Genomic DNA, 45,708 nt, shown 5'->3' on the forward strand with positions numbered 1-45,708 from the left:
TGGACACAGATGGACACAGATGGATTATTCGTTAGCTCTTGAGTGGTGATTTCTAGCCATGATTTTACATTAAATATTAAGTTAAAGTGGTGGTAAATGTGGTTAAGCAGGTTAAACAAGTCATTTTTGAAATAGGAGAGGGTTCTTTTGAGAGGGGATTTCCTGTCAAAGTGAGAATTGGTCAAGCTGGTAAGCCTCATACTGCTGAGATTATCGGGAGATTACCACCTGCACCAGAATTTCCAACAATATACACTACATGGCAATCTATTTATGAAAAATTGCCAGCAAATTGGTTGATTATTATTCCTAAAAATCAGATTACAAACTTTTCTAGTAAAGATGCTTGTAATCAAGCTGCTCAAGCATTTCAAGATAGTTTTAATGCTTGGTTAAATCAAGCGCCTGTTTTAGAAATAGAGCGACAATTATCAAGACAAATTGGAAATTCTGAAGATGTTCGGTTTATTTTACAGACTCAAGATTCATTACTGCGGAGATTACCTTGGCATTTGTGGGGTTTTTTCTCTACTAGCCATCCCCAAGCAGAAATAGTCATTAGTTCAGAATACGAACCATCAACAAAGCAACTGCAAATACCAGTCAAAGTTTTGGCAATTTTAGGTAGTAACCAGGAGATTAATCTCGAGCAAGATTTATATTTTCTCAAAAATTTACCAGGTGCAAAAGTTAAAGCATTAATAGAACCTACACGCCGTCAACTAATTGAAAATTTGAGAACTCAACCTTGGGATATTTTATTTTTTGCCGGACATAGTATCAGTAAAGAGGGTGACTGTTGGGGAGAAATTCAAATTAATGCCGACGAGAGTTATTTATCATTACGAAATTTACGTTACTCTCTTAGACATGCAGTCAGACAGGGATTAAAATTGGCAATTTTTAACTCTTGTGATGGATTGGGATTAGCACGCAATTTAGCTGATTTACGCATTCCTTACACAATAGTGATGCGAGAACCTGTACCTGATATTATTGCTCAGGAGTTTTTGAAATATTTTCTGACTGCATTTACTAGTGGTGAATCTTTATATGCGTCTGTAAATCAAGCACGGGAACGCCTATATGAGGAGTGGGAAAGGGACTACCCTTGTGCTTCTTGGCTACCTGTAATTTTTCAGAATCCAGCCGCAACGGAACTAAAATATCCCCGAATTATGAACTGGAAAGAAAAGGCTTACCGAGCAGTTATTGTCACAGTTTCGCTGGGGTGTATTGGTGCAGTTTTGTGGCGTGGAGTTGATGACATTAATTTCCGTAATCGGTTTAGTGATGGCAATAAAATTTTAGTGAAAACAGTTTCGACTGACTATAAAAAGCAAGGAGTGCAAGCATTATCATGGAAAAATTATAATCAAGCAGTTAGTAAATTCAAACTTTCTTTAAAACAAAAATCTAATGATCCGGAATCATTAATATATTTGAATAATGCCAAGATCGGCAATCAAGAAAAATTGACGATCGCAGTTGCAGTTCCCATTGGTACGAATCCTGATGTCGCCCAGGAAATTTTGCGGGGTGTAGCACAAGCTCAAGATGAAATTAACCGTAGAGGTGGTATTGATGGTAAGTTACTTAAAGTTGAAATAGCCAACGATGATAACAATCCTACTATTGCTCAAAGGGTTGCTCACAGATTTGTTCAGAGTCAAAATATCTTAGCAGTAATCGGACATAACAGTAGTGATGCTAGCGTCCCTGCTGCTAATATTTATCAAGCAGGAAAATTGGTGATGATTTCACCAACTAGTACTTCTCCATTGGTAACTAACCCCGAAAACCGATCTGCTGGGAGTTATATCTACAGAACTGTAATTAGAAATGATGTCATTGCTGAAACTTTAGCCGAGTATGCAAAAAAAGAAGGCAAAACTCGCGTTGCTATCTGTCGTGATTCTCAAGCAAAAGATCAGTCTTATGAACCAGCAATAGCTTCAGCACTGAGTAAAAATGATATTCAGTTAATTGATATTCACTGCGATTTAGCAGCAAAGAATTTTCAGCCAGAATTTGCCATTGAACGTGCGCTCAAAGTGCAAGCAAATAGTATATTTCTCAATCCCCATGTTGACAGAATTGACAAAGCTATAGAGATTGCTAAAGCTAATCAAGGCAAATTAATGCTTTTTGGCAGTCACAGTATGCAAACTCAAAAAACTCTTAAGGCTGGTAAAACTGTCAAAGGTTTAGTGATGGCTGTTTCTTGGCATACCGACGCTTCTGCTAATAAAAACTTTGTCAAAGATGCCTACAAACTTTGGAATGATCCAAATTCTATCACTTGGCGCACAGCAAATGCCTACGATGCTACAAATGCGATCGCTCAAGCCCTAATCCAAAAAGATAACACCAGAGAAGGTATCCAACAAGCTTTATCTGGTGATTTTGCTCTAGAAGGTGCTACGGGAACTATACAATTTTCACCTTGGGGCGATCGCATCGGTACGGCGATGTTAGTGGAAGTCAAACCTGATGTACAAAATCCTAATAACTATAGTTTTGTACTGAAAGACTCTGTTTTTAATCGTATTAGCTTGGGAGACAAAATTTTATTTCAAGATACAAACCCCAGTAGCGAGAAAAAAGCAGGTATACAAGCTTTTGCAACAGAGAAATATGAGATGGCGATCGCATATCTTCAAAAATCTCTGCAAAATATGCCCAATGATCCCGAAACACGCATATACTTACAAAATGCCCTTGCTGCTCGTCATGGCAAAGTTTTAAAAATTGCCGTCAGTGTCCCGATTGGTAGTAATCCCAATGTTGCCAGAGAAATACTTCAAGGTGTAGCTCAAGCTCAAGATGAAGTTAATAATAAAGGTGGTATTCAAGGATATTTGTTGCAGATAGAAATAGCAAATGACGATAACAATCCTGATATTGCCAGAAAAATTGCTAACTATTTTGTCAGCCACAAGCAAATTCTAGCAGTTATTGCTCATAATGCTTCCGATGCTTCTGTAGCAGCCTGTGAAATTTATCAAAAAGGGAAATTAGTCAATATTTCTCCTACTAGCTTTTCGCTAAAATTATCGGGGTGTGGTTCCTATGTATTTCGCACTGCTCCCAATCTGCGTTTTTTGGCTGATTCTGTTTCTCACTATGCGATCGATGTTGCTGGTACAAAAAACTTGGCTATTTGTGTAGATGAAAAAGCTATAGATAATCAATCTTTTCGCGATGAATTTGCTTCTGCTACCATTGCCGGTGGTGGAAATATTGTGAATATTAGCTGTGATTTTTCTGCACCAGATTTTGATCCTCATAAAATTATTGTCGATGCAATTAGCAATGGTGCTGATGGCTTATTTTTAGCTCCCCATATTGATAGAATTAGTAAAGCTTTAGATTTAGCTAAAGCCAATCAAGGCAGACTCAGATTATTTGCCAGTACTTCACTATATACCTTACAAACTCTCCAGCAAGGAAAAGCTGATATTAATGGCTTAGTGTTGGCTGTTCCTTGGGAAGCGAGAAGAAATTTTGCAAGTGAATTTGCTAAGAACTCCCAGAAACTTTGGAATAGTTTAGTAACTTGGCGTTCTGCTACAAGTTATGATGCAACTATAGCTATAGTTAATGGTTTACAGCAAAGTAAAACTCGTAGTGGACTGCAAAAAGTCTTGCGTAATCCTAAATTTTCTGCTAATGGTGTAACTGGAAAAATTCAGTTTTTACAATCAGGCGATCGCCCTATTAAAAATAAAAATGATATTGTCTTGGTGAAAATTCAACCAAGTCGTACATTTGCAAATCAATATGAATTTTTTCCTTTATATCCTTAATGCCAATATAAAACTTTTTCCTTAACTAAATTGCGTCCATCACGAGAAACTCTCAGCATTTTCCGGTTGAGAAGATAACGAGTTTTACCTTTAATAGCAATATATTCACTATCTTCTGCTTTCGTAGAGGAATTGTAGTTTGACAATAATGGTAGAGTAATTATACTAGTTCCATTCTTAGTTAAAGCTATATAAGTATCTGGCATTTCTCTACCACAAATATACACAATATAGTTTTTGGTTGCAGCTTCTACAAAGGAAGTATTACCTTCAGGACAACCCTTCGTTAAAGATTGACCATCAGCTGCGATCGCATTATTAACTTTTTCTCTCAAAACAAGACTATTACGTTTACTAAATTTAGTTACTACTAATTCATAGGGTGTAACAGTATATATTACCCCAGTATCTTTAGCAAAGTAAGCTTCACCTACTTTATTACTAATAGGAATAATAATTTTACTGCCACTATTTTTATAAATTTGTACGTAATATCCTAAAGAGCTTTTTTCGTCTCCTCTGCAAATATAAACATAATACTTATCTGTCTCAAAAATTCGCTTCGGTAGTAATTGTGCAGATGGACAAACTTGTTTTTGTGTTAGTTGTATCAGGGAATGATTCAAGTTACTTACTAATGTAGATTCCTTTTTAATTTCTGCTTGTGTCTTTGCCAAAGGAGAGAAAAATAATAAGCAGCTGAGACTGACAAAGGCTAACTTCAAACTTCCTTTGTGATACAATCTGAATTGTAAAAAACTCATATTTTTAAAATTTTAAACAGCAAAACTACTGCCATTAACAACTAGTTATTGGCGTTAAAATATCAGTAGATTTGGATATTGCACCAGCTTTTCATCCCGCCCAGAAATAAATTTCTCGGCTAATAACTAAAGTCTACTTAAGTAGACTAAAAGACTTTGGACTTGTCTTTAGACGGGTTGAACTATAAGCCAAAAATCTTAATTCTTGGCGGACTCAATGAAAATGAAATCACCTTGGAAACATTCAGTGTTTTAACGGTTGCAAAGCTGGAATTATTATCCTACGAAAAAAAAGTCCAGAACAACAAAAAGCCCTGGACTTATTTATTTTTTTAAAAATCTAATTCTTAAATAAAGTTATTGTTATGGTTAGTGGTTGATTGTTGTTTGTTGATTGGTAGTTGTTGTAGAGACGTGCCATGCTCTACAGTGGTTAGTAGTTAGTAGTTAGTGGTTAATAATTATTTCTCTACTCCCCACCTCCCCACCTCCCCACCTCATCTTCCCTCACACTCCCGTCTGGTGATGTGATGGCGATAGCGAAACATTGCTTCCAGTTGTACATTCACCAACCAGCCACCCAGAAATTCCACTGGATCTCCACCAGGTAAAGAAAAAGAAACTTCATCAGTCAACCTAGTTTTACCATTTTCCGGTTCAAATCGATGCCGATGCACCCAATAATCGAAGGGACCAGATATTTGTTCATCGGTAAATAAATGAAATTCTTCGTATTCGGTATGACGTGCTAACCAGCGCAAAGGTAATGGTCCGAGAAAAAGACGAAATTCCGTCACAGCACCCACACCCAACCCTCCCTCACGACGCATGACTTGTACAGGTTGCCAAGGTGGAGTTAGCATTTGTAAAACATCTGGTCTTTCATGAAATCGCCACACAACCTCTACCGGTGCATCAATTACTGAGGAGTATTTAAAGTCCAGCATTGGGAACAACCTCAAATTCACCCTTCATATTCAGTATCAATTTCAATATCCAGAGTCTCTTCATCAACACGGATATATAAAATATTGGGACGACAGCAAACCTGACAATCTTCCACATAAGATTGTTGTCCCCCTCCACTCAAGTCAACAAAAGTCAGATTTGTTTCCCCACAATAAGCACAATAAAACTCTGCTGTAGTTTGCATCTATCAATTTTAGATTTAGATTGCTAATTGCCAATGAATAACTTTCTTATCATTAACCGTTAGCAGTTAGCAATTGCTCAGATGGTTTAAACTGACTTGTAGCTTCTGCCAGATGCTTTTGCAGGGTAGACTGTGGTAAAGACCCATGTAAATGATGCCAAGGTAAGACTTGCTCAGTTGACCAATTAGCATGAACATAGAAATCTAAGTCAGGTAGTTTCCCTTTCAGTTCCTTAAAAGCACGTTTGTAGCTACCCAGAGAATCCCCAAAGTTGCGCGTAAGTTCCAGTAAGTGTGATAACCTGCGATCGCCCCTTGATATCAAAGCTTGAATTATGGACCAATTGTAACTTTCCGGGCGAAAATCTATCCCTTGGGGTTTGAGCTGTTTTTGTAATAACTGTAACCGCTTTTCTGCTTGACGATTCACCCCAAACCATTGAAACGGCGTATGCGACTTAGGTACAAAGGTACTGCATCCCAATGTTAACCGTAAACCGGGAGCAGCTTTTTTGATCTCGCGCATCATTGCGACAGTAGCATCCAAATCCTCAGCTTCCTCCCCAGGAACCCCTACCATTCCGTAGAGTTTCAAACCTGTTAATCCGCCAGCTTTAGCATTTACTGCTGCTTGGATGATCTCGTCGTTATGCAACTTTTTATTAATGATTTGCCGTAATCTTTCCGAACCACTTTCTACAGCAATAGTCAGAGATTTAGTATCACGTTTCGCCAAAGTTTGCGCTAACTCTACCGTCACAGTATTAGTTCGCACCGAAGCAATACTCAACCGCACATTATCGTATTTTGGTTGACTAATATAATCTAATAAATTCTCAAACTCAGGATGTTGAGTCACTGAAGCACCCAATAATCCCAGCCGATTTGTCACAGCTAAACCTCTTTCAATCGCTGGGATTAATGACTCTTCTATACTCGCGGTTCTAAAAGGTAAAGTGAGATAACTTGCCAAACAGAAACGACACATTTCTGGACAACTTCTCACCACTTCTACCATATAAATATTGTCCCAAGCTGCCTTCTGGGTGACTACCGTTGAAGCTGATAAAACGTTGCCACGATAAGTTTGCTTTTGGACTACAGTTGGAATTTCTGATGAAGTTGGACTAATAAACTTAATTGCACCATCGCCACTATTATATTCAACTTCATATAAACTTGGAACATAAATTCCTGACACTTGTGCCAGTGCTTTTAATTGAGTTTTTCGGTCAGCATTTCTCACAGCTTTATAAGCATCAATAAAATTACCAAGCAGATTTTCGCCATCTCCCAAAAGAATGACATCAAAAAAATCTGCAAAGGGTTCTGGGTTAGCAGTGAGGACAGGTCCACCACCAAAAACAATGGGATGATGATCATCACGAGCAGCCGTGCGGATCGGAACTTCTAAAAATTCCAGTAAATTCAAAATATTCACATAATCCAGTTCCCAAGAAACAGAAAAGCCGAATAACTCTGGTTCTTTGGGAAGTGATTCATGCATATCAGTAAACAGGCGACTCACCTGTACATCTGCACGCATAGCCAAAGTCGCCCATACTACCTGATAGCCAAGACTAGTTATACCTACCGTATACTCATTGGGAAAGGCAAAGATTGTGGAAACAGCGTTAGTTTCAGGAGTAGCAGGAGTAAATAAAAAGCGTTCGGCAGAAAAAACAGATGATGTCACAGGCAATAATTTCAGAAATAAAATGTTTATCCATATCTAATTTTAAGCCATAAAATTATCATGTTAAAAATTAAAGTTATAAAATTAGCTAAAATAATCGCCAAATCCTGACGAAAAATTCCATATAACAACCATAAAAAAATACCGATAATAAAAGTAATCAACATCGTATAAGAAACATCTTTTGCTGATTTTGATTGCCAAGTCTTCAGCATTTGTGGCAAGAAAGCGCTAGTGGTAAGCGTAGCGGCAGCTAATCCTAAAATAGTGAGAAAATCCATAGATTAGATGCATCATATTTAGTTAAATATATCCACTTATTATATCAATATTAACTATTATAAAATCTATCTCAACCAAATTATTTTTAACACTTTATCAGTGTTAATCATGTGTTCCATGAGTGTTCGCTTTTCTCTACCCATCCAAATACAAACCGCTATATCTTAAAATCCAATACAGTTAGTGTTAGTACTCTTGGTGTCTTAGTGTCTTAGTGGTTTCAAGATAATCTTTTTCACCACCAAGACACCAAGACACCAAGACAAACTTTCACTGTAAATCGTAGTAGACATGGAGTGTCTACAGTCCAGGGTACACCGTGCAAGGCGATGCACACAGACTCTGGGTTAAAAAACAATATATTTATTAGTAAATAGAAAAACCCGGCTGATAAAATCAACCGAGTTTTCATGATAGTTAATCAATTTAACTTTGTGTTTGGGGTGAACCAGGAATAGTCACATCTATTGGTGTCACTTGTTTAGCTAATTGTGTCAATGGTGGGTTGATCGCTGTTTGATTTCCCACAACCAAAGTTACTAAAGAATCTGGTTTTAAATATTTCTGTGCTACTCTCTGCACATCAGCTGCTGTGGTTGCTGCTACTGCTTTTTGGTAGCGGAAGAGAAAATCAGAGGGATAGCCATAATATTCATATCGCATCAAGCGCGATAAAGTTTGGGCGGGGTCTTCAAAATTGAAAACAAAGGAATTGAGAGTAGATTCTTTAGCAAAAGCTAATTCTTTGGGCGTGATTGGTTGAGTTTGGAGGCGTCGTATTTCTGTTTGCAAAGACTTGACAAATTGTACAGTTGCATCAGATCGCGTTTGTCCACCAGCAATGAACATACCAGGATAATCATAGCGTGGACTCCAGTAACCGTATACAGAGTAAGCTAAACCCTGACGCGATCGCACTTCATTAAATAAGCGTCCACCAAAACCATTTAAAACGCCATTCAACACATCCAACGCTGGATAGTCGGGACTGTTAAATTGTCCTCCCAAATGACCAATGAGAATGCTACTCTGAGTCAGCTGTGGTCGATTGACAAAAAATACCCCTCCTCCTTGGGCTGTGACCTGTGGTAACTCGGGTTTAGTAAAATTGGGATTGGGTTTCCAGTCACCAAACTTGTCTTGAATTAAGGATTTCATCTTTTTAGGATCAAAGTCACCCACAATCCCCAAAATCATATTGTTGGGATAGAAATACTGTTGGTAAAATTTCACTAAATCCGGACGAGAAATTTTAGCCAACGTCTCATACTCTGTGGTACGGGCATAGGGACTGTCTTTACCGTAGACTAATTTCTTAAATTCTCGTCGGACAATTTCATTGGGATCATCATTGCGCCGGGAAATCTTACCCCGCTCTTGTGTCTTGGCTAAGGCTAGTTTATCTTCAGCAAAAACAGGTTCACGCAGGATCTCAGCAAACAACCCTAACACAGTTTCGACATCTTCACTCAGCGCTTCAAAGCTAGCATTACCACTAGTTTCATTAATATCAGTCTCCACTGAAGCTGCCCGCTGTTCCAACATCTGGTTTAATTCATCTGGCGTATGGGAACGAGTTCCTCCAGTCCGCATTACCGTCCCTACCATCTGAGCTAAGCCGACTTTATCTGATGGTTCAAAGCGATCGCCAGTACCAATCAACGCCGCACCATTCACCAACGGTAATTCGTGATTTTCCATCAGATAAACCACCATACCGTTATCCAACTTATACCGCTCATACTTCGGCAACTTAATTTCCGGTAATGGTGCAAACTCTAGCTCTGTATAGTGCTTTGCTGCTGTCGCCGCCCAAGAAAAATTAACAGTTAAAAGTACTGAGACAAAAGCAGCAATTACTGCACAAACCAACCCCTTAAATTTAAAACTTTGGATTTTCATCTGCTTTTTGCCTGTTCTTTTATACCTCTTCATACCTCTTGTTTTTTCCTCATCCCTGTTGTGACAACAATTTACCAATGGTGCGATTCTCGGATGTAAAAGTTGCCTTTGCTACTCGCTGAACATCCGCAGCGCTCACAGCTTGCAATTGCTCCAACTGCTTAAATAAGTTTCGCCAAGAACCAGTTTTCACCTCATACTCCAACAACTGCTGCGCCATCCCCATGTTAGAATCAAGGGATCGCAACAATTCTGCCCTTGCTTTAGTTTTGACTCGATCTAATTCCATCGCTGACACGGGTTCCGTCTTGAGTCTGTCAATTTCCTGGCGTAAAGCGATCGCGACTTCATCAACCGTATGACCCGGAGCCGTGAGAGCATAAAATAACATCAAATTCGGATACTTGTTTCCGGGAAAACCACTAAAACCTTGGGCTGAAAGTGCTAATTGCTGTTTTTCCACCAAAGATTTATACAGACGTGATGTCCGTCCATCACTCAGCAAACTAGCAATAATTTCATAAACAGCATCATCTGGATGGGTAAGTGCCGGACGATGATAACCTTCTAAGTACCAAGGTTGAGAATTTAACTTGACTGTTACTTCCCGCGTTTGTTTCTGTGGTGGTTCCACTGGCAGTTTTGCCACAGCTTTGGGTTTTGCTTTGTAGCGCCCAAAGTAGATTTGCGCTAGTCTTTTAACTTCCTTGGGGTTAACATCTCCCACAACAGCCATAGTTAAATTACTCGGCACATAGTACGCATCGAAAAACTTTTGTACATCTTCCCGTGTCAAGTTGCGTATATCTTCGTCATAACCAATAATTGGACGCCTGTAGGGGTGGACTTGGAAAGCTGTATCGATAAACTTTTCTAACATCATTCCAATCGGAGAATTGTCTACCCGCAGGCGTCGTTCTTCCAAAATCACATTTTTTTCTTTATAAAACTCCCGGAATACAGGCTCAAGAAAACGTTCTGATTCCAGCGACATCCACAATTCCAACTTGTTAGCAGGAAAGCTGTAAAAATAACGGGTGGCTTCTGTGGAGGTATTAGCATTTAAATTTACACCTCCCGCCTGTTCCACAATTCGTCCCAGTTCATTTTGATTGACAAGTTTGGCTGCTTGTGCTTCTACTTGCTCAAATTGCGCTGTCAACTTAGCCACTTCCTCTTTCTTGCCAGCAGCTTGGGCAGCTTCAATTTGGGCAGCTAGTTGATCTAATTTGTCTAGCAGGGGCTTTTCTGCTTCGTAGTCTTTTGTACCAATCCTCGTCGTACCCTTAAAAGCTAAATGTTCTAAAAAGTGTGCTACACCAGTTTTTTTATCCGGCTCATCCACACCACCGACATCAGCATAGGTAAGAAAAGACACAACTGGTGCTTGGTGACGTTCCAAGACAATAAACTTCATCCCATTGTCAAGGCGAAACTCTGTCAAATGCTTAATCACTCGATCCAGATAGGGTTGAATTGAGCTTTGGGCTGGTGGAGCTTGAGTTCTAGCGAAAGCAACTTCTGGTGATAATCCCCACCACAAAGTCAATGCTAAAAGCAAAATGGCAATCAGACGACTTGCTTTGTGTTTCAACATTGGCAATCCAAAATTGGCATGATTCATAAGCAAAATTAGAAGTAAAGTTTTGTTACTGAAAACCCGGGGTACTTGCGAGTAGAGCGTTAATCTTGTATTAAGCTTTCTGTTTTTTTTGTACTTGTCGTAAGACAATAATGCTACGAGTCCTGTTCCGGATATTTCACTATAACTGTTATGCGCGTTTTTAATTCTCCTCCGCCATCAGAGGCACAAACCCGTGGCCGTATTTTACAGGCAGCACGGCGCTTGTTTGCCTCCCAGGGATTTGATGGCACCACCACCCGCGACCTAGCACAAGCTGCTGGAGTCGCGGAAGGGACGCTATTTCGTCATTTTCCAAATAAAAAGGCCATTTTGGTAGAGGTAGCGACTGCTGGCTGGGTGGAGATTCTCACCGATTTGCTGACAGAATTAAGTGAAATGGGCAGTTATAAAGCTGTAGCACAGGTAATGCGCCGCCGGATGTGGAACATGCAAAAAAGTGCCGACTTGATGCGGGTGTGTTTTATGGAGGCACAATTTCACCCAGATTTACGCGATCGCATCCAGTCAGAAGTGATTGACAAAATGACTGATGTTGCCGAAGCGTTTTTCCAAACGGCCATGGATAAAGGCATTTATCGCCAAATGGATGCCAAATTAGTAGCAAAAGTCTTCTTGGGAATGTTTGCGATCGCAGGTTTTTCTCACAATACCCTGATGGAACCTGATGCTTCCCCTCAACAAATGCAGCAAATGGCAGAAGGACTTGCTGATATTTTCCTCAATGGTGTGTTAGCTAAAGATTAGGTGATCGCTTGAGCTTGTTGAATCCACTGCTGTACTTGTTCAACAGCAGGACATAAATCTCGCCTTTGCATCGTCGCCACTTGCAAGCGCAAAATTTGTTTGTGTAATCTGTGAGTGGGAATTGTCGCCAGCAAGGCTACAGAACCGACACCAGCATGAAGTAACAGTCCACAATACTGAGTACCAACGCTAGGAATTCGGGCTAAATCGGCTAGTGCTACCCATTTATTGACATACTGAAGATGAATTTGCAGTTTATTGGCGAGTTTCACTTTAGCCTGAAGAGTTTGGCTTTGTGCAATTAGTGCTTTTGTAGTGGCAATACCACAATTTTGCAGTTGAGATACTTCTTGCTGAGATAATCCTGGTAGTTGTTCAATCGGCCAGTCACAGGATTGTACAAGATTAACTGGCGCTTTAGGTTTAGGAGACATTTCTATAATTTAACAATGAGCTCGTACTTACTAAATTAACGTTGATCACAAAAATCGGTTCATCCATAGAGAACATCGTAATGTTTGTGACCAACGTCTTAATTTTCTTTGTGAATCAAACCACACTTGCCACAAACATGAAAGCGATCGCAAATAACAATTCAATTTAAGTACGTACCGACGCAAAAATATTTATCCATTTTCCCAGAAAGCAAAGCCCGACACACATGAGTACAGTGTTTCGCCAGTAATGAAAACTGATAACTGCTCGTACTGATATCCGATACTTTAACTCCTTTCTAAACTGAAAACATCGTAGCCTTCAGGAAGTCTGTGTGTGAAATACAAGCACCTGCTTGTAAGTATTCCATAGCCTTGAGGGCAGAACAGTGAGCCTCCCAATCAGAGCCAGCACAACAATCTGCAATCACATGAAAATAATAGTCCCGCTGGTGGGCATCTACGGCTGTATAGTGAACGCAAACATTAGTCATTGTCCCCATAAAAACCAAAGTATCAACTTTTAACCCTCGCAAGAGAATCTCCAAATCCGTGCTAAAAAAGCAACTATAGCGGCGTTTAACAATTACAAATTCTCCTTCTATGGGAGCGAGTTCCTTATAAATTTCAGTACCAGGCCATGTTTCCAAACAATGAATTTGCTCTGCACCATCTAACTCTCGACCAAAATCTACCATTTGTTTACGATGAACTTCCTGAGTATGGATGATGGGCAGTTTGGCTTGTCGAGCAGCAACAAGAACTTGCTTCGCCTTAGGTAATACTTCTGCTGCTCCCACTATTGCTAAAGAACCACCTGTAAAGACATAGGTTTGAAAGTCAATACTGATTAAAGCAGTTCTTTTCAGATCCAAATTGAACTTCATAAATATCCGTAGTAAACTTCCACTTTCCTTTCCCCTAGCTTGAACAGCAAAAATTTAATTAGTCTACAGCCCATTTACAGCTTATACGCAGTAACAATTGAAACAATAAATCAAACACCAAACCAATCAAGCCAATAACAATCAAACTTGCAAAAATTTCATCAGTCTTGAGAAATCTTTGAGCAACGCTAATCCGGCGACCTAACCCTTCTGTCGCGGCCACTAATTCAGAAACAATCACCAAGTTCCAAGCCCCCGCCATATTTACCCGACAAGCATTAATCACGGTAGGGAGAATAAATGGAAAGATGACTTGCAGTAAAATCTGTCTTTTGTTTGCACCCAAAGTGTAAGTAGTATCCAATAACTCCTTGGGTACAAACTTCACCGCATCCATAACCATCAGGATATTGAAGAACACATTACCAATAAAAATCAGCATAATTTTTGACGTTTCTTCCACACCAAAATACAAGATTAGTAAGGGAATAAACGCTGGAGCTGGCATGTAGCGCACAATACCAATTATCGGTTCAAGAAGTGCTCGAATACTAGCAAAAGCCCCCATCAACAACCCTAATGGCACGGAAACAACGGCCACCAGTAAAAATCCAACCGATACTCGAAATAAACTAAAGGTGGTATCCGTTTGCAAATCCCCAGTTGCTAAAAGTCTTTGAAATGCACCCAAAACTTGACCTAAAGAAGGTAGAAAGAGCGGTGAAATCAAACCAGTGCTAGTTATTGCCCACCAAAGTAAAAAAGGAATAGCAATGGACAAAAACATTAAAGTCCATGCCAGATTTTGTGGTATATCCTCAGCCACCTGCCAAAAACTAAATTCTGGCAACATTTTTTGAAGATGTCCAAAATAGATTTCTTTTAAACCTTTGCTATTTTGGCTATGATTTTTTTTGTGCAGCATAGGCCTTGACAAAGCGATCGTCAAATAATTTGCTCAGATCAGGCGCCTGTTTAGCTAGACCTGTTTGAATAAGAAAATTGCTAATTTCTCCAGCAGCATACTGTAATGATGTCATGTCTTGACCTGGGCGAAATGCTTTCAAATTCTCGGACAGTCCTAACAGTGTCACACCTGATGAGAAATTTTTATATTCTGAGACTGAAACTCCGGCACGTTCCGCCATAATTTCATAAGACTTTTGGGGATTAGCTCTGATAAAATCTAGGGTTGCAAACCAACTATTTACCAAAGCTTGAACATCTTGAGGACGCTCGTTCAGTGTTTTGCGACTAACCACTAAATGATCGGAAATTGCACCAGGGAAGTCTTTAGAACTGAATAATTCTTTACTCCCAGGACGGGATAAAGCCTTTGTGGTAAAGGGTGCAAATACTCCGACAGCATCAACTTGTCCTGCTACAAAAGCTGCTGCTGCTGCACCCGTTTCTAGCGGTCGAAATTCAATATCTGCCTGAGTTAAACCTGCCTTTGCTAATCCTAAAAGTATGAGAAAGTGGTCAACGGTTCCTTCTTCAGCAGCAACTTTTTTACCTTTAAGATCAGCGATACTATTAATGCCTTCGCGGACAATTACTTTGTCGCTACCAGTTGAGTTATCAATGGTTAGAACAACAATTTGATCTGAGCCAGCTGCGACGGAACTGATCACATCGTTTAACGTTTGACCGTTTGCATCTAGTTGACCTGCTCTCAAAGCATTAATTGAGTCCAAATAAGCATCAAACCACTTCAAATCTACATTGACTTTATTCGCTTCAAACAGCTTTTCTTTTTTAGCTACTTCCCACGGAAAGAACCCAGCCCAAATATTTAAACCTAATTTTATGGGAGTAGTTACTACAGGCGTTGCAGTGTTCGTAGTCGGTGTGGTGGTTTGTCGAGTGCAACTAACTGTTACAATCAAACTGATTAAAAATATGACAAATAAAGCTAGTAAAGCACGTGGTTTCATATAATTTAGTGGAAACACCCACAATTATCACTTAATTAATAGCTTATGAGAATATTGGCGTGAAAAAGACAAAAAATCATTGATTATTTACTAGTGGTTCACCAAAACAAGTTTGAGGGGTAAAATAATGAACCGCGGAGGCACGTAAACACTTTCATCGGTTTCGGTGAGTAGTGTCTTAAGTAAAGGTAGATGCAAACCGTGCCCAAGAAAAGCACAATTATAAATTGTTTTACCTAGCTTGTGTTGATATAACGGTGTACTAATTACCAACACGAACTAAGCGAATTTCCGTACGTTGATTACGGCGATCTTCACCGGATAATCCTGGTAAGGCTTCTTTTGAACCTTTGCCTTCAGCAAAGATATTATGGTTCAAGCCACGCTGACGTAAATATTGGACTACTTCCTCTGCCCTTTGTTGACTTAGCTTTTGATTAGCTTCAGGATCGCCAGTCGCAGAAGTATGACCAATGACTCGTAGTGCAACTGTTTGTTCGTTGAAATCTCCAATTTCCTGAGCTAGTTTATCTAGGGTCAGACGAGCTTCATTGGTCAGTAGTGCGGAATCTGTCTTGAATTTGACCTCTCCTCGCAATCGCAAGTTACCAATATTAGGGGCAGTTCCAATTTGGTTCTGGTTTAAATTGGGAATCGAAGCCATCTCCTGACCTTCAAGCTTCTTCGCTAAGTCTGGATTGTCAGAACGGACTTCATCAATCAGATTTTTTGTATTTTGTGCAGCCTTGGCAATTAATTCAGACTTGTATAAACTCTCTGAACTCAAGGGAAGTTCTTTCCGTTTTCCTGCTAATGTTAGCACTGCCGCAGTTGAGCGGATTTTTTTATTAAGTGTGCCGTCTGTGAGCCATTTTTGGGCTTCTAAAGAGGTGAAAAAATCGATACCTCTAATGGCAATTACTGCTTCTCTAGGAGATAGATTGCTCACAGCAGCTATTTCTGTTTGCAAGCGTGAAGCATCACGTATATTGGCATCCATCTCCCGATAGTAAGCCGATAAAAATTGTTCGATAACCCCAGGCTGAGATTGCACAAGGCGATCGCTGGCAACGATCACATCAATAATTGTGCCTGGGGCATCCTTGCTAGATAAAACTACTGTATACCCTTGTTGCCGAGCCTGACTCACATAAGGTTCCCAAACAATGGCGATCGCAACATTTTCATTCGGGTCTTGCAACAATTTCCAAGCTTCACCAGCATCCGCTACTTTCTTAAGTTGGAAATCTGATAACTTGAATGCTTCAAATTTACTACTCAGAACCATTGCTAGATACTCACTCGGAGTATCACCTGCAAAAGCAATACTCAACTGCTGTCCTTTGGTATTTGCTTGTTGGATCAGTTGAGGTAGATCTATTAAAGATTTTAGATTGGGATATTTTTTCGTATTCAGGACTACCGCATCAGCCCCAACAGTTGTATCAATCAAGCCAACTATTTTCCCCTTAGTTGGATTGACAAGAAACTGGTCGAGTGTTGTCAGTATAATATCAACTTTTCCCTGATTCAGGCGCTCTGCCAATTTACTAAAACTTAATTCCTGTTGATAACGTACATCTTCTAATCCAACTTCTTTAAGAGTTTTCTGGAAAGCCTGACCACGGAAAGTACTGTAGCCACTGAAATCATTACCCGAAACTATTAATTTCTTAATCGTTTCTTTTGTCGAGTAGTTTTTCGTGGTTGTGATCGAAGGCAAATACTGATCAAACAACCAAGTGCTAATAAAAACAAGGGATGATAATCCCACTGCCATACTCAGCACGATTACAAATAAATTTTCTTTTTGTTTCATACAACCCTCGCATTATACAAGTGATTTTATGAGGATTTAACTCGGGTTATAAAATCCTTTGTTTTAGAGTGTATTTTCGCTAAAAATTGATTTTACAATCACCACTCATCACATAAATAATGAAACTGATAACTGAGAACTGTGCCATGCTCACCCATAATACCTGCATTTCCCTGATCGAGACCCTACGCCAGCGCAGACAAAAATTAGCTAGCCACATTGATTTTCCTGCAATTCTTTGGTCAGGAAACAGCAGTCCACGCAATTTTCCAGCCAATGTTTTTCCTTTCCGGGCTAGCAGCCATTTTCTCTACTTTACAGGATTACCTCTACCAAATGCCGCTATTCGCCTCGAAGCAGGCAAACTGGAACTATTCATGGATGATCCCACCCCTAGTAACGCCCTTTGGCATGGTGAAATGCCCAGTCGAGAAGAAATAGCCACTCAAATCGGGGCAGATGCAGCCTATCCCATGGCAGAATTACAGCTACACCTAGAAGGAGCAGCAACAATTCCTGTCCAAGATCCAGCCACTTGGACACAACAATCACAACTGTTGAATAGATGGGTACTGCCACAAAACCAACTGCAAGGCATTGATTTAGAATTAGCCCAAGCCATTATCGATTTACGTCTCATCCACGATCAAGGAGCCTTAGCCGAATTGCGAAAAGCTGCTGCTGTTACCATTGAGGCACATAAAGCAGGTATGGCTGCAACAACTAGCGCCAAAATAGAAGCAGAAGTACGCGCAGCTATGGAAAAAGTCATCATTGCCCACAACATGACTACTGCCTACCAAAGTATCGTCACTGTTCACGGCGAAATTCTTCATAACGAACAATATCACCACCCCCTACAACCAGGTGACTTATTACTTGCCGATGTCGGTGCTGAAACAGAAATGGGTTGGGCTAGTGATGTCACTCGTACCTGGCCTGTAAGTGGAAAATTTTCATCTACCCAACGAGATATTTATGATGTAGTCTTGGCAGCCCATGATACTTGTATTGCCCGGGTGCAGCCTGGTGTAGAATACCGAGATATTCATCTGTTGGCATGTACCATTATCACTCAAGGTTTAGTAGATTTAGGCATTTTGCGAGGAGATGCCGAAAATTTAGTATCAAGGGATGTCCATTCCTTATTTTTTCCCCATGGTATTGGTCATTTACTGGGTTTAGATGTCCATGATATGGAAGACTTGGGCGATTTAGCCGGATATGAACCAGGAAGAAAAAGGAGCGATCGCTTTGGTCTAAGCTATTTGCGTTTAAATCGTCCTTTGCAGACAGGTATGTTAGTAACAATTGAGCCTGGTTTTTATCAAATCCCAGCGATTATCAATGATCAAAAAGTACGTTCCACCTACCAATACACAGTTAACTGGGAACGCTTATCTCAGTTTGCTGATGTACGTGGTATCCGCATTGAAGATGATATTTTAGTTACAAACAATGGTAGAGAAATCCTAACAGATGCTTTGCCAACTGATGCTAGTGCAATAGAGGAATTAGTTAGTGGTTAGTGATCCTCATAATAGTGCCATCGCAGACAATAAGTTTTCTTCGTGTCTTCGTGTCTTTGTGGTGAAAAATAAATTTATTTATTGGCGCTGTGAAAATCTAGTGCAAGATATCAGTTATTATTTCGGCTGAGCGATAATATCTGCTCAAAACAATCTTATTGCTACTAAAAAAAGCCACAACGAAGATAACTAGCTAGTAGTAAGCGTTGGGCTGACTTTTATGAATTTTCTTATCCATTGGGCAGGTAATATCTTTGAATTCAAATTAGTATTATTTTCCCCAAGGGGTTGACCCTGGAATCATAACCAAGTTATGTAATTGCTATCACCGATTATCTAGCAGAGGGTGTGGCAGATGAGAAAACTGTTTAAGCGCATTCGGGAAACAGGACAAGATGAAAACTTTATGCACCTGATTGAAAATATAGAGGTGCTTGTATCAAAAATTCTCTCTGTGATGATGGTGGTAGTAATTTTTGTAGCTGTATTTGACTTAGGTATTTTTTTATTAAAAGAATTATTTGATACGCCATACGGTAAATTTAACAAAACTTTATTTACAATTTTCGGCTTATTTTTAAATATTTTGATTGCTTTAGAAATTCTTGAAAATATCACAGGTTATCTCAAAAAACATGTTTTACAAGTAGAATTAGTGATTGTAACTTCTTTAATTGCCGTCGCGCGTAAAATTATTATTTTAGATCTAGAAAAAGTTTCAGGAATTGATATCATCGGTTTAGGTATTGCTTTACTTGCCCTTTCAATTAGTTATTGGATAGTTCGTAAAACGACTAGCAAAAATTAAATATAGGGTAGGGCGCAAAGCTTTTTATCCCTACAGTAATGATCTTTTATTGTTCTTTGGTTTTGCTCAAAGTTAATTATGGCAGCAGAATTTTTTCAGTTTGAATCGGATTTTGTTGACTCTCTGCGTTGTATCCCAATGCAGGTACGTTGTAAGCTCGATACCTGTGGTATCAAACTGAAGTTATCAGATTGGAATCACATGACTCAAGTAGAGCGTCAACAACTTGTTGAACTACCTTGCACTACAGAATCTGACATTCAAGCCTATCGGAAATACATTCAAGATTTGATTTTACAACGCACTGGTATGCCTGTAGCTGAGTTACCTGTTGAATCTCATCCAGCTTGGATGGATACCACTACTGTACCAACTAGTGTGTATGAAAAAGCTCAAAAAATGGGTGTTACTATTACCACTGAACACTGGTCAACTCTAACTGATTTACAGCGTTTTGCCCTAATTAAATTGAGCCGTTCTCATCATGAGAATAAAAACTTTTTACCGGCTTTGAAGGAATTTAATTTGTTATAAAAAATCTTGGAAGTTTTACTGAAGCAAAGTTTTTGATATAAAGTATTTGATAATACAAAGACACCAGGACATGAAAATCATATAGGTGCTTGTGAAATTATTTTTTACCATACAAGGGAGGATATAAAATATGGCTGCCAAGAAAATTTTAATGCTCGTTGGGGATTATGTAGAAGACTACGAAGTTATGGTTCCCTTTCAAGCACTACAAATGGTAGGACATACTGTTCATGCAGTTTGTCCCAACAAACAAGCAGGCGAAAAGGTGCGAACTGCTGTTCATGACTTTGAGGGAGATCAAACTTATAGTGAAAAACCAGGTCACAACTTTACTTTAAATGCCACTTTTGATGAAGTAAATCCTGACACTTACGATGCTCTAGTCATCCCTGGAGGACGCGCACCAGAGTACATCCGTTTGCATCAAAAGGTGTTAGAAATTACTCGTCACTTTGCCCAAGCAAACAAACCAATAGCTGCTATATGTCACGGTTTACAATTACTAGCAGCAGCAGATGTGTTAGTAGGAAAGAGTTGTACTGCTTATCCTGCTTGTGGACCGGATGTACACCGTGCAGGTGGTCATTATGTCGAGATTCCAGCTGATGAGGCAATAGTTGATGGTAACTTGGTGACTGCACCCGCTTGGCCAGCCCATCCTCGTTGGTTAGCAGAGTTTCTGAAGGTACTTGGTACAAAGATTGAACATGTTGAGATAGCTAAAGTTGGCTAAATTTAGTCAAAAGTTATCAGTGAACAGTAAAAACTCCCTCAAAACTATACTTGAGGAAGTTACTCAATTAACAAAACTGATCACTGATAACCAAATAATGAACCAAGCTCATCTAATGTCTAAAGCTGATGTTGTCTAACTGTCAGCAACACAAGATATCATTTATTTTGATTTTTATAATTTATAATTCCTGAGCAAAGAGTGAAGCTATAGTGGATTTAGCAATTCTGCTAATTAGTGCAGCTAGGATTAATTCTTACTGCCAATTATATTTTTGCAATAGTTTATACCCTGCAACTCGATGACAGGCAAATACGCAAGACAAAATGCATTTCTGCGGCTAGTGTCTGGTAATGGGGCAGCTTATGGGTCTGATTTTCGCTATTCGCTGTTTCCCACTAAAGAAGTAGTAATTGGACGTGACCCTAGCTGTCAAGTTGTCTTAGATGCCATGATTTACCGCATGGTATCTCGTCGTCATGCGGTGGTTCGTCCTCTTCCTCCCTCCCCAGATAGCGAATTAGGTTGGGTAATTTGTGATTTGAACAGTGCTAATGGTACTTATCTCAATGGACAACGCTTGCAAGGTTGTCAGCAATTGGTAAATGGCGATCGCATTACTCTTGGCTATGATGGCCCGGAATTGTTGTTTGAGTACGAATTTAACCACCAATCTACTGTAATATCTTCCATTGCCGAAGCCACATCCCTACCACCGGCTGGCTACCAAAACACAAACATACCAGATTCTTCGGTTAGTTTTACACAACTGTTTCCCATTATTTCTACTGGTAAAGATTTAACTCGTAAAGCCTATCTTATCCCTGGCATTCTTACGGTCGTCTTTGTAGTACTGATGTTTGCCACTGTCGGCGATCCCCAAGCAAATCAAGTAGTTGTGGGGACTTACATAGCTTTTGCCGCCTATTACTTTATTTACCAGTTGTGTGGAAAACGCAAGCCTTGGTGGGTGTTGATGGGTTCAGGATTGACAACAATGTTGATCTTGCTGAGTCCTCTCACAGATTTTTTTATTTTCTTCTTTCGTGAAGTTCTACCTGGTAGTTTGCCTGCAAATCAGCAGGAATCCGTTACCTTTACAGAATTACTCATTCGGTACTTTTTCGGTGCTGGTTTGATGGAAGAATTACTCAAAGCCCTACCGATACTGGGAGCTTATGCGATCGCTAGAGGTTTATCATCACCTTGGCGGGAACGTGTCGGTGTCTGGGAACCTCTTGATGGTATTCTTCTAGGAACCGCTTCTGCTGTAGGATTTACTCTGTTAGAGACATTGGGGCAGTATGTACCGCAAATTATTCAAAGTGTGACTTTCCAGGCTGGGGATGGTGCTGGTCAACTAGCAGGATTGCAACTGCTGATTCCCCGCATCTTGGGTTCTGTGGCAGGACATATGGCTTACAGTGGCTATCTGGGCTATTTCATTGGTTTAGCTGTTCTCAAGCCCAGGAAAAGTTGGCAGATTTTGCTCGTTGGCTATTTAACTGCCGCAGGACTTCATGCTTTATGGAATGCTACGGGAACCATCAACGGCTTATTGTTAGTGGTTGTCGGTGTATTATCTTACGCTTTTTTGATGGCTGCTATTCTCAAAGCCAGGGCGCTATCACCAACAAGAGAGCAAAATTTTGCTACCCGCTTTCTTGGCCCGAAGTAATGCCGTTTCTCTAAAATTCTCTAAAAGCACTTGGCGTCACCGGGCGTGGAAGGTTTGTATCAAGAATTTTTTGAAATAGTATAAACTTTACTAGATTGTAAATAGGGGTACACAGCTGTGTACCCCTAAAATTTTATATATTCCAGACTCCACCTCATTGAAAACGAACATATTTTTTCCCTCTTTAGGTAGATGACGCAGGTCTTGCAATTTGATAAGTTTCGGATACGATAAATGCTCTATAAATTGAGAGAACAAATTAGAACATTCCACAAAGTTTGCAAGACGAGCGCCATGCAAATATAAGGTTGCTTGCAAATAGAAAGATTGAAGCAGGCTAAAAGAAAATAGATTTTTTTTAAGCTTCCCCCTGAAAGCTGTTGAGTTGTTGTAAAGCATAGTAAGCGATCGCCATACTAACTCTTGCTTGTTCAATTTCAGATAGATTTTTCCATTCGTGTTCATCAATTCGGTTAAGAACAGTTTCTGCGGTCTTTTGTGATTCGCTACTCCGCATCGCATAAGCATAAGGACGGGCCAAAACCAATAAATCTTCAGCTCCCCAGCCAGGTAATACAGACTGAACACATTCCACTAGTTTATCTGCCATTAATTGTTGGGTAGTACAAATATCAGCAGCTTTTTGAGCGATCGCCTTTAACCATTGTTTTGGTACGCCTGTAGCCAAGCGGCTTTGTAAAGTTTCTTGAAGTTGAATTACTATGTTACTATCTGTAGTATGATTGTAGGGTAAAGCATGAGAAGTCCATAACGCTTCTAGATGATTGTAAAAATCTTCAGAGCGTGTTGTGAGTTCTTCTTCTAGGACATCTTGCAGCAAAAACTGCTCTTCCAAGTGATGAAAATATTCTTCTGATTGCTCATCAGCTGGATTCCAAGGATAAGTGCCATCCTCTGGTTGCAGTAGTGCTTCTAAAAATTCCAGTTCGATTTGAGAGGGGATTGTTTGGAGTTTTTCTAAACCGTTGGTTTGTCTATTCATTTTGTCGTCTCCCGATTAATTATTTTGTGGTATTTACAGCTACACCAGCTTCCATCTAATTTCCGCACACAAAGTTTAATTCTGCTGGTTTTTCTGTAAGCTTTTTGCTGAGATTGAAAAATAGAAACAAACACTGGAGTCAAAAGGCTAGCAGCTAGGGAAAATAAGAAGTTGTAAGGATTTTCTTTACCTGATTGTGGACAATTACTTTTAGTATGTAAGTTGTCCAAAATGGTAGATTCGGCTACAAATGAACTGACTGATAATTACTTGATAGTACAAGCTCCCAGATTTCAGAAGTCCAACTAATCCAAAATCTAAAATCCTTTGTGACTCCTCAGTTTAGGAACTCTCAATCATAAACTCCCAAGGATGACTATTTCTACTACCAAACTTTAACTGCATTCCTGGTTCCAGCAGAACTTCCTGGTGGTGGATTTGTTGCCAATCACTATTACTAGAGCTGGAAATCCAAGTTGTACCGTAGGTAGAGTTTTCTCTTAGGTAATATGTTCGCACTGGATTAGCGCCTGTGAAAGTATTCCGACACAAGATTTCAGCTTGGCGTCGAGAAACAGAGGGCTGTGGAATTACAATGTCATTATCTGTAGTACGACCGATGCGAGTAACTCCGGTTTTCAGTTTATAAGTGATCCCAGCCGATCGCAAGCAAGCCATAGGCAGCAGAGAAGCCATACCAGGTATGGAAGTTTCTGGTAATTCCGTATTACCCTCTTCGTAACTCCGAATCAGTTCGCCATCAAATTGTGGATGTAGATAGAGAACAGGTAATGTCCAAGGTAGTTGGTTAAATCTATAAACTGCCAATAGATTTTGTCTTGCTTCTGCTACAGCATGGTCGATTGGCAGTCGCCTTCGCAAAGCTTGGACAAAGGTATGAATAAAAGTCAGACTTTCCTCGTCAGCAATTTGGTCACGCATTCCTAAAGCAGCAGGAACGCCATTGCGAATCAGCACCTCGATCAAACTGCTGCAAGGTATCGCCTGACCGTTAACAGCAGCAGGTTGCGCTCCCCAACAGGCATTTAAAACTGCTAATTTCACTCCCGTATGGCTGAGAACTTGTGCCAATTCCATACCATTGAGACGCATCCCAGGACGCAAATGCAAATACCCACCATCGGGGCCTCGGGAGCCATGACCTCCATAGAATAAAATATTGTAATTTCTGGTTTCTAGTTCTTGGATCAACTGCTGTGGGGTTGGTTGCACTAGTGTCTTGACTGTACAAGGTGCGTATCCTTGGCTATGACTTCCCACTATAGAGCCATTAGAAAGAGTTTGCTCTAAAATAGCAGCTTCTCTATCCAGTTGGAGATTATTTTCATCCTCTCCCAGGACTAGCAGAATATTTAATGATTGATCAGGTCGCAAACGCAGTGGTAGCGGTTCAACCTCATTAGTAGTACGACTAAATAAAATGTTTTGAGACAGTGACATTGCCGACTGACCAACTTCGCGCTGCATAATTTCCCACGGCAAAGCAGTTAAATTTGGGTCACGAATTTCTAGTCGAAAGCGCAAACGTGTATTTTGACCAGCGGCAATACCACTGCTGTATTCCAGACTGCCCAAGATTGGGCCATCGAACAACCAACGCCAGAGGCTAATTCCCAAATGTTGCATCAAATGGCTAGTGTAACTCATCTGACCAGAAGTTGGTGAAAGCAACTCATTTGGGAGTGGGTTTGATGTTGTGGGTATGGCTGTGGGGGAAATATCTATGCAACTGTCAGGAGCAAACATCTCCTGCCACTTTCGCCAAACTTGAGTTAACTCCGCTGACCAGACGCAATCATGGATATCACGAGCGCCAGGGTAGGGAGCTTCAAACACACAAATAGCGAAATGGTCGGGACCAGCATTGACGAGACGCTTAACCGCCAAGTTCAGGGATGGATTCATTACATACAAACATCAAAATCAAAATTTTTCAATAACGCAGCTACAAAAGACAACAAAAATAATTGCCTTTTGTTGAATTTTTTCTTTTAACTTTTACCTGTATTATTTCAGGTTTCTACTAGTTTATCGAGTTTTTGACTATTCAGTGTGACGACGGGGTTTAGTCTGTTTAGAACCTGATTCTCGTTGATTCGATGGTGCAAAGGTACGATAAGGCTGTGACTGACATTGAGCTATAACTTCCTGTGAGGGTGTAGAGATATCCTGTGCCTGTGATAATTTTTGGTATTCGGATAATTGTAGTTTGTACACTTCGCCTGCTTTCACCGCAGGATTTCTCTGTATAGGAGCTAACGGGTCAGATAGGTTTGTAGGTGAAGTGACACCATCTCCAACAGAGCATATCCGCACATAGAGTAATTGATCTGGATTTTGCTGTTGTGCTGTGATTACTTGACTATTGAGAATTCTCAAAACACTGCCAGCAGGTGCGATCGCTTGTTGTGGAGGTGATGTATTTGTCAATAGTTGTATCTTAGTTGCTGTCTCAATCAGATCAAGGCGATCGCTTGGTGCAGGTGATACAATAGTTGGTTTCAAGTCAACAGAGGGAGTATTATGAATTGTGGGAAGAACAGAATCGTTTTTTTTGTTATTGAGCATCCACAAAGTCCCAAATAAACCAGCACCTAACACTAATCCTACAAGGATAATCAACTGTAGTGGCACAAAATTCGGTCGCTTACTTGGCTGGGTATCTGGAATGACTTGGGTTTTTTGATGATAACCACCTTCTGTTTTAGGTTGTAGGGTTTTGGCTGGGTAAACACTACTAACAGTTGCCAGATCAGCTATGTCAGACAAAACAAATTGTGGTTTTGTCTGTGGTTCTGAGTACTTAAATTGGTAGTGTACTAGGGCAATGGTGACATTGTCATGTCCATTTTGGGTGTTAGCAATCTCTAGTAACTTCTCTACCACACTCATTGCGTCAGTTTTACCGTGGATTAACGGTAAAATTTCTGTCTCCCAGTGCTGTTCCACACGGTCAAAGTCACTCAAACCATCGGAACACAGTAGAAAAATACAATCTTCGTCAAGAATAAAGCGTTCTGCTGAAGGATGTAATGAACTGCTAGGACTCATTCCTAAAGCTTGTACCAAGGAACCAGAAGCACCTTGTTGGATGGCATCTCGATAAATAGCATAGCCCAATCGTACTTCACGTGAAGCGACATCATCATCAAGGGTTACTTGATAGCAACCATGGCGCGTAATCCAGTAGGCACGACTATCACCAACATGAGCAATATACATTTCATGGGCGACAGGCAAAGCCATGACCAAGGTTGTTCCCATCCGCTGGCGTCCTTGGCGACTCTCGCTGTCGTTGCGCTGGCTAATTTTGTCGTTAGCAACAGCTGCTGCTCGTTGTAAATCTTCTAGTAGGGAATTTGGGTCAATGTGATCGTAAGGAACTTTAGTTAGTTCTTGTACCTGCTGTTGAATGGTTTCAATCGCCAGATTTGAGGCGACATTACCACCTTCGTGTCCGCCGATTCCATCACAAACTATTGCCAAAGCGCTGGAGTGGGGTGGTTTGCTGATAATGCTACCACTAGGTGGATAGCAGGCGTCTTCGTTGCGTTGACGACTTGGACCTGTGTCACTGACTGTAGCAATTGTGATGGCGGGAGATTGGGAACGCCCTAGTGTTGAGAGTCCTTTATCTAAAACTTTCACTAGTTGCTCAGCTGTGTGGATTTCTCCTTTGATCAAGGCATAACAAATTTCTTTGACAAATTCTGCGATCGCTGGTTTGGCTGTGCTTACCAACTGTTGCCAAAACTCTCCTAAATGGGCCAAACTCGCTACAGAATCCTCTTCATAACGCAATTCCAGTAGCCGGACTAAGGAGCCTTCTACCCTTAATAGTTGGGGATTAAGTAAGCTTGAGGCGACACCTTCACTAGCCAGAGGTTGCCACAATTGTGCTATCTGCCACAACCAATTAAGTTGTCGCATTGATGTAACTTCACTCCACACAGTTGTTAACTCACCACATAGCTGTACATCGAATGAAGTGGCGCTATATATAATTTTTAGCGGCGGTTTTTCTAAAAGTAATATGTCTTGCCCTTGACTGCCATTTGATAAAGAAACTACACCGTATACCTGTGGTACATGTAAGCGGTAGGGAATTAATCTTAAATAAGGTCTGATTGATTGTAATTTTTCTGGATCTGGCGTTTGGGGTAAATAACCAGGCTTAGTATCTAAAAGAATATATTTATCTATGACTAGATAGCGAGTGGCTAATATCTCTCCAGGATTACCCAAATTCAGACCATCTGCCACAGCCCAGAGGAAGCGTTTGGGTAAAGATGTAGAGCATCGCTGGCAGAAGCTGTGGGTTATAGAGTTGGGAGCCTGACAAAGTTCGTTTGGGCAATAGAGGTTAGCCGCATCATTTTCCATAGTTTTCCCACCGGTCAGCGATTGGCAATTTCCTTAATAGTATTGGCGGCGGTATCTAGACCGCTCATATTTTTTTAAATTGATATATCCAGACTTTGGAACAATCGAAACAATCATAATTTAAATTTTGATCGATCAAGTCAAGTACGAAGGTGCGCCCCAACAACAATAGTAATTACTCCACCCCACAGTTACTTTGTAGACTGCTCCGTCACCGGAGAGAATAAACTGACTACTTGTCATCCAAATATAACGCCTTCACAGCTACAACTGCTGGTTGAGACTAATTACCCCAGAAGAAAGAGGAGATAATACTAGTCTTTCTTTTAGTTTATAGGTAGTCCGGCATCAATAAACAAACTGAAAGAACATAGCTAATAGCTTGTCTTTACTTGCTGTTAGCAATTTGCTATAGCCAAAACATTAAGCTTATTACTTCTGCCTAGCACGTTAAAAGCAAATTTAACATATTTACTCAGTTAAAGTGTAGTTAAAGATCATAATGAAAAAAAAATTCATCGCACTGCTATGTCAGGCGATGTAATTTCAGAAGAATCACAAACCATTGAGGATAAATCCAAAGAAGTTGCTGTAGATGCTCCTGATCTGATGGATGCTCATATCCAAGTGACAACACACATTGTTTTGGAGTAGATCTCAGGAAAAAAACAGCTTTACATCATCTTCAAAAATGCCCAAGAAACTTTAGGACAACTGCAATTTGATGAATCAGAAAAGCTAATTTGGTTGCAGTCGGTGGTTATACAGCAATATTTATTGATTTTTGAGTTTACGCATGACATTAAGTTTGTTAATAAATTAATATGAATGAGATTACATTTCTTATTAGAAATCTTAATTTTAATTTGCAAATTAAATAGTTGATGACTATTCAACATTAAATAAATTTAAAGGTTTTTCTAAGCGTAGGAGAATAAATTCGGTATTGTCAACTTGTCTAGGAGTGCGACCAAAACTATCAGCATAGTTATTATCGTTGATTACAAGCAGGGTTGTTTTATCTACAGGCAATACGCTTTCTATAGTCACGAATGGAAATGTGAAGCTGCCTGCCTTGGTGCTACTGCCTCCTATGCGATTGGGATCTGAGATATTTAATAAATCTACCAATAATTCTTTATCTACAAAACCCTGAGCATCAATTTGTTTAAGATTTATTTTATAAATACGCTTGAATTGAGCAGGATATTTAAAGGCGGAATTGTGAGGATCTCCTTGCTTGTGATCACGTTCTATCACAATATATTCATGATCATTAATTGCTGTAAGTTCACCAATTGCATGGCTTTGGTGTTCTAGCTGATAAAAGAAAATTTGACCTGTGTATTGTTTGGTCGCTAAGTCAAATTCATGAATTAACAGGCGCTGCTTTAAAGAGTCATGCTTTAAAGATCCTTCTAACAAAGCATAAAGTTTGGTTCCACTACTGTTAAGCGCCAACCCTTCAAAACCTCTAGAACCACCCAGGTTTGCAGCATCAATTCTTGCTTGCTCATCAGGTAAATTCATCAAATCTGGGTGGTCAGGAGATTTTACAAAATTTAACTTACCAATACCTAAAAAGTTGGGTAAAGGAATAGGAGCATCTAGTAGTTCGCCATTTTGTCCTATATGCAGTAAAAAAGGGCCAAATTCGTCTCCCAACCAGTAGCTACCATCACTCAAGCGGCGGAAGGATTCTATATCAAAATCTCCCCCTGTTAATAAACGATTTGTTCTGATTTCTTGGCTAACAGAGATAGTGCTACCTGGATAAAATGATTTTTCTGCAACAATAGGAAAGTTAACTTTACGATTTTTATCATTTAGTTCCAAAAAGCTTTGACGACTAAACCAAGATAGTCTTTCTCCGCTTTGTAGATTCACAGGAAAAACTTTACCTGTAGTAAAATCAGGTTCTATCGCATAAATACGTAATCTATAATCAGGCGAATTGCCCTTACTGCCAAAACCATTATCTGAAATGACTAGATAAGTGCCTGCTTTTGGTCCTTTAACAACACCGGAAAAACCCTGTACAGGTTGGGTATGAACAAAAGGAGTTGTACGATTTGTCTTTTTAAATTGAGCTGTTGTCGAACCAGCAGCAAACGTATCCGCACTCAAGACAGCACGCCCAACTAGTTCTGCTGCTTGAATTGGAGACAAGAGCGTAAACAGTAAAATAACAAGAGGCTGTGGCAATAGCCAAGCAGCCAGTTGTTTGAGAAAGTAGCGGTAAAGCATTAGGTAACAATTTATCAGTGGTTTAATGCCAAGATATATACCCTAATGCCTTGCTTGTACAGGAGTTAGGAGTAAAAATTTTATAATTCATAACTCTTAACTCTTCACTTATGACTTCATTAACCCGTAACTATCTTGATCTTCAGTTGCAACTTGGGGAAGTCCCATGCTGTAATTGTTGACGCGAGCAGAGAGATTGTAACTGATTTCGCCTTTGTGCAGGAGCGATCGCAGAAAATGCTCTAGGTCTGACCCGATGCGGCGTAAATTGTAATCAGTCAGGTCTGCACCACTAGATGCTTCTACTAGTTCATCAAACTTGCGATAAACCTTTTGCAGAGCATCTTCATTCCAGGTAAATTCGTTGTCTGGGTCAACATCCAACGTTAAGACCTGATTGCTGGGAACTAGTTCGCCATCCCGGTCAATTTCTGCCGCAAAAATACGGATATGCCGGGTTGTGGACTTAAGCAGCATTGGGTTATCGTCCATAACGGTGTCAGATTCAGGTAATAGCAGTTCTCGTTTGACTAGAATACAAGCAATTTATCGAAGATGCCACGATCAGCGAATACCTATCAGGTTCTTAGCCTTTTGAGAATAGGGATATTTCTATCTTAATCTTGATTGGCGAACGGTGAGTAGCGGCCAACAGGTAACAGGGAAAGTTAATTAGGATATTGATCATTGTTCCAATTCCCAATTCCTTATCCTCCCAACTCACAGTTGAATCCCCTTGAATCTTTAGCTAAGATGGCCGCCACAACCCTCTAATCAAAAATCTGGGCCTGTTATTAGGCAAAAGATTCATCTACTAGCACAAGACTACGGGAGGTGAGGGTTTACTGCGCTAAAAAACAGACAATGAGTGGAGGATGCTGATCCTAACCAATGGAAGCCCTCATCTGTCTAATGATTTAGTAGGAGTTTGGACTCTAGTGTTGGGTAGTTACATCTTGACGTTGGTATAGCTCACAATTTTTCTACTCTCTGCTTTTTCATAGGATTGGCACCCAACTTAATCAATGAGAACAGTTCAAGTCCTTAGTGATTGTATTGATTTGGATATATTGTTTTTATTTTTTAGGAAAGAAGAAAATTATTTAGTGAGGAGGAACCCCTTGGTATGCATCACTGTCAAGTTTTTCGTACATGTCCAGCGAAAGGCATTTTAAAACAGTATACTTGGCTGGAATAATTTGCACTCAGTTTATATTGTCTATTCAAAGAAAAATTGTTACCGATTAAGAGTTTCCCTATTAATAACTTGTACGTATTCATCAACAAGAAAAATCCTACATCTAGTAATTTTACGTAAATTTTTCCCTAACAACGACAGGCTTTCATTATGTAAAATAAAATCCGGGTTTGTACTTACGTATAACCACGACTAAATCAGTAAAATCCCAAACTGTTATTGACGAAGAGATAAAGTTGATGTAAAAACCTTTAAAAAGCCACAACAAGTTCTTACAGAAACTTTATTGTATACAATCTCAAAAACTGAATAATAGTTATGGCTTGGTTCAACCACAGTATTTGCTGCAAAATCTGAGTCTTGACATTAAGAGTCGAGATAGAAACAATAGCAGGAGAAGCAAAATGAAATGCAAATTTCGTTTAAGGAAAGAAAAAGATTGATTCAAACATTTTGGATTTCAAAAAAATATAAAGAATTTTTGCGCCTAGATATAGTCCCTCACCTCTATCATCAAAAAATAAAGGAATCCTAAAAACTATGAACTCTAAAGTATTACCACGCCAAATAAATAATATTGAAGTAGGCGTTTATGAATGTGAAATCCATCTCAAATTTCGGTTGATTGAGGAAAAAAGTTTATTAGGCGATCGCGACCAACTTTTGCAGGTGTTATTAGATGCTTTACTAACTGAAGGATCTGACGAGTTTCTAGAGACTCTGCAAGCTTCTGTTAAAGCCCAGGAAATCTCTGAACTGAAAGCATCACCACAAATGCGACGTCAATTAATGCGTTTACGTAACTCTACTGAAAATGCTTAGTCTTGTGAACAGTAATTACCAGTAATTGTATGTCTTGTATTGGGCAGGGAATGGTGACTTTTTTGAGTTTCTCATTGGCTGATTTGTTATTTTGATGAGTCTGCTTGTGTAACCCAATCCCAATAGTTACAAGCTTCAGTACACTTTTACTCTATTGAGAAGGTTCTTTTTGGGCGTCTGGGGAGAGACACTATCCCTTTTACAGTAGCCTTCACCCTTTGCACTACGGATACAGACTGGGTGCCTACTAATGTGTTTGAACCTTGCTTTCTGGCAGGTTTTAAATTTGATTTTATATTTCCAGGGTATTGCTAGAACCAGCACTCTTGATAAATATTGAGAGGTTCATGCCATTTTAGATTGGAAATCTTTATCTGGGTATAGATTCTGTAAATCTATCTGTTGCAATCATTTTTCAAATTGGTATCACACTCTATACAAATCGTAAAAATAACAGAAATCAGAATCCTGACCTCAGAATTCTGACTTCTGGATTATGTTGATTAGACAATAGAGTTGGCAAAAAGACAAGGGGAGCCAGTGCGGTGGTGATTTCCCCATAAGCGACTACAGTAGACACACCAGTGGCTTCTGTAAAGTTAGGGTTCTCGGCATAAAGCACGTGGCGTGGAGGATTTGTATCAAGAATTTTGTGAATTGGTACAATTTTAGATCACACAACGAAGGGTAAATGATAAAAATTTCGCCTGCATCGACCGCCTTCTACATCACTTAGCCAAACCATGTTCAAGAGCAAAACGAACTAACTCAGTTCGGCTATTCGTGCCAGTTTTACTAAACAAACGGCTGACATATTTTTCAACATTACGGACGCTGGTTTCTAAGCGACGAGCAATTTCTTTGTTCATTAAGCCTTCTGCTACCAAATTTAAAACACTTTGCTCACGGGGAGTTAAGTCGATTGTAAATGGTGGTGGAGATTGGGCGATCGCATTTCTTTGAGTCAACAGTGCTTTGATTTGGGCGATTTGATTAGCCAAATCGGCAATGTCAGGTGTCTCTCCTTCTTCAGTTGTAGTTGGAGTTTTGCTTGTCCGTCGTGCTAGCAAATTTTCGATTATTGCCACTAACTCATCAGGATCGAAAGGCTTGGGCAGATAAGCATCTACGCCGGCTTGATAACCTTGGATGCGATCGGTCGTCATGCCTTTTGCGGTTAAAAATATCACTGGTAATGCTTGAAACCGGGGGTCTTCACGGAGTTGCTTGAGAAATTGATAGCCATCTACCTGAGGCATCATAATGTCAGAGATTACCAAATCAGGTGTACTTTGTTGCATCAACTCCCAGCCCTCACGAGCGTTACTGGCAACCTGAACGTTGAAACCACTTTCCTGTAAATAATCTTTTACTGCTTCACGCAGCCCCGGTTCATCATCTACCAGTAACAATTGTGCTGACATTTACAGTTTCCTTCCTTCGACTTTATCTCCAATTTAACAGGCTGTTGGTAATCATGCATAAAGAGTGATGGATGAGCAAGCCAATCAGAATAGGGTGTAGGAGGAATGATTACAACTGTTGCACCTGAGTCTAATTTCCTTTACATCCCATACCCCTATACCCTTTGTTACAAGGATTCAAAACCTTAACTCAATCGTATTGAAATATAGGAAGATTATATTCCTTGCTTCCTCCCTAGCTGAATTTATCCAATCTAGTGAAGTAATAGCTAGTCTCAAGACTTGTTCTTTCAACGCAGAAATATTTAATGTCAAAACTTGACTTACACTGTTAAAGTAACCAAGTTCCGAATTGTACTGGCTCTGCTCACAATTTAAGACCTCTGTATCTATTATTGTGCTGATACGATGTGCAGCTAGTTGTAGCTGTTCCACATCACGTTCAGTAAACTGATGAGGCGTAAGAGTGCCAACGTGCAGTACTCCGACCACGCCTTGTTTAAGCGGTATTGGTATGCCAACAAGTGATTTCAAATCCTTTTGGCGTAGAATTGGGCTAACTATTTCGACCTCTGACAAGTTATTTAATATCATTGGCTTCATACTTGCGGCAATGCGACCAGCTATACCATGCCCAATGGGAATACGGATATGTTTTGCTATCTCTTCCTCAAGTCCAATACTGGCGTACACATCCAGGTTCTGTTGATCTGTAACAGGTATTAGGAAAGTAACAGTATCTACAGACATATACTCTTTCAACCACTCAAGCACTTTCTGAAGTGATTGATCAAGCTTAGCAGCTGTGTCGTTTTGCTTTTCACCTATAAAGACATTCCAACCTTTATAGAAATTTGGTAAACCAGCGTCATCTTTCCAATACAACATTATAAAACTCCAGTAAATCCAAAGTACTGAAAATAACGGTAATATTGCTAAGAATTATAATTTATATCTTGCATCAAATTTTCATACGCCAAGGAATAAATTCCTTGGCTAATAGCAAAAGTCAGATAAATCTGACTAGGATGGTATTTCAGTCCGTTTCAACGGACTTATGCTATTAGCTTGAGAATTTATTCTCAAGCAGGATATGGGGTAGGTGCAAGATGTCAGATAACGTTTTTATAAATGCTGGCAGGGAAATAACATTATTTAAAATATGAAGTTTTAATGAAATTCTAAAAATAGAAGTGTAGATGTATCTGAGAGTTTAACCTAAATTTAATTATAAATATATCTAACTTCTTTAATCTTTATTACCTTTGAGATGAGAAATGTTTTTTAAGAATATAAATCTAGATGAGAGATTAGATCGTGTAGGCTGGTAATGGGTAATCGGTAATGGCAAAAATCAATTACCAATTACCTTTTCCGCAGTCCAACTTGAGTTGGTAGCTAATTAAAATTAATAATTAGCAATTAGCAATCAACTATTAACTATTCACAACTTCAAAATTCAAATATTTATAGCATCTGAATGATTTTAGCTTCCTCTGGTAATTTAGCTTCTCTTTGACCGACAGTACGCGCTCTAGCAGTGAATAAACCAATGGGAGTATTTAATAAATCTACGAGGTGAATTTTACCTGCTAAAGCCTTGATGCTATCTCTTGGTAGTTCTTTGATTAACCAGCGTGCTAATCGATAGGTGCATTCTTTTAATGTTATGTCTCGCATTAACTCCACACCATACAATTCATGTAAATAGCGATTTGAATGTCCATAACGCCGCCATTGGCTTTGTAATTCTTTGAGTGTGGTGCGGTGGCGATGTTGTACGATCGCCTTGGTCGCAAATTCTAAGCGTCCGATATTTTCTCGCTGAATCCGCCAACAGATATCAGCATCACCACCAGTTGTCAGATAGGGGCGAAATAAACCTGCTTTTTCTAATGCTTGTCGTCGAATCGCTAAATTTGCTGTTTGACCGTAGGGACAAAACTGATGATTGAGGGTGTGCTTTTGCGATAAAGTATCTTGACGGTCGGCAAATTTTTCTAGTAAATTATTGCCAGGTAGTGCTGTGATTTCACCAGCAACAATTGCCACATCATTGTTAACAAAAGGTGCAATTAAAAACTCTAGCCACTCTGGTTGAGGACGACAATCAGCATCGGTAAAAGCAATAATCTGCCCATTCGCAGCGCGAATACCTGTATTACGGGCAGCGTAGGAACTTTGAATTTGATTTTCACTAAGAGGACGGATTAATATAGGAGAATTTTTAGCAGTTTGCTGTAAGATTTCAAAAGTGCGATCGCTACTATTATTATCTACTAGCAAATATTCTACCCATTCTTTTGGGTAAGTTTGAGCAAATAGACAATTAATTAATTCTGATAAATCTGTTTCGCTGTTATAAATAGGGATAACCACCGATACCCTCGGCAAGAAAGCATCAGTGGTCGTTGTGTTAGTTGATTGGTGATTCATACTATTTAGGATTTGGGATTCACAACTAGTTAGTAGTTGTTGGCTGGTGGTTAGTTGTTGATACTTTTGATAATCAACAAACAACAAACAACAAACAACTGCCTAATTTTTAGTATTCCCAAATCCTAAACCTGAGTATTAAAGTCGTAAATTATCAGCACCAAAGCTGTTTGCTTTTTGAGTAGTTTGATTTTGCAAAGGTTGGGCAAACTGATTGTTAGAAAGAATATTCAAAGCACGGGTATACTGAGGATCTTTGTTAGTTCCTAACAAATCAGGGTTAGATGCTAACTGCCGCTGTTGTTCTTCTGTTAAGTCTAACTTAATATCTGGTGTTATTCCCTTATGGTTAATATCTGTACCTTTTGGAGTGTAGTAATGGGCAATGGTAATTGCTACACCAGAACCATCTCCTAGTTCATGTACTGATTGGACTAAGGCTTTGCCAAAGGTTTGACTACCAACTACTATTGCTCGTTTATTATCCTTAAGTGCGCCTGTGAGAATTTCACTCGCGCTAGCTGAGTTATTGTCAACCAGTACCACTAAAGGACGGTTTGTTAGGGCTGTGTGATTGGCTTTACTCTCATCACTACCGCCTCTACGGTCTACAGTACGGACAATTGGGCCATTGTCTATCCACATCCGGGCAATTTCAATACTGGCTTGCAACAAACCACCAGGATTACCCCGTAAATCTAGTACAAAGCCATCAACTTGTTTGCCATTCAAATCACGGATAGCCCGTCGCATCTGATCGGCAGCATGGGCGTTGAATTCCCGTAAACGAATATAGCCAACCCGGCGGCGACCTTCTTGTTTGAGGGCATAACGTACTGTTGGAACTTCGATCGTAGCTCGTGTCAGTTTGAGGTCAAAAGCACTGTGTCCTTCTCTTTCCAATCGCAAAGTCACCATTGTACCTGCTCGACCACGAATCAGCTTGGATGCGTCTTCGATCTTCATCTGACGGGTGGATTTGCCATCAATAGCTACAATTTCATCTCCAGGCTTGATACCGGCTTTGATTGCTGGCGAATTTTCTAAGGCTTCTACAACAACTAACCGCTTGCTATTTTCATTCACCTCCATCCGAATCCCAATCCCAGAGACTTCCCCGGATGTTTGGTTGGTTAGGGCTTCAAATTGTTTAGGATCCATAAAGCGCGTGTATGGATCTCCCAGCTTTTGCAGCGCTTCCCGGATAGCGGTGTAAGCTTCTTCTCGAGAAGAATAGTTTCTGCTTAATAGGCTTTGTCTGATTGTTAGCCAATTTTGGCGGTTAAAAGAACCATCTACATATTCGCGATTTACTAGTTGCCATACTTGGTCAACTACCTGTTTAGGGCTATCTTGTAGAGCTGCACGAACAGAACGACACCAACCTGGTCCGAACACAGATACTGTAGCTGTGGTGGCGATCGCTCCTCCAATTAAAGCTACTTGCAGTGGCGAGTAACGTTTTGCAGATTGTTTCATGTATATAAGCTGGAATAGTTGTGTGGTTGACAATTTAGCAATCAGAAGCTTTTTAGAAAGTTATTAGTTTGCTCGGCTATACTCCCTTCATCCTGTTTTCCTTTTAATTGTCTTGAAAATACCGCAATTTCTATCAAGGACTTATCCCGCACTAGTCAACTTGCTCAGTCAGCTTACTGCATTCGCATGACACTTTCATCAGTGTCATAATTGCACTCATTATTACCTAATACCAATTACTGCTAGATGCATCAATTTTAATGATTAAAAAATATAGGTAATTTAAATTTTATATAAAGTTGTCATGAACCGTAAAGTTACGAGTAGTCATAATGTTCCCCGTAGAAATACCTTGTCGAAAAAGTGGAGAGTGTTACGAAAAATTAAATTTTGCTTGGGTCTTCTCCTTAGCATTTGGCTAGTGTTTACCACTATAACTTTAGTCTCCGCATCCTCCAAGCCAGTGGACACTTTTTTCGTACTTGGTGGCAGTATTCGCCGGGAAATGTACGTCGCCAAACTGACCAAGCAATACCCACAAGTCAGAGTTTTAATTTCTGGAGGTTCGCCAGACGTCTGTATTTGGCTCATTTTTCAAAGGGAAGTAGCTGCAATGGCAAATGTTTGGCTGGAGAAGTGCGCTAGCTCGACTTTCAGTAATTTCTACTATAGTATTCCGATTCTACGTCGTTGGCATGTGCATAAAGTCATGTTAATCACCTCCCCCACACACCTACCACGGGCAAAATGGCTAGCACAGATTTTATTAGGCGCACATGGTATCTGGGTAGAAACAGAAGTGGTACACGAGCAAGGCATTCCTGGTAATCGTGAATATTGGGCGAAAACTGGATTAGATCTGACCCGTAGTTTATTGTGGGCAGGATTAAGCCAGATTATTCAGCCGCAATGTTCTCAAGTGACAAAGTTGGCAGATGTGGATATCAAAGCTTGGCAGGATCGCAGTTTTAAATGTGAACGGCAGGGAAATTTGGAGTGGAGGAGGTAGGGAGATGGGGTGATGGAAAGAAGTAACCAAAGTAACCAAAAGGAAGAGGCTGAGCTAATAAACCTCAGTTCGGGTTAAGAAGATTTTGCTGTTGAACTTAAGCACCAGTTCTCAAAAATCGAACTACAGAGGTACAGAGATTACGGAGGAATATAATTTTGAGCTTTTTTATCGGTTGCGCTGTTTGGGCATATAAAGGTTGGGTGGGTGAACTTTTTCCTCCAGGTACTCGCCCTGCTGACTTTCTCCATCTCTACAGCCGTCGTTTCACTACAGTGGAAGGTAACACCACATTCTACGCTATACCAAACCAAGAAACTGTAGCCCGATGGGCAACCGATACACCACCAGGTTTTGAATTTTGCTTAAAATTGCCCCGAGATATTACCCACAATCAACAGCTACAACCTTATATCCCTGATGCTTTGAAATTTATCGAGGTGATGCGTCCTCTAGGTAAGCGTCTCGGTCCGATTTTTGCTCAGTTACCCCCTAGTTATGCACCGACATTACTTGACGATCTCACCGCTTTTTTGTCAGCTTGGCCTCATACAGAAATACCACTAGCCTTGGAAGTGCGACACCGCGACTGGTTCAAAGAACCCCACGCTAGTAATTTGGAAGCACTATTAGAAAAGTTAGGTGTAGGAAGAGTATTACTAGACTCCCGCCCAATTTACACTGGTGATGACGACCCCCAGCTACAATCAGAACGACGCAAACCCAAATTACCAGTGCAGTTTAGTATCACCGCACCTTTTAGTTTGATTCGGTTTATTTCTCACCCCAATTTAGAAATTAACCAGCCTTTTATGGCAGAGTGGGTTACACAAATTCAGCAATGGTTGCAGCAGGGAAAGCGCATTTATTTCTTTGTTCATTGTCCCCTTGAAGAGCGATCGCCAAACACAGCTCGTCACTTCCAAAAATTACTAGAACAAAACGGCGTCAAAGTCCCACCCCTTCCTTGGGATAACTTAGACTCTCCACCAAACCAGTTAAATCTTTGGTAATTGGTAATGGGTAATTGGTAATGGGTAATTGGTAATGGGTAATTGTTAGTAGTTGTTTAATACTTACTCCACCCTTACGGGAAGACGCTACGCGTCTACACACCCCTCACACCTCCCCACCTCCCCAATTCCCTCACAATCCCAAATGTTTTTGCAAAGCTTGACGCATCACATCTACAGGTACACTTTCCCGTTGTAACCAAATTTTTAATGCTGCTGCACCTTGTTGGACAAGCATTTCTAGTCCATCGATCGCAGTTACACCTATTTGTTGCGCCTGTTGTAAAAATTTCGTTGGATTAGGAGTATAAATTAAATCGTAAGCGATCGCTTGCGATGATAGATTTGCCATTTCTGCTGCACTCAAGGGCGATTCATCGATTTTGGGATACATACCAATAGGAGTTGTATTGACTAGCAAATCTGCTTGCGGGATTAATTCGGGCAATTCATCCCATCTGTGAACATTGAGATTAACTTGTAGTGGTGAATTTTCCCAACTTTGAGAAAAATCTCTCAATCGCTGTACATTTCGCCCCACAACGTGAATTTCTGCACATCCTAACTTTGCACAACCTGCTACTACAGCCCTAGCAGCACCACCGTTACCTAAAATTACTGCTATTTTCTGACTCCAATTTTGCTGATGTGCTTGTAAAGGAGCAAGAAATCCTTCTATATCCGTGTTTGTACCTATCCAAGAGTTATTTTTCTTAATAACTGTATTGACTGCTCCTACGGCTTGAGCAATAGGTTCTACGGCTGACAAAGATCGTAAGATTGCCTGTTTATGAGGAATTGTGACACTAAAGCCCACAACACCAATAGCTGCAAAACCCTGAATAGCTGTGTGTAAATCTTCTGGTTTAATTGGAAAGGGCAGGTAGACATAATCTATTCCCAATTGCGCGATCGCTGCATTATGCATAACTGGCGATAGTGAATGTTCTATTGGATAGCCGATAACTCCTAGCAGTTTAGTTTTCCCTGTAATCAATGTTTTGTCCTTTGTCAGTTATATGTTGTTGGCTGTTTGTTGATAGTTAGTTCCAAATAGCCAGCAACTATCAACAATCAACAATTAATTAAAGCCTACAATTATTAGAGGGTACTTAACATTTCTTTGGAATCATGCAGGCAACAACAGCCTTCTCTACAACCCCTATTCCTGGCAAATATTGGCAGTGGCGAGGGCATAACATTTACTATGTACAAGCAGGAAAATCGCAACTCCAACATCCACCTTTACTGTTAGTGCATGGATTTGGTGCTTCTACTGACCACTGGCGCAAAAACATCGCCCAACTGCGCCACGATTTTGAAGTTTGGGCTATAGACCTTTTGGGATTCGGACGTTCAGCTAAGCCAAAATTGGAGTATGGCGGTGATGTGTGGCGAGACCAACTTTATGACTTTATCACTGAGGTCATAGGTCAAAAAGCAGTACTAGTAGGTAATTCTCTGGGTGGTTATGCTAGCTTGTGTGTTGCAGCCCAACGTTCTGATGCAGTAGCGGGTTTAGTATTACTAAACAGCGCTGGGCCGTTTAATGAGAATGAGCATACAGCTGAACCAGAAGCACTGCAAACTCAAATCGAACCACCACAACAGCCAGATAATTTGCAGAAACTCTTAGGTGATGTTGCCAAATGGATTTTTCAACAACCTTTTGCCCAGTTTCTATTATTTCAATACGTCCGACAAAAAAGTGTCATTCGTCAAACTCTAGAAAAAGTTTATCTTGACAAAAGCGCAATTACAGAGCAACTAATAGAAGAAATTTCTCGCCCTGCTTATGATCAAGGTGCTTTCGATGTATTTTCCTCGGTGTTTAGAACTCCCCAAGGTGAAAAAGTGGATATGTTACTCAAGCAATTAACTTGTCATTTACTACTATTGTGGGGAGAAGCAGATCCTTGGATTAACGCTAGAGAACGTTCGCAAAAATTCCGCCAATACTATCCTCAATTGACAGAATACTTCCTACGCGCAGGGCATTGTCCTCACGATGAAGTACCAGAACAGGTTAATTCCTTACTGCGGGAATGGGTCTTTTCGGTAGTTAGTAGTTAGTTAAATTTTGTAGGTTGGGTCGAGTTTACGAGACCCAACATCATCAGGAAATGAAAGTGCAGCTACAAGAGTAAATGCAGCTATTTTTTGGAAGAAAATATGATTGTCCATTCAATTGTATCAACAGGGTATTTGGTAATGGGTAATTGGTAATGGGAAAAACCAATACCCAATGCTGAAGCTATATATCATAAATTATTAATCGGACATGATATAAAAACAAGAAAAGCCCTCACTACAACGCGGGTTCCTTTCTTTGTAACACTGACTAATACTGTTTCTCTATGGGTCTGGTAAGTTTGGTGATAAGGAGGATAAGGGAGACAAAGCTTCCTTGTCTCAGCCAAGCAGGAATTTATGAATACTAAAAATGCAAAAACCTGGTCAAAGGGGACCAGGTTATGCAAACTCTTTGGTGATCAAGTTGATGTTATCGTTCAGAGTTAAAAAAGTAGAAAACTAAGGTGGACATCACTAGCAGTAAACCCAGCATAATATTGTTTTTCCGCTCCGGGATTTGGCTTCTCCTAACTAGGAGAATATACCACTTTAATATTACTGTTATGCTGACAGCTTACTTGGGCTTCTGACGGGGGACACCAAGTCATTTGCCCAATTCAGTTTGGTTGTGCTTTGTTTGGTGTCCTAATTATTAATCTATCATCCTAAAAATTAGTCGCAAGTGCCTTTTAACTCAAGTTAACGAGTCTTTAAGTTTCTCAATATAACAGATAAATTTGTTGGTAGTTGGTAGTTGTTTGTTGTTTGGAAGAACCAAAGATCAACCACCAACAATATAATCACCAACTCCACATCACAGGGTTATCATCAAGATGATCAGTAACAGTACGCCCAATAGCATCAATTTGTTGCAGTTCAGCTTCTGAAAGTTGAACATCAGCTGCTTTAGCATTATCTTGTGCTTGTTCTGGGTAACGCGCACCTGCGATCGCTTGAGTTTGAGGTTGAGCAATCAACCAGGCTAGGGCTAACTGAGCTAGACTACACTGATGCTGTTGTGCGATTGGACGCAGTTTTTCTAAAGCTTGTTGCGCGCGAGTAAAGTTTTCTCCTTGAAATAGCTTGTTATCTTTACGGTTATCTTTGGGATCAAATTTATGATTGGGGCCAAATTTCCCTGTCAACAATCCCTGGGCTAATGGTGAGTAGGCAAGAATAGATATATTGTTTTCCACACAATATGGCATAGCATCTTTTTCTACCTGTCGCCAAAATAAAGAATAGGGCGGTTGTAAACTATCAATACGTCCGTACTGAGCTGCTTCTTCTAATTGGCTACGGGAAAAGTTGCAAACACCAATAGCCCGAATTTTACCTTGTTCTTTTAGGTGATTCAGAGCATCCATTGTCTCTGCAATCGGGACAATCTCACTATTAAACGCACCCGAAGGCCAATGAATTTGATAAAGGTCTATGTAGTCGGTTTTGAGATTTTGGAGAGAGCGATCGCAAGCCTCTATAACTTGATTGTACTTGAGATGGCTGGCAAAAACTTTAGTAGCATACTCGACGCGATCGCGGACATCAGATAAAGCTTCAGCAACAATTCGTTCTGAATGCCCGTCACCATATACCTCCGCAGTATCTATTGTAGTAATACCAGCTTCAAAAGCTGCACGTATAGTTTGAATTGAGTCCACATCTTCAATTCCTACCCACATTTTTTTACCAGCTTGCCAAGTCCCCATGAGGATAGGTGTAATTTTTACTTCTGATGTACCCAAGCGTCGCTTTTGCATGTTTAAACCCTAATTAATAATGCTTTTTTGAGCTTACGCATTTTAGGTAGGTGTATCATTAATCAAGAAACTACCCAAGCTATTGCACTACAATTACAGGCGTTTCTCTATCTATCTGGTGGAATAATTCTTCAACCACAAAGGTTGTACACATCAACAGAATTATATGAAAGACTAACACAAGAAAAAGAGGCAGGCTTCAATAGTCTTTTTTACATGAAACTTTTGGGTATTCAGGATAAAACTAACCAACCTATTGCACTACAGTTACTGGTGTTCCTACACTTACCTGCTCAAATAATTCTTGAACATCATTGTTGTACATACGAATACAACCGTGTGAGGCTGCTTTACCTACTGATTCAGGATTAGGAGTGCCATGAAAACCAATCCAATTTGTACCATTTGTCCAAAATCCAATCCAATAGCGGCCAAGGGGATTTTTAGGGCTTCCTCCTGGAATAGACTCACCTGTAAAAGGATGCAACCAAGTCGGATTTTTAGTCATATTAAGTACTTGGAAATTACCGATTGGAGTTTCCCAACCTGGTCGACCTACTGCAATTGGATAAGATTTAATTTTAGTTTTGCCTCGATAAAGAATAACTTGACGTTGGCTAAGAATAATCTTTAAATTAATAGGCTGATTTATGGAATTAACTGTAGATTTTCCTTCATTTTGAGAGTATGGTGTGCTAATGGATGGAGCTTCTGTAAGAATACTTATTAAAGTACTAGCGCTAGCAATCACAACAACACTAGCAAGCGTTGAACGCAAACTTATATTGGGTTTTTCGCTCATTTGTTCTCCAAACAAATCTTCAATTGTGCAGTAAATTGCAAAAATTTTGGTAATTGGTAATTAAGATACTGATGATTTTTCTATGCTCAATGCCTAACAAAGAAGCATAATATCGTAAGCAGTTAGCCGAACTTGATATCAGATATTCTCTGATATGCAACTAAATATGCTCATTTAGAAGTGTTTACTGAATATGGAAATTTCTTCTTAATACTTATCTGTGATGATTTATTGGTCTTCTGTCTCAAGGTTAGTGTCAGATTACATTGTTTTGTAACAAAAAATACATATGAATGATTATTTTATTACGAAAATAAAATTTTGTATCGTCCGCATCAAGGCAAAGTTTCCGAGTGCAAGGAGGAATAAATGTGCAAGTTGTTTTTCTATCTTCTGGTGAGAGGTAGATATTTTTGCAATTAAACCAGGTATTGAGTTTAGTTAAATAGTCGATTTACCAAATTTTTCTTATTTCCCAATTTAAGGACAAAATTGCATAAATTCATTCATCATGAAATTCCTATAGCTAAAATCTGCACTTATTTGCGTTTTCCTGTGCGAGTCTTAGCGTTTAAAAATACTACCAATCCAAACCAGTACTCAGCAACTTGAAGCCAAAAGATTTATTCTATAAATCTTCCTCAATTCATTTCCCCAGATAGTGGCATGTTGCATTACTCTTGGCGTCAAATAAAATCAGAGTTAAAGTAGATACTTATGGTGACTACAACTTTTAACGCACTTAAAGAATGGGCAGTTGCCGTCACTGCTTTAGAAGCAGGAAAAACAATCATGCTGCTTCGTAAAGGTGGTATTCACGAACGTAATGGACGCTTCCAAGTTGTCCATGACGAGGTTTTGCTCTACCCAACTTACGAACATCAACAACCTTTTTTACTCAAGCCTGAGTATGCTAATCTTGTTTATCCTGTGACACCAGGCTGGCATCCACAAACAATCCGCATTGGCAGTTGGGCAAAAATTACCGATATTTTTCCAGTTTGTGATGAATTAATAGTTAATGCTTTGCTTCCCTTTCATATTTGGAACGAGCATTTTATTAGCGATCGCCTCAAATGGAAAGCACGTCAGCCATTATATATTTTGCTACTAAGGACATACAATCTATCCCAAGTTCGGGAAATTCCTTATCTACCTGAGTATGGTGGTTGTAAATCATGGATTCATTTGGATGAAACAATTAATTTACAAGGAGCAGAACCGGCTTTATCAGATTCTACTTACAATCAATTAGTAGCAGAAATTCGTGATATTGTTGGTGACAAGTTTTATGCGCCATGCGTTTAAAAAGTAAAAGCTTGGGTTAGGCAATAGGCAATAAGCAATAACTAAGAAGGCTCTTTGATGTGTACTTAGCTTCGCAGAAATTAAATAGGATTCTTATACTTACTTTAAAAGTACAACTAGTTACTTTTAAAGTACAACTGGAAATGTTTAGGCAGCGGCAATTTTCTGATGAGCCGCGCTTATCAATTTAATTAAGAATCATTATAAGGCTCATCAGATAATAAACAAGTATTTGAATTTGTTCATCAGTGGGATATATGGCAATCTTATATGATTTGTGAGAATCACAAAGTCCAGATCCCCGACTTTTCAGAGAAGTCGGGGATCTTGTTGTTCTTGGTGCAAGTTATCAGCTACAACGCGTTTTAGTAGAGAC

The 45,708-nt window shown here is 39.8% G+C and carries 37 protein-coding genes; 13 read left to right on the top strand and 24 right to left on the bottom strand.

Annotated features, from left to right (window positions below):
- The first annotated feature begins 98 nt into the window (after positions 1-98).
- Positions 99-3,809 carry an ABC transporter substrate-binding protein gene (locus UYK_RS0106035; RefSeq protein WP_009458502.1) on the top strand — a complete coding sequence of 1,237 codons (3,711 nt, stop codon included), beginning with the start codon at positions 99-101 and terminating at the stop codon, positions 3,807-3,809.
- On the opposite strand, the gene UYK_RS0106040 is transcribed toward UYK_RS0106035, so the two are convergent.
- The 7 genes from UYK_RS0106040 to UYK_RS0106075 all read right to left on the bottom strand — a co-directional run bounded on the left by UYK_RS0106040 (position 3,806) and on the right by UYK_RS0106075 (position 11,230).
- Positions 3,806-4,573 carry a hypothetical protein gene (locus UYK_RS0106040; protein WP_016871088.1) on the bottom strand — a complete coding sequence of 256 codons (768 nt, stop codon included), beginning with the start codon at positions 4,571-4,573 and terminating at the stop codon, positions 3,806-3,808. The two genes, UYK_RS0106035 and UYK_RS0106040, sit on opposite strands and share 4 nt — an antisense overlap.
- A 497-nt stretch (positions 4,574-5,070) precedes the next feature.
- Complete coding sequence (locus tag UYK_RS0106050) at positions 5,071-5,520, bottom strand: SRPBCC family protein (protein WP_009458504.1); 450 nt, start codon at positions 5,518-5,520, stop codon at positions 5,071-5,073.
- A gap of 17 nt (positions 5,521-5,537) precedes the next feature.
- A complete protein-coding gene (locus UYK_RS0106055) occupies positions 5,538-5,726 on the bottom strand; it encodes a CPXCG motif-containing cysteine-rich protein (RefSeq protein ID WP_009458505.1) in 189 nt (62 codons plus the stop codon).
- A 52-nt stretch (positions 5,727-5,778) separates the two neighbouring features.
- Entirely contained in the window at positions 5,779-7,422 is a 1,644-nt protein-coding gene (locus UYK_RS0106060; protein WP_009458506.1) for a B12-binding domain-containing radical SAM protein, read from the bottom strand.
- A gap of 26 nt (positions 7,423-7,448) precedes the next feature.
- Complete coding sequence (locus UYK_RS0106065; RefSeq protein WP_009458507.1) at positions 7,449-7,703, bottom strand: SemiSWEET transporter; 255 nt, start codon at positions 7,701-7,703, stop codon at positions 7,449-7,451.
- Positions 7,704-8,130: 427 nt separating this feature from the next.
- Positions 8,131-9,606, bottom strand: coding sequence for a M16 family metallopeptidase (locus UYK_RS0106070; RefSeq protein ID WP_009458508.1), 1,476 nt, complete (start codon positions 9,604-9,606; stop codon positions 8,131-8,133).
- Positions 9,607-9,655: 49 nt separating this feature from the next.
- Positions 9,656-11,230 carry a M16 family metallopeptidase gene (locus UYK_RS0106075; protein WP_016871090.1) on the bottom strand — a complete coding sequence of 525 codons (1,575 nt, stop codon included), beginning with the start codon at positions 11,228-11,230 and terminating at the stop codon, positions 9,656-9,658.
- 150 nt (positions 11,231-11,380) lie between these two features.
- On the opposite strand from UYK_RS0106075, the gene UYK_RS0106080 reads away from it, so the two are divergent.
- Positions 11,381-11,995, top strand: a complete 615-nt coding sequence (locus UYK_RS0106080; protein ID WP_009458512.1) for a TetR/AcrR family transcriptional regulator — start codon at positions 11,381-11,383, stop codon at positions 11,993-11,995.
- On the opposite strand, the gene UYK_RS0106085 is transcribed toward UYK_RS0106080, so the two are convergent.
- The 5 genes from UYK_RS0106085 to UYK_RS0106105 form a co-directional block, all read right to left on the bottom strand.
- Positions 11,992-12,429 carry a DUF4332 domain-containing protein gene (locus UYK_RS0106085; protein WP_016871091.1) on the bottom strand — a complete coding sequence of 146 codons (438 nt, stop codon included), beginning with the start codon at positions 12,427-12,429 and terminating at the stop codon, positions 11,992-11,994. The genes UYK_RS0106080 and UYK_RS0106085 overlap by 4 nt on opposite strands.
- A 299-nt stretch (positions 12,430-12,728) precedes the next feature.
- On the bottom strand, positions 12,729-13,316 hold the full coding sequence (locus UYK_RS0106090) for a cysteine hydrolase family protein (protein ID WP_009458515.1): 588 nt from the start codon (positions 13,314-13,316) through the stop codon (positions 12,729-12,731).
- A gap of 58 nt (positions 13,317-13,374) precedes the next feature.
- Positions 13,375-14,169 (bottom strand): ABC transporter permease, encoded by a 795-nt coding sequence (locus UYK_RS0106095; protein ID WP_331250536.1) that lies wholly within the window; start codon positions 14,167-14,169, stop codon positions 13,375-13,377.
- 49 nt (positions 14,170-14,218) lie between these two features.
- Positions 14,219-15,253 (bottom strand): ABC transporter substrate-binding protein, encoded by a 1,035-nt coding sequence (locus UYK_RS0106100; protein WP_009458530.1) that lies wholly within the window; start codon positions 15,251-15,253, stop codon positions 14,219-14,221.
- Positions 15,254-15,515: 262 nt separating this feature from the next.
- Positions 15,516-17,072: a phosphate ABC transporter substrate-binding/OmpA family protein gene (locus tag UYK_RS0106105; RefSeq protein ID WP_009458531.1), complete on the bottom strand. Its 1,557-nt coding sequence runs from the start codon at positions 17,070-17,072 to the stop codon at positions 15,516-15,518.
- 146 nt (positions 17,073-17,218) lie between these two features.
- On the opposite strand from UYK_RS0106105, the gene UYK_RS0106110 reads away from it, so the two are divergent.
- The 5 genes from UYK_RS0106110 (at position 17,219) to UYK_RS0106135 (ending at position 22,354) form a co-directional block, all read left to right on the top strand.
- A complete protein-coding gene (locus tag UYK_RS0106110) occupies positions 17,219-18,601 on the top strand; it encodes an aminopeptidase P family protein (RefSeq protein WP_016871092.1) in 1,383 nt (460 codons plus the stop codon).
- Between the two features lie 355 nt (positions 18,602-18,956).
- The gene (locus tag UYK_RS0106115; RefSeq protein ID WP_009458534.1) at positions 18,957-19,409 is read left to right on the top strand and encodes a phosphate-starvation-inducible PsiE family protein; all 453 of its coding nucleotides are present in this window, start codon (positions 18,957-18,959) and stop codon (positions 19,407-19,409) included.
- Positions 19,410-19,487: 78 nt separating this feature from the next.
- A complete protein-coding gene (locus UYK_RS0106120; RefSeq protein ID WP_009458535.1) occupies positions 19,488-19,943 on the top strand; it encodes a nitrate reductase associated protein in 456 nt (151 codons plus the stop codon).
- A 130-nt stretch (positions 19,944-20,073) separates the two neighbouring features.
- On the top strand, positions 20,074-20,676 hold the full coding sequence (locus tag UYK_RS0106125; RefSeq protein WP_009458536.1) for a DJ-1/PfpI family protein: 603 nt from the start codon (positions 20,074-20,076) through the stop codon (positions 20,674-20,676).
- 301 nt (positions 20,677-20,977) lie between these two features.
- Positions 20,978-22,354 (top strand): PrsW family glutamic-type intramembrane protease, encoded by a 1,377-nt coding sequence (locus tag UYK_RS0106135; protein WP_016871093.1) that lies wholly within the window; start codon positions 20,978-20,980, stop codon positions 22,352-22,354.
- Positions 22,355-22,712: 358 nt separating this feature from the next.
- Here the strand turns inward: UYK_RS0106135 and UYK_RS0106140 are convergent, their stop codons facing one another.
- The 3 genes from UYK_RS0106140 to UYK_RS0106150 form a co-directional block, all read right to left on the bottom strand.
- Positions 22,713-23,357: a hypothetical protein gene (locus tag UYK_RS0106140; protein ID WP_016871094.1), complete on the bottom strand. Its 645-nt coding sequence runs from the start codon at positions 23,355-23,357 to the stop codon at positions 22,713-22,715.
- 342 nt (positions 23,358-23,699) lie between these two features.
- Positions 23,700-25,283, bottom strand: a complete 1,584-nt coding sequence (locus UYK_RS0106145) for a CHAT domain-containing protein (RefSeq protein ID WP_009458540.1) — start codon at positions 25,281-25,283, stop codon at positions 23,700-23,702.
- A 138-nt stretch (positions 25,284-25,421) separates the two neighbouring features.
- Positions 25,422-27,761, bottom strand: a complete 2,340-nt coding sequence (locus tag UYK_RS0106150; RefSeq protein ID WP_016871095.1) for a PP2C family protein-serine/threonine phosphatase — start codon at positions 27,759-27,761, stop codon at positions 25,422-25,424.
- 528 nt (positions 27,762-28,289) lie between these two features.
- Here UYK_RS0106150 and UYK_RS27515 point away from each other — a divergent pair.
- Positions 28,290-28,415 (top strand): hypothetical protein, encoded by a 126-nt coding sequence (locus tag UYK_RS27515; RefSeq protein ID WP_009458543.1) that lies wholly within the window; start codon positions 28,290-28,292, stop codon positions 28,413-28,415.
- A 234-nt stretch (positions 28,416-28,649) separates the two neighbouring features.
- Here the strand turns inward: UYK_RS27515 and UYK_RS0106160 are convergent, their stop codons facing one another.
- Together UYK_RS0106160 and ndhM are read right to left on the bottom strand one after the other, a co-directional pair.
- Positions 28,650-30,008, bottom strand: a complete 1,359-nt coding sequence (locus tag UYK_RS0106160; RefSeq protein WP_016871096.1) for an esterase-like activity of phytase family protein — start codon at positions 30,006-30,008, stop codon at positions 28,650-28,652.
- A 108-nt stretch (positions 30,009-30,116) separates the two neighbouring features.
- Entirely contained in the window at positions 30,117-30,500 is a 384-nt protein-coding gene (ndhM, locus tag UYK_RS0106165; protein ID WP_016871097.1) for an NAD(P)H-quinone oxidoreductase subunit M, read from the bottom strand.
- A 1,246-nt stretch (positions 30,501-31,746) separates the two neighbouring features.
- Between ndhM and UYK_RS0106170 the strand changes: the two genes are divergently transcribed.
- The gene (locus UYK_RS0106170) at positions 31,747-32,028 is read left to right on the top strand and encodes an Npun_R1517 family heterocyst differentiation transcriptional regulator (protein ID WP_009458549.1); all 282 of its coding nucleotides are present in this window, start codon (positions 31,747-31,749) and stop codon (positions 32,026-32,028) included.
- 728 nt (positions 32,029-32,756) lie between these two features.
- On the opposite strand, the gene UYK_RS0106175 is transcribed toward UYK_RS0106170, so the two are convergent.
- From UYK_RS0106175 to ctpB, 4 genes are all read right to left on the bottom strand, one after another.
- Positions 32,757-33,452 carry a response regulator transcription factor gene (locus tag UYK_RS0106175; RefSeq protein ID WP_009458589.1) on the bottom strand — a complete coding sequence of 232 codons (696 nt, stop codon included), beginning with the start codon at positions 33,450-33,452 and terminating at the stop codon, positions 32,757-32,759.
- A 177-nt stretch (positions 33,453-33,629) separates the two neighbouring features.
- On the bottom strand, positions 33,630-34,340 hold the full coding sequence (locus UYK_RS0106180; protein WP_016871098.1) for a GAF domain-containing protein: 711 nt from the start codon (positions 34,338-34,340) through the stop codon (positions 33,630-33,632).
- Positions 34,341-34,919: 579 nt separating this feature from the next.
- Positions 34,920-35,888 carry a glycosyltransferase family 2 protein gene (locus UYK_RS0106185; protein ID WP_026086377.1) on the bottom strand — a complete coding sequence of 323 codons (969 nt, stop codon included), beginning with the start codon at positions 35,886-35,888 and terminating at the stop codon, positions 34,920-34,922.
- A gap of 138 nt (positions 35,889-36,026) precedes the next feature.
- Entirely contained in the window at positions 36,027-37,367 is a 1,341-nt protein-coding gene (gene ctpB, locus UYK_RS0106190; protein WP_009458600.1) for a carboxyl-terminal processing protease CtpB, read from the bottom strand.
- 304 nt (positions 37,368-37,671) lie between these two features.
- On the opposite strand from ctpB, the gene UYK_RS0106195 reads away from it, so the two are divergent.
- Together UYK_RS0106195 and UYK_RS0106200 are read left to right on the top strand one after the other, a co-directional pair.
- Positions 37,672-38,376 (top strand): YdcF family protein, encoded by a 705-nt coding sequence (locus UYK_RS0106195; protein ID WP_009458601.1) that lies wholly within the window; start codon positions 37,672-37,674, stop codon positions 38,374-38,376.
- A 158-nt stretch (positions 38,377-38,534) separates the two neighbouring features.
- Positions 38,535-39,389 carry a DUF72 domain-containing protein gene (locus UYK_RS0106200; protein ID WP_009458602.1) on the top strand — a complete coding sequence of 285 codons (855 nt, stop codon included), beginning with the start codon at positions 38,535-38,537 and terminating at the stop codon, positions 39,387-39,389.
- A gap of 133 nt (positions 39,390-39,522) precedes the next feature.
- Here the strand turns inward: UYK_RS0106200 and UYK_RS0106205 are convergent, their stop codons facing one another.
- Entirely contained in the window at positions 39,523-40,386 is an 864-nt protein-coding gene (locus UYK_RS0106205; protein WP_009458603.1) for a shikimate dehydrogenase, read from the bottom strand.
- 134 nt (positions 40,387-40,520) lie between these two features.
- Here UYK_RS0106205 and UYK_RS0106210 point away from each other — a divergent pair, with 134 nt between their 5' ends.
- Positions 40,521-41,462 (top strand): alpha/beta fold hydrolase, encoded by a 942-nt coding sequence (locus UYK_RS0106210; RefSeq protein ID WP_009458604.1) that lies wholly within the window; start codon positions 40,521-40,523, stop codon positions 41,460-41,462.
- An 800-nt stretch (positions 41,463-42,262) separates the two neighbouring features.
- Here the strand turns inward: UYK_RS0106210 and UYK_RS0106215 are convergent.
- Together UYK_RS0106215 and UYK_RS0106220 are read right to left on the bottom strand one after the other, a co-directional pair.
- The gene (locus tag UYK_RS0106215) at positions 42,263-43,222 is read right to left on the bottom strand and encodes an aldo/keto reductase (protein WP_016871102.1); all 960 of its coding nucleotides are present in this window, start codon (positions 43,220-43,222) and stop codon (positions 42,263-42,265) included.
- Between the two features lie 253 nt (positions 43,223-43,475).
- A complete protein-coding gene (locus tag UYK_RS0106220) occupies positions 43,476-44,024 on the bottom strand; it encodes a L,D-transpeptidase (RefSeq protein WP_009458609.1) in 549 nt (182 codons plus the stop codon).
- Between the two features lie 717 nt (positions 44,025-44,741).
- Between UYK_RS0106220 and UYK_RS0106225 the strand changes: the two genes are divergently transcribed.
- On the top strand, positions 44,742-45,332 hold the full coding sequence (locus tag UYK_RS0106225; protein WP_009458611.1) for a DUF1802 family protein: 591 nt from the start codon (positions 44,742-44,744) through the stop codon (positions 45,330-45,332).
- Positions 45,333-45,708: the final 376 nt, after the last annotated feature.

Source organism: Fischerella thermalis PCC 7521, from assembly GCF_000317225.1.
GTDB lineage: Bacteria > Cyanobacteriota > Cyanobacteriia > Cyanobacteriales > Nostocaceae > Fischerella > Fischerella thermalis.

Excerpts from the sequence above, each read along its gene's own strand:
- UYK_RS0106040 (WP_016871088.1), bottom strand. The coding sequence starts at position 4,573 with ATGAGTTTTTTACAATTCAGATTGTATCACAAAGGAAGTTTGAAGTTA.
- UYK_RS0106050 (WP_009458504.1), bottom strand. The coding sequence starts at position 5,520 with ATGCTGGACTTTAAATACTCCTCAGTAATTGATGCACCGGTAGAGGTT.
- UYK_RS0106055 (WP_009458505.1), bottom strand. The coding sequence starts at position 5,726 with ATGCAAACTACAGCAGAGTTTTATTGTGCTTATTGTGGGGAAACAAAT.
- UYK_RS0106065 (WP_009458507.1), bottom strand. The coding sequence starts at position 7,703 with ATGGATTTTCTCACTATTTTAGGATTAGCTGCCGCTACGCTTACCACT.
- UYK_RS0106070 (WP_009458508.1), bottom strand. The coding sequence starts at position 9,606 with ATGAAAATCCAAAGTTTTAAATTTAAGGGGTTGGTTTGTGCAGTAATT.
- UYK_RS0106075 (WP_016871090.1), bottom strand. The coding sequence starts at position 11,230 with ATGAATCATGCCAATTTTGGATTGCCAATGTTGAAACACAAAGCAAGT.
- UYK_RS0106080 (WP_009458512.1), top strand. The coding sequence starts at position 11,381 with ATGCGCGTTTTTAATTCTCCTCCGCCATCAGAGGCACAAACCCGTGGC.
- UYK_RS0106085 (WP_016871091.1), bottom strand. The coding sequence starts at position 12,429 with ATGTCTCCTAAACCTAAAGCGCCAGTTAATCTTGTACAATCCTGTGAC.
- UYK_RS0106090 (WP_009458515.1), bottom strand. The coding sequence starts at position 13,316 with ATGAAGTTCAATTTGGATCTGAAAAGAACTGCTTTAATCAGTATTGAC.
- UYK_RS0106095 (WP_331250536.1), bottom strand. The coding sequence starts at position 14,169 with ATGTTGCCAGAATTTAGTTTTTGGCAGGTGGCTGAGGATATACCACAA.
- UYK_RS0106100 (WP_009458530.1), bottom strand. The coding sequence starts at position 15,253 with ATGAAACCACGTGCTTTACTAGCTTTATTTGTCATATTTTTAATCAGT.
- UYK_RS0106105 (WP_009458531.1), bottom strand. The coding sequence starts at position 17,072 with ATGAAACAAAAAGAAAATTTATTTGTAATCGTGCTGAGTATGGCAGTG.
- UYK_RS0106110 (WP_016871092.1), top strand. The coding sequence starts at position 17,219 with ATGCTCACCCATAATACCTGCATTTCCCTGATCGAGACCCTACGCCAG.
- UYK_RS0106115 (WP_009458534.1), top strand. The coding sequence starts at position 18,957 with ATGAGAAAACTGTTTAAGCGCATTCGGGAAACAGGACAAGATGAAAAC.
- UYK_RS0106120 (WP_009458535.1), top strand. The coding sequence starts at position 19,488 with ATGGCAGCAGAATTTTTTCAGTTTGAATCGGATTTTGTTGACTCTCTG.
- UYK_RS0106125 (WP_009458536.1), top strand. The coding sequence starts at position 20,074 with ATGGCTGCCAAGAAAATTTTAATGCTCGTTGGGGATTATGTAGAAGAC.
- UYK_RS0106135 (WP_016871093.1), top strand. The coding sequence starts at position 20,978 with ATGACAGGCAAATACGCAAGACAAAATGCATTTCTGCGGCTAGTGTCT.
- UYK_RS0106140 (WP_016871094.1), bottom strand. The coding sequence starts at position 23,357 with ATGAATAGACAAACCAACGGTTTAGAAAAACTCCAAACAATCCCCTCT.
- UYK_RS0106145 (WP_009458540.1), bottom strand. The coding sequence starts at position 25,283 with ATGAATCCATCCCTGAACTTGGCGGTTAAGCGTCTCGTCAATGCTGGT.
- UYK_RS0106150 (WP_016871095.1), bottom strand. The coding sequence starts at position 27,761 with ATGGAAAATGATGCGGCTAACCTCTATTGCCCAAACGAACTTTGTCAG.
- UYK_RS27515 (WP_009458543.1), top strand. The coding sequence starts at position 28,290 with ATGTCAGGCGATGTAATTTCAGAAGAATCACAAACCATTGAGGATAAA.
- UYK_RS0106160 (WP_016871096.1), bottom strand. The coding sequence starts at position 30,008 with ATGCTTTACCGCTACTTTCTCAAACAACTGGCTGCTTGGCTATTGCCA.
- ndhM (WP_016871097.1), bottom strand. The coding sequence starts at position 30,500 with ATGGACGATAACCCAATGCTGCTTAAGTCCACAACCCGGCATATCCGT.
- UYK_RS0106170 (WP_009458549.1), top strand. The coding sequence starts at position 31,747 with ATGAACTCTAAAGTATTACCACGCCAAATAAATAATATTGAAGTAGGC.
- UYK_RS0106175 (WP_009458589.1), bottom strand. The coding sequence starts at position 33,452 with ATGTCAGCACAATTGTTACTGGTAGATGATGAACCGGGGCTGCGTGAA.
- UYK_RS0106180 (WP_016871098.1), bottom strand. The coding sequence starts at position 34,340 with ATGTTGTATTGGAAAGATGACGCTGGTTTACCAAATTTCTATAAAGGT.
- UYK_RS0106185 (WP_026086377.1), bottom strand. The coding sequence starts at position 35,888 with ATGAATCACCAATCAACTAACACAACGACCACTGATGCTTTCTTGCCG.
- ctpB (WP_009458600.1), bottom strand. The coding sequence starts at position 37,367 with ATGAAACAATCTGCAAAACGTTACTCGCCACTGCAAGTAGCTTTAATT.
- UYK_RS0106195 (WP_009458601.1), top strand. The coding sequence starts at position 37,672 with ATGAACCGTAAAGTTACGAGTAGTCATAATGTTCCCCGTAGAAATACC.
- UYK_RS0106210 (WP_009458604.1), top strand. The coding sequence starts at position 40,521 with ATGCAGGCAACAACAGCCTTCTCTACAACCCCTATTCCTGGCAAATAT.
- UYK_RS0106215 (WP_016871102.1), bottom strand. The coding sequence starts at position 43,222 with ATGCAAAAGCGACGCTTGGGTACATCAGAAGTAAAAATTACACCTATC.
- UYK_RS0106220 (WP_009458609.1), bottom strand. The coding sequence starts at position 44,024 with ATGAGCGAAAAACCCAATATAAGTTTGCGTTCAACGCTTGCTAGTGTT.
- UYK_RS0106225 (WP_009458611.1), top strand. The coding sequence starts at position 44,742 with ATGGTGACTACAACTTTTAACGCACTTAAAGAATGGGCAGTTGCCGTC.